Raw genomic sequence first — 57671 nt, 5'->3', positions numbered from 1 at the left:
TACATTATGGCACCTGTAAAAAATGCGACAGCCATTCAAACAAAAGGTGACGCGCTTTACGGAAAAGTGGACAAGCTTGGCGTTGAAGCGGTTGATGATCATACGTTGAAAGTTACGCTTGAAACTCCAACACCTTATTTCTTAGGATTAACCGCTTTTGGAACATACATGCCGCAAAACGAAAAATATGTGAAGTCTCAGGGCGATAAATATGGCCTGGAAGCAGACAAAATGATTTATAACGGACCATTCGTTCTTTCCAGCTGGAAACATAACGAAGGATGGCAATATAAGAAAAATGATCAATATTGGGATAAAGATGCAGTTAAACTTCAAGAAATCAATGTGAAGGTCGTTAAAGATCAGGCTACTGCAACGAACCTTTATGAAACAAATCAAATTGATCGCACAGCGCTACAAGCGGATTTTATCGATCAATATAAAGACAATCCTGATTTCCATAAAATTGCTGACCCGAGCGTCTTTTTCTTAAGATTGAATGAAAAAAATCCTGTATTAAAAAATGCCGATATCCGCAAGGCAATTGATATGGGCTGGGATAAAAAAGGTCTGGCGGACGTCATTTTAAATGATGGATCTACACCAGCATATTATTTAGTTCCTAAAGATTTCACGAAGAACCCTGACGGAGAAGATTTCCGAAAGATTAACGGCGATTTCGGCAAGTTCGACGCTGCAAAAGCTAAAGCGCTCTGGGAAAAAGGCTTAAAAGCGACAGGAAAGAAAAATGTAGAAATCGAGCTATTAAACTATGACAATGACAACAGCAAGAAAGTCGGAGAGTACCTCAAGAACCAGCTTGAGAAAAACCTTCCAGGCTTGAAAATTAAAATTAAAGCACAACCATTTAAACAAAAACTTGTATTAGAGCAAAAAATGGACTATGACATGTCATTTGCAGGATGGGGACCTGACTATAAAGATCCAATGACCTTCCTTGACATGTTCACAACTGGCAACTCTCATAATGAAATGAACTATTCAAATAAAAAATATGACAAGCTGATCAAAGATGCCTTGAAAGAAGCGGATGTGAAAAAACGTTATCAAATGCTTCTTGATGCGGAGAAAATTTTCATGGAAGAGCAGGCCATTTCTCCTATGTACCAAAAAGGCATCGCATATATCCAAAAGCCGTACGTACATGATATTTACCACCATGCTGTAGGTGGAGATTACTCTTACAAGTGGGCTTATATCCAGGGTAAAAAATAATAAAGCAATCAAATGAGGAGAGCGCGAAAGTAGTTTTCTGTGCTCTCCTTCAAAACGCGGAAATGCGAGTATTGGGACAGGCGTGGATCAGTTGTCTGAAAATGCCGAAAACCAATTATTTTCTATTGATATATAAATTTCAGTCACGTAAAATTGAAACTATAGAAAGTTTATAAATTGGGGGAGGTGTTTGTAATGTCGCGATATTTAGTGAAACGAGTTATTTATATGTTAATTACATTGTTCATTATCGCCGCATTTACGTTTTTTTTAATGAAACTGCTGCCTGGATCTCCATTTAGAAACCAGGACAAATTAACTCCACAGCAAGTGCATGCATTAAATGAAAAATACGGGTTAAATGACCCTGTACCAGTTCAATTTGTGCATTATATGGGGAAACTAGTTCAGGGTGATTTAGGGTTAACTTTCCAGTTTGACGGCCGTACAGTTACTTCGATGATTAAAGATGGAATCGGTCCTTCGGCAACGTTAGGGGTCGAAGCTATTATTTTTGGAGTTATAGTAGGCTTAATTCTTGGAGTTGCAGCCGCATTGAAACATAATTCAGCCATTGACTATGGTGCAATGGTATTTGCCGTTTTCGGCGCCGCAATTCCAAGTTTCGTATTTGCCGGATTGCTTCAATATTATATAGGGGTTAAGCTTGAGTGGCTACCTGTAGCATTCTGGGAAGGGCCGAAATACCATGTATTGCCGGCACTGGCGCTATCCGTAGGCATTATTGCACAAATTGCTCGCTTTATGCGAAATGAAATGCTTGATACTTTGGGACAAGATTATATGATTACGGCAAGAGCAAAAGGAATTAGTAAAGGGAGAACGATTTTTGTCCATGCGATTCGAAACTCATTAATTCCAATTATCACAATTTTAGGACCAATGGTCGTCAATGTCATTACCGGGTCTCTCGTTATTGAAAATATTTTCGCAATTCCTGGAATCGGTGAACAATTCGTTAAATCAATTAACGTGAATGACTATCCGATGATTATGGGAACGACATTGTTTTATAGCGCGCTTCTTATTTTTTCGATGTTGATTGTAGACATTCTTTACGGAGTTGTTGATCCGCGTATTCGTGTGGCAGGAGGGAAATCGAAATGAGCATGACCGAAAAAAAGTTAACAGATGATATGTTCCAGCCTGCGGCAATGGATCCCGGAAAACATGAAGAAATTACAAAACCGAGCTTAACGTATTGGCAAGATGTTTGGCGCCGGTTGAAGAAAAATAAAGCCGCGATAACAGGTCTTGTTGCGATTATTTTAATCGTCATCATGGCATTTGTCGGTCCGGCAATCAGCTCTCACGGATTTGACCAGCAAGACGTTCGGAGAACGAACTTGCCTCCTAAAATTCCAGGGCTTGAAAAAGTTCACTTTTTAGGAATGGATGGCGTTGATATTCGCGGAAATGATCAATATAAATTAAAAAACATCCCGAAAGACCAATATTATTGGTTCGGCACGGACTCACTCGGACGTGATCAATGGACACGAATTTGGAAGGGAACACAAATTTCACTTTTAATCGCTTTTCTTGCCGCAGCAGGTGACTTAATCATCGGTGTGACGTATGGGGGCATATCAGGATTTTTCGGCGGCAAGGTTGATAATATTATGCAGCGTTTTGTCGAGATACTATACGGCATTCCAAACTTAGTCATCATCATTCTCTTTATTTTAATTTTTGAACCCGGAATACTTTCGATAACGCTGGCCATCGTCATTACAGGTTGGATCGGGATGTCGAGGCTTGTTCGCGGACAAATTCTAAAATTAAAAGGGCAGGAATTTATATTAGCATCGCGTACACTTGGAGCGTCAAACGGCCGATTAATTATGAAACATCTTGTACCGAATACACTTGGTATTGTTATTATTTCAATGACGTTTTCAATCCCCGGCGCAATTTTCTTTGAGGCGTTTTTAAGCTTCATCGGGCTTGGGATTCAGCCGCCAACAGCATCACTCGGGGCATTGATCAGTGATGGATTTAAACAATTAAGAATTTACCCTCATTTAGCGATATATCCGTCTGTTGTTATGTGTATTTTAATGGTTAGCTTTAACTTGATTGGTGACGGTCTGCGTGACGCGCTTGATCCAAAAATGCGTAAATAGGGGGAGTTTAGATGGAAAAGCTATTAGAATTAAAAAACGTACACGTCTCCTTTCATACGTATGGAGGGGAAGTCAAAGCGGTCCGCGGAGTAAGTTTTCACCTTGAAAAAGGGGAGTCTCTCGCCATCGTTGGTGAATCAGGCTCCGGAAAATCTGTTACGTCAAAAGCGGTAATGCGATTATTGCCGAATAAAACGAGTGAAATAAAAGAAGGCCAAATTTTGTTTGAAGGGAAAGACCTTGCCAGATTGCCGGAAAAGGGGATGGAGAAAATCCGCGGGAAAGAAATCTCGATGATTTTCCAGGATCCGATGACGTCCTTAAATCCGACGATGACAATCGGCAAACAAATTATGGAGGGGCTTCGCAAGCACCAAAACATGTCCAAAAGCGAAGCGCAGGAAAGAGCAATTAACCTATTAAAGCTTGTTGGCATTCCGAATCCGGAAATTCGCATAAAAGAATATCCGCATCAATTTTCCGGCGGTATGCGGCAGCGTGTTGTCATCGCGATCGCGCTTGCATGCAATCCGAAAGTATTAATTGCTGATGAACCAACAACGGCGCTGGACGTGACGATTCAAGCACAAATTTTAGATTTAATGAGAGATTTGCAAAAGAAAACGGGAACGGCGATTATTTTAATTACTCATGATTTAGGCGTTGTTGCGAACCTTGCCCAGCGGGTTGCCGTGATGTACGGTGGAACAATCGTCGAAACAGGGACAGTCGATGAAATCTTCTATAATCCGAAACATCCATATACATGGGGACTTCTTTCCTCCATGCCAAAATTGAATGCAGAATCAAAAGAATTATTGGCGATTCCGGGAACACCTCCAGATTTGTTAAATCCGCCAAAAGGATGTCCGTTTGCGGCAAGATGCCCGCATGCGATGCAAGTTTGCTTAAATCATATGCCGGAATCAACAAAGGTATCATCAACTCATCAGGCAGCTTGCTGGTTGTTAGATGAGCGTGCGCCTAAAGTGGAACCACCGGAGGCAGCGCTAGTAGGAGGTGCGCGTTAATGGCTACAATGGAAAGAGAAAAACTATTAGAAGTGAAAAATTTAAAGAAACATTTTAAAGTCGATAGAAAAGCCGTTTTAAAAGCGGTTGATGATGTTTCATTTGATATTTATAAAGGTGAAACGCTAGGACTTGTTGGAGAATCAGGATGTGGAAAGTCAACGACCGGGCGGACGATTATTCGTCTTTATGAAGCGACAGACGGAGAAGTTCTTTATGAAGGAAAAAATGTTCATGGGAAGAAATCGGCACGTGAGCTAAAAGAATTCAACCGTAAAATGCAAATGATCTTCCAGGATCCCTACGCTTCATTAAATCCTCGCATGACGGTTAAAGATATTATTGCCGAGGGAATCGATATTCACCGTCTTGCTAAAAATTCAAAAGAACGCAATGAGCGCGTATACGAATTGCTAGAAACGGTTGGCTTAAATAAAGACCATGCGAATCGGTATCCGCATGAATTTTCTGGCGGACAGCGCCAACGGATCGGTATTGCCCGTGCACTCGCTGTTGATCCGGATTTTATCATTGCGGATGAACCGATTTCAGCGCTGGATGTATCTATTCAGGCACAGGTTGTTAACCTATTAATGAAACTGCAAAAAGAGCGCGGATTAACGTATTTGTTTATCGCCCATGATCTATCGATGGTCAAGCATATTTCTGACCGCGTAGGGGTAATGTATCTAGGGAATCTTGTGGAATTAGCCGGAAGTGATGAGCTGTATGAAGAGCCATTGCATCCGTACACACAGGCGCTATTATCGGCCATTCCGGTTCCAGATCCGGAAGTAGAAAGAAGCCGGGAACGAATCATTCTTGAAGGTGATTTGCCAAGTCCGATCAATCCGCCGAGCGGCTGCCGTTTCCGAACACGTTGCCCGCATGCGATGGATGTATGTGCAAGAGTTAATCCGAAATGGCAGGAAGCACGAGAAGGTCACTGGGTAGCCTGCCACCTTTATGACCAGGAATTTAATAAAGAAGGCAAATAATTGTCGAAACGATCTCCGATAAACGAGGAGATCGTTTTTGCATTTATAGGACTTTTTGCATATCAACTACAAGAGCTAAATTTACTATATTAATAAAGTGAAAAAAGTAATAATACGTAAAATCTCCTTATAGTTTGAGTTTTCTAAAATAACAAAATAAATAGATAAAAGGTAATGATTTTTTAAAAAATATCGTGTAAAAACCAAAAATTCTAAAAATTAGATGGACATTTAGTAGGATATTTGTATAATAGAAATGTAGACTTAATTTCAGATAATTTTTTAGATTTAGTCTACTGTGAACAAAGAAAAAAAGGGGAGGTCAATTCATGAAAAAGTCAAAATGGTCACTACTTTTGACTCTCGTTCTTGTGCTGGGCGTATTTCTTTCCGCTTGTAGCTCTAAAGGCGGCGGAGACAATGCAAGCAGTAATGGGGACAAAGGCGGCGGCAGCAAAAAAGTAAACGAGCCGCAAGTACTTAACCTGGTTGATAGTCAAGAAATTCCGTCTATGGATTCTACAAAGGCTACAGACCAAGTATCATTTATTGTTTTTGACAACGTATTTGAGGGGCTTTATCGATTTGGAAAAGACGATACCCCGGTTCCTGGTGTAGCAAAGTCTCATGAAATGAGCAAAGATGGTAAAGTATATACTTTCCATTTAAATGAAAATGCAAAATGGTCTAACGGTGACCCTGTTACCGCCAATGATTTCGTTTATGCCTGGAGAAAAGTAGTTGATCCGAAAACGGCTGCCGAATATGCATACATTATGGCACCTGTCAAAAATGCAAATGCGATTATGACAAAAGGTAATCCGCTTTACGGAAAAGTTGACAAATTAGGCGTAGAAGCGATTGATGAACATACACTGAAAGTAACGCTGGAAGCTCCAACTCCGTATTTCCTGGGTTTAACAAACTTTGGGCCATACTTACCTCAAAACGAGAAGTTTGTAAAGTCTAAAGGTGATAAATATGCTTTAGAAGCAGATTCGCTCGTTTATAACGGTCCATTCGTTCTTTCAAGCTGGAAGCATAACGAAGGATGGCAATATAAGAAAAACCCAAATTATTGGGATAAAGATAATGTAAAGCTTGATGAAATCAATGTGAAGGTCGTTAAAGACGTGGCGACGGCTGTAAACCTTTATGAAACAGGTCAAATTGACCGAACTGGTCTTACAGCTGATTTCGTTGATCAATATAAAGGAAAAGAGGATTTCCATACACTTAAAGGAAACAGTGTATACTTCTTACGTCTAAATGAGAAAAACCCGGTACTTAAGAATAAAGATATCCGTAAAGCAATTGATATGGCTTGGGATAAAAAAGGCTTAACCGATGTTATTTTAAATGACGGTTCTTCACCTGCTTATTACTTAGTGCCTAAGAACTTTACACAAAGCCCGGATGGAGAAGATTTCCGGAAAATTAACGGCGATCTAGGGGAATACAATGTGGACAAAGCAAAAGAGCACTGGGAAAAAGGCTTAAAAGCCGTTGGCAAGAAAGATGTTGAGATTGAATTATTGAACTATGACACTGATAATTCTAAAAAGGTTGGCGAATATCTCAAAAACCAATTAGAGAAAAATCTACCAGGTTTAAAAATTAAAATTAAGGCACAACCATTTAAACAAAAACTTGCGTTAGAAACAAAAATGGATTATGAAATGTCTTACGCCGGTTGGGGTCCTGACTATAAAGATCCAATGACATTTATCGATATGTTTGTTACTGGCGGCTCTTACAACCAAATGGGCTATTCAAACAAAGAATACGATAAATTAGTCAATGACGCGAAGAAAGAAGCAGATCCTAAAAAACGTTACGAAATGATGTTAAAAGCAGAGAAAATCTTAATGGATGACCAGGCGATTGTACCAATGTTCCAAAACGGTAGTGCATACCTTCAAAAACCGTATGTACATGATATTGTGAAACATGCAACGGGTGGAGACTACTCTTACAAGTGGGCTTACATTGAAGGGAAAAAATAAAACGCATAAGAAAGAGTTCTTGCCATTTAAAGGCAAGGGCTCTTTTTTTTGCCAGAAATCGAACTGGAGAAAAAAACTACAAGGGCCAATTTTTAAGATTTCGTTAATGTTTAATATAAAAAAACACTTCTGTTTGTCATTAAACAGAGTGTTTTAAGTCGGGAGTTTCATAATAAGCATCCACTAATTCGTCCAATGCTATTATCCGTTCAAGCGCCCGGGTTTCATCCATTTTTCTGTAATGGTGAAGGCCACCTGGTTCTTCGTCTTTTTCATCAGCAAGCGCGACGACTTTTTGCAAAGGTTGCAATTCTAATTGTCCATTCGGTAAATACGAATCGGTATGAAGCAAAATGGCAAGAGCGATTTCTTTCGCTTTTTTCGGATCCTCACCGAGCCTGATTAATAACTTGTGAGCTCGATCTGCTCCTTTAATTGCGTGAATGTCATTTTCTTTATATAGCGAGTAATCCCATTTTCCGTCGGTATACCAGGTGTAATGACCGATATCATGTAAAAAGGCAGCTTTTGTTGCAAGATCAGGACAAACACCATATCGCTTCGCAAGTGAAAACGCATGATAGGCGGTCGATATCGCATGAACGAGCCCGGAACGGTTGATATATTTTTTAGCGATCGGATGCAAATAAATATTCGTAAGACGAACCTTTCTCATAACAATGCTCCTTTCTCTGACAAAGGTATATTGTTTAAAACTATAACACCATTATGTCCGCTATGCAATAATAAAAGAGAGGATTTTTATCCTCTCTCAATGAAAGTATTCTTTCCAACGGGCAGACACTTTTTCGGCAATATCTTCTCTTACTTCTACCACATCCGGATAAAACGGCTTCATGCGGGCATCGATGATAATCGGGCCGGAAAATTTAATTTTATTGCGGGCGATTTCACTTTTCGCGTAAAGGTCGTAAGCCGGATCAAACCGGGTAAAAGTTGTCCATAAAAATTGCGCTTGCGAGGCAGCGATATTCGCATCATCCACAAGGAAAACGAGCGGCCAATCTTTTAATTGATTCTCTCCATATTGAACAAGCTCGTGGCCAAAATCAGGAGCAGCTTCAAACGATGGACCGGATACACATAGACATCCTCCGCAATAGGAGCGAATATTTGTTATCCGTGGTATCGAACCGCCGCGATATTCCCGCTCCAGTTCACGAATCGGCTCGCCAAGCCCTGTCATGATCGCTTTACTTCCAGTGTTGAATTTACGTCCCGTATAATCTAATGTATCCATCGATGTATCGTGAACAATTAATAAATCCCGCTCCGGTAAAAAACGTTCGAGAACGGCTTCAAGCAATTCATGAAAACGTGAAAGGTCAACATCTTTATTCGTTACCATCAAAAATTTCGTTAGCGTAAGCTGCCCCTCGCCCATAATCCGGAAGGCATGTGCAAGTCCCTCTTTATAATAGGATTCCCGTACAACAGCTCCAGCAAGCGCGTGAAAACCGGTTTCCGCATATGTCCATAGTTGTTTCACGCCATTCATGACGACAGGGAAAAGTGGGCTCATTAATTGTTGCAAATAATCGCCGATAAAGTAATCTTCCTGTCTCGGCTTGCCTACAACCGTTGCCGGGTAAATGGCGTCTTTACGTCTCCACATTTTTTGAACCTGAAAAATAGGGAAATCGTGAGCCCACGAGTAATAGCCATAATGATCACCAAAAGGGCCTTCCGGTTCGCGAATATGCGGAGGCACGATTCCTCCAAATGCGAATTCTGCTTCAGCAATAAGCGGATGCGGGTAGTCTTTTACACGTGTGACCTTTAATTTTTCACCCATTAACAGGGAGGAAAACATCAATTCAGGCACAGCTTCTGGCAAAGGGGCGATGGCCGTAATAATTAAAGCGGGAGGACCGCCGAGAAACAATGTAACAGGAAGTGCTTTATTCTGTTTTTCCGCCTCATAGTAATGAAATCCGCCGCCTTTATGAATTTGCCAGTGAATTCCGGTTTTCTTCTCTTCTTTAATTTCAATCCGGTACATTCCAAGATTATGTTCATTCCGCTCGGGATGTTCTGTATACACTAAAGGCAATGTAATAAAAGGGTTACTGTCTAAATGCCATCCTGTAAGGGCCGGAAGTTTTTTCATATTTACATCGGTTGAAAACGTTTCTGTAACAGGGGCTTTAGAATGAGGAACCGTTTTTGTTCCTAATTTCAATACATCTTTAATCATGCCTCGTTTATGCCAGAGCTTTGAAGGAGACGGTGGAAGCAGGTCTTCCATTGAATCAACCAGTTCTTTTACTAACGCTTCAGGCTTTGGCCCAAATGCAAGGTCCATTCGCCGGATCGTACCGAAAAGGTTTGTAACGACAGGAATATCGCTCCCTTTAACATTTGTAAAAAAAAGGGCTGGCCCTTGAGCCTCAATTACCCTTCTATGTATTTCAGGAATTTCCAAATAAGGATCGACTTCCGCGTTTATTTCAATGATTTCTTTTTCTTTTTTTAGCTGATCAATAAAGCTGCGCAAGTTTGTATGCATTTGTACACCTCAAGGTCATTAAATTCCCTTCCTATTATATATGACTTTCAGAAATAGGTCGAAAAAAAACAACCTTTTCTTACATAAGGTTGTAGTTTAAAAATTTTTTCTTTTGATCCCTTTCCAATTTGCCTTTATGGAGTGGGAATGTGCTGAAAAAACCGCTCCGGATTTTCGTCCGAAAAGCTTTCTGGATAAACCGTGTGTAAGGATTCCCATAAAAGCAGTAAGACCGATGATGAAGATGGCGAGCAAAAGAAAATCTCGTATGTACAAGAACATCATAGCACCTCCAAAGACTTGGTCTCTCTTATTCTTATTGTATAAAATGTTTAGTCAAATGGAAAGAGGGGAAAATACATTTGATGTAAATAAAAAACTAAGGAGCTGTTTTGCAAACAAATGAACTGGTATGAAAAATTGAATCAATATTTTCCAATTGAAGAAATGAAATCGAAAGAACATATGGAACTTTTGCTCGATGAAAAAAGCGACATTTATCATAAAGACGAAGGTCCGAATCATGTCCTTATGTACGTGGAAACCGATGATTTTGTTTTTGTCGATTATTTGTTCGTTTCAAAAAATGCACGGGGACAAGGGTTGGGGCGCCAACTCATCGAAAAATTAAAGGAGAAAAATAAACCGATCATCCTTGAAGTTGAACCGGTCGATTATGAAGATTCGGATACAGTGAAACGCCAACGGTTTTATAAACGTGAAGGATTTAAGCATGCTTCGAAAATTGGCTATCGAAGACGTTCCCTTGCAACAAATAAAGTAAACGAGATGGAAATTCTTTATTGGGCACCTTGCAATGAAGATGAAGAAACTATTTATGAAAACATGAAAAAGACGTATAATGATATACACAGGTACAAAAATAAAGAAGTGTATGGAAAAACATACGAGCCTGTTCATAAAGTTTTGACCTTTGAGGACAATCAAGAGTCCGCTCAACCATAATCCACCCATGGGCAAGAAATGGGCTGCGGCAGGCGCCCATTCGACTTGCTACTTTAGAATTGTGCTTTTCGTTTGTCACAAAAGCCAAATTGAAGGAGGGATTATCAACATGAAAGGGAAAGCAAAGAAACAAAAGAAAAAGCGTGAATTGCTAAAAGAAATGTTGAAAAAGAATTTAAAAAGTTTAACACCTGTACCGAAAAAAGGCCCGGCCTCACAAATAAAATCAATTGCATAGCTTCAACGAAATCGGATAAAAAATTTTTTATCCGATTTTTTTTCGTTTAGTGAAACTTAAATAAGGGTATTTACGTCTATATAGGTGTACATAATCAAAGTTAGTCAAATGACTGGGTAAAAAATTATGTATATTTTTTCATAGTTGGTTTAGACCACTATCTAAATAAAAAAAAATGCAGTATAATAAACAATATGATTTAATAACTTTTTTAAAGTAGTTAAATCAGTTAGAGGGGAAGGAGAAGAAACATATGGTTACTTTATTTACTTCGCCGAGTTGTACTTCATGTCGTAAGGCAAAAGCATGGTTGAAAGAAAATGAAATTCCCTACCAAGAAAGAAATATTTTTTCAGAACCTTTAAGTATAGAAGAAGTGAAACAAATTCTTCGTATGACTGAGGATGGAACAGATGAGATCATCTCAACGCGTTCTAAAACGTTCCAGGAATTAGATCTTAATGTGGAATCAATGCCTCTGCAGGATCTATACCAACTAATTTCAGAGAATCCGGGACTTTTGCGTAGACCGATTATTATGGATGAAAAGCGTCTTCAAGTCGGCTATAACGAAGATGAAATTCGCCGATTCTTGCCGCGAAAAGTAAGAACGTATCAGCTGCGTGAAGCACAACGCTTAGTAAATTAACGAAGCCGGGGTGGAAACATAATTCCACTTCGGTTATTTTTTTGATTGACATCTCTCCAGTTCTAATACGATCCGGTTTGAAATATGATTAACCATGATTCGCCAGGAATTTGCGACCCGGGAAGAAAGAACTATTTTTAGTGTAAAAGAGACATAAGTGTGATAAAATATGTAATTACATATCCGAAAACGAGGGTCCTTTAACGAAACCGGGTAAAATCTGAAAAACGAAAAAGGGCTTAAATTGGTCACCTTTTTTATTTCCATCCTCGCCATTTTATCATAGAATAAAAGTACAAGAATGAACAAAACTAGTCATTCGAAACATGTTTATAAAGTCGGTTTAATACTTACAGAAAACAATAAGAAATAAAGTGCATCTTTTAAACTTTACTTTTTAAACAGTCGTTTCCAGGGAATAGTTATATCAAACAAGTTAGGGGATTATCCCTTCGTTTAAGCCCATTAAGGAAAGAAGGGAAAGATGACTGATGGATATTGAACGAGTAAATGAGTTTACGATAAAATTTTTTATTACTTATCGTGATATAGAAGATCGCGGATTTGACCGTGAAGAAATATGGTCCAATCGTGAGAGAAGTGAGGAATTGTTCTGGGAGATGATGGATGAAGCCCATCAACAAGAACAATTTCCATTAGAAGGGCCTCTTTGGATACAAGTACAAGCACTTGATAAAGGCCTGGAGATTATTGTTACAAGGGCTCAAATGTCCAAAGATGGGTCGAAAATTGAACTTCCAATCGGTGATGATAAAATTGATATACCGGTAGACCAGAATATTGAAAAGCTGCTCGATCAACATTTTCAAACGGATGAAGTGCAGGATGACGATGATGTGGAGCTAGCGGACGAGGATTACTTATCATTTTTATTCGCCTTTACCGATTTTGAAGACATTGTCTCACTTAGCCATGGTGTTGACTGGTCATTATTTGAAAGCTCGCTCTATTATTTTGAAGGCCGTTACTTTTTGTATATCACCTTCGATCCTGAGACAACCGACCGCGAACAAGATGATTTGCTGTCTCAATTGTTGGAATACGGAACGGATTCGGAACTGTCAATTTACCGGATTCAAGAATATGGTAAAGCCATCATTGAAGAGAATGCACTGGAAGAAATCTCAACTCATTTTTCATCTAGATAGATACCGATTTCATGATTGAAATCGGTCTTTTTACGGTTAAAATAACAACCCGGGAGGATTTTAGAAATAAACAGTATGGTCACACTGAAACGAATTTTTCTCACACTAATCATTATTTCAGTACTTATAGGATCAATCTTTCTTTATTACGAAATTTATGACAATCCGATTTTTAGCATTTTAAGCATCATATCTGCACTTTTTGTTGCGGTCATCATTTTCTTTGAAAACCGCCATCCTTCAAGCACGATTGCATGGCTCATTTTGCTTGCCATCCTGCCTTTTGTCGGATTTATCATTTATTTATTGATCGGGCAAAACTACCGGAAGAAGCGGAAATTTAATCGGAAAGCACTTGCGGATGAAGAAGCCTTTACACGAATTGTCGGAAATAAAGAATTGATTTTAAGTAAAATGAGCGAAATGGGAGATCATCAACATCTCTTTTTTAAACTGGCGCAAAAGCTTGGAAAAAGTCCCATTTCCTTTTCTACAGAGTCAAAAATATTAACGAATGGAGAGGAAAAATTTTCTCTGCTTCTCAAGGCATTAAGAAACGCAAAAGAACACATTCATTTGGAATACTACATCGTCAGGGATGACGGCATTGGTAAAGAAATAAAAGATATTCTCATCCAAAAAGTGAAAGAAGGAGTAGAAGTTCGCTTTTTGTATGATGCGGTCGGAAGTCTTCGCCTTTCGCGGGAATATGTTGCCGAATTAAGGCGTGAAGGTGTTCAAATGGTTCCGTTTTTCCCGGTCCGGCTTCCATTTTTTAATCAAAAAATCAACTTTAGAAATCACCGGAAAATTGTCGTTGTTGATGGAGACATTGGTTTTGTTGGCGGGTTGAATATTGGAGATGAATACTTAGGCAAAAATCCATCTTTTGGCCATTGGCGCGATACGCATTTATTTATAAAGGGAGAGGCCGTTCGCAGCTTACAGCTTATTTTCGTCAGAGACTGGTATCATATGACAGGTGAAACATTGCTGACACCAAAGTATCTTTCTCCTACACCTACCGATGAAAATCACGGTGGGGTTCAAATGGTCGCCGGAGGACCAGACTCGGAGTGGGAAGTCATAAAAAATTTATACTTTTCGATGATTATTTCGGCTAAAAAAACCATCTGGATTGCCTCGCCTTACTTCATTCCTGATCCGGAAATTTCAACTGCATTAAAAATTGCCGCTTTGAGCGGACTTGACGTAAGAATCCTCGTACCGAACAAACCGGATAAACGGACGGTCTTTTTTGCATCCCGATCGTATTTCCCTGATTTGCTCAGAGCAGGTGTGAAAGTGTACGAATACACGAAAGGCTTTATGCATAGTAAAATCGTTATTGTAGATAATGAACTGGCTTCAATTGGTACGTGCAATATGGATATGCGAAGCTTTCATTTGAATTTTGAAGTCAACGCTTTTTTATTCCGTACAAAAAGCACGTTGAAACTTGTTGAAGATTATAAAAAGGATATCGAGGACAGCAAAGAGCTTACGCTTGACGACTTTAATAACCGGAAACTGAAGTACCGTGTCCTTGAATCCCTTTCCCGTCTTTTATCACCACTTTTATAATGGGGATGTTACTATAGCATCCCCTAATCATAAATAAAGGAGTGATGTTATGCTATTAGCGCAGCTATCTAATGGAACAATGATTTCGTTGCTGGATCATTACACAAAGGATCAGTTAAAACAATTGAGTAAGAAGTACGGCTTTTATTGCCCGTCCTGCCGTGAATCGGTATTGATGAAAATGGGAGATAAAAAGGCATGGCACTTTGCCCATCGAACGAATGCGGATTGCCAGGCGGATAGCGAAAAGGAATCCCCCTATCATTTAGAAGGAAAGAAACTGTTATACGAGTGGCTGAATCAACATGAAACTGATGTTGGGCTTGAATCGTACATAGAATCCATCGCCAAACGTCCTGATCTTCTCATCCGAAACCGTTTTGCCCTTGAATTTCAGTGCTCCACGATTGACTCATCTCTTTTTAAGCAACGAACGACCGCCTACTTTTCTTCGCAAAAGATTCCCATCTGGATATTAGGAAAGAAACGCATGAAGCCACTTTCTCCATATGTTTATAAAATTTCATCGTTTGACTGGCTGTGTGCCACAAGCTATTATGCGGAAAACGGCTATCCTGAAATGCTTTATTTTTGCCCACAAGATAAAGCTTTTTATAAACTGTCCTATATTGTTCCAATTTCTTCTACGAAAGTCATTGCAAGGCTTGCAAAAATGCCTTTATCCACTTGTACTTTTACTTCAATCATCCATCCGGCTAAAGAAGCCCCGGCAAAATACCCGATTCAAATCTGGCTGGAAGCGAAAAAGAGATGGCGCCTTTCAAGCTTTAAACAAAACACACTTCCCTATCGATATGTAAAACATTTGTTTCTCCAGCATCGCTCTTCGATTTCATTTTTTCCCGGTGAAGCAGGAATACCTGTAAAATATGCACATATGATAGAAACGCCATGTTTTCTCTGGCAGTCATGGATGTTGCTTCAATTTTTATCGAATACCCCATTAGGTGAAAACGTTTCGTTTGACACCATCTTTAAGCAGTTTAAAGAGCTTGTGAAACTCAAAGTCTTTAAGCCGCGGGAGTTTCCGTTAATCTCAGGCGGTCATTATTCATTCGCCATTATGAATTATTTGCACGCCCTATGTGCGAGAGGCGTGTTAAAACGAGTAGCGGCAAAAGAATTCGTAAAAACTAGAGAGGTGACGCTTCCAGATACGATGGAAGAGGCGATCCGCAACGATTATCGAATGACATTTACGAATCTTTTTATTGACGCTAGCAAGCATGTTTCTGGTAAAATGTAGCTATATTCCGAAAAGATATTATTTTTCAGGATGAAACTTACGGAGGTGCTTAAACGATGGCGCAAACAAAATCAACTGCATTGCCAAAACGGGAAGAAATTCCTGTCCAGGATACGTGGGATCTTGAAGCGATTTATGAAACGGATGAGAAATGGGAAGAGGAGTTTAACGAAATCAAAAACTTGCTTCCCGGTTTAAAAGAATATCAAGGAAAGCTCGGAGAATCCGCGCAAACCTTATATGACTTTTTTCAAAAAGAAGACGAAGTAACGAAAAAACTCGGGAAGCTTTATACATATGCGCATATGAGATATGACCAGGATACGACCAATTCCTTCTATCAAGGATTAAATGATCGCGCATCTGTCTTAGCGACACAAGTGAGCAGCACGATTTCCTTTGCAGTGCCGGAAATTTTATCAATTCCGGAAGAAAAGCTGAATTCATTTGTGAATGAGTTTGAAAAGTTATCGCTTTATAAGCATGCTTTAGACGAAATTAACAGGCAACGTCCGCACGTTTTAACAAAAGAGGAGGAAGCGATTTTAGCTGACGTGCGTGAAGTAACGAACAACGCGAGCACAACGTTTGGCATGCTGAACAATGCCGACATGAAATTCCCTTCCATTAAAGATGAAAATGGGGATGAACTTGAAGTGACCCACGGCCGTTACATTCGCTTTTTGGAAAGCAGCGACCGCAGGGTGAGAAAGGACGCTTTCCATGCGGTATATGGGACGTATGACAAATTTAAAAATACGTTCGCATCTACTTTAGCCGGAACGGTGAAGCGCGATAACTTCTTTGCCCGGGTTCGAAAATTTGATTCCGCCCGCCAGGCAGCATTAAACAACAACAATATACCGGAAGAAGTCTATGACAATCTTGTCAAAACAGTAAACGATCATCTCCATTTGCTTCATCGCTATGTGACGATTCGTAAAAAAGCGCTTGGGCTTGATGAGCTCCATATGTACGATTTATATACCCCGCTCGTCAAAGATGTGAAAATGGAAGTTACATATGAAGAGGCGAAAAAACTTATCCTAGAAGGACTTGCGCCATTAGGCGAAGAATATGTCAACATTTTAAAAGAAGGCTATGAGAAGCGATGGATCGACGTACATGAAAACGCCGGAAAGCGAAGCGGGGCGTATTCATCAGGAGCGTATGGCACAATGCCGTATATTTTGATGAACTGGCAGGACAATGTGAACAATTTATTTACATTGGCGCATGAGCTCGGCCACTCGGTTCACAGTTACTACACGAGAAAAACACAGCCATATCCATATGCGGACTATTCCATTTTCGTTGCTGAAGTTGCTTCAACGTGTAATGAGGCGCTCTTGAACCATTACATGCTGCAAAAGACGGAAGATAAGAAAGAAAAACTCTATTTATTAAACCATTATTTAGAAGGGTTTAGAGGAACGGTTTTCCGGCAAACAATGTTCGCTGAATTTGAACAAGAAATTCATGTGCGTGCAGCCGGTGGAGAGCCGCTTACTCCTGAACTATTAACGAAACTGTATTATGATTTAAATGTAAAATATTTTGGAAACGACCTTGTTATCGATAAGGAAATTGGATTAGAGTGGTCACGCATCCCGCATTTCTATTACAACTTCTATGTCTATCAATATGCGACAGGATTTAGCGCAGCGGCTTCTCTTTCCCAGCAAATTTTAGAAGAAGGAGAACCTGCGGTAAAACGATATGTCGACTTCTTAAAAGCGGGAAGCTCCGACTATCCGATTGAAGTGTTGAAAAAAGCAGGAGTTGATATGACAACACCTGAACCAATTGAAAACGCGCTAAAAGTATTTGAATCTATTTTAGATGAAATGGAAAGCTTATTGTTTGAGAAATAAAAAACGAAGCCCATGCTAAATCCATTTTAGCATGGGCTTTACAATTCTTTTGTTTTCCTGAAACGAGACCGATAATTAAAACATAACATCAAGAGCAGTACAGAAAAAAAGAGCAGTGGGACAGCGAAAAGTTTTGAAGAAATCCCCAGTAGGGAAAGAAGGAAATTGTAAAAACTGCCGATGACAAAAATGACGCAAAGTAAAAATAAAAATAGGTACATGCGCTAAGCCTCCTCGAAAAAAACTTATTCAATGATTGTAGAGCTTATACCAAAAAAAACGAACCAGGCATGCCCTGATTCGTTTCATTGACCGGTATAATTCCAGAAAGCACCATGCTTTACAGGGATTTTTTCCACAACTTGCTGAAGCACCAATTTCTTCATTCGTCTTTCCATTTCCGAACAAGTTGTATCATAAACAAAGGATAGTTCTTTCGTCCCAACAAACGTATACTTTTTCATAAATTCTTCAACAGGAGGCAGGGGAGCGGGCTTTGGCGTGAAGGCAAGCAGCTCAGAAATGACCTCGACATAGACGTTATATGCCTGACACCCGGTTACTTTTATACCTTCTTCATCCGCTTTATTGTTAAAAAAGACTAATGTCGGCGTATGATCGATTTCCATATCATTATAAAATTTCAAATCGCTTTTAAGCGCTTTAACGGCGGCTTCAGAATGAATGTCTTCAATAAATTCATTCACATCGAGAGCGGCTTTTTCCGCAATTTGGATAAGTACATCGCGTTTGCAAATGTTTTGTTTTTGAAGAAAGAGCATCTCTCTCATCCTACGCAAAAAGCGCATTCCCGCTTGTTTTCCTTGCAGTTCTGCTGCTTTTATCGCGATAAACCCTAAAAAGGGAGTAGAGATCGGGGCTTCCAACCAAATATCGCCGTCACAACACATTCCTGTTTGAAAAGCAGTCTTTTTCCAGGCTTCCGCGATTTGTTCAACCGTTCGAATATCGTTCCTTTTACGTTTAATCGAATTTAAGGAGTCCAATTTTCCGCCAATAATATAACGGAATGTAAAATACCGACCGTATTCTATCCATAATTTTTTTATGATCGGTTCCATGGCCCAACATTCCGGACAAAAAGGGTCGATGACAAAATAAATTTCTACAGGCTTATGACAGGTAGATGATGTTGGAAAAGGGCTCGCTTTACCCTTATCGTGAGCAGAAAAAGGATTGTTGATTTCAAATGATCTCAAAATCCATTCTCCTTTCCATGGGGTGCGTCTGTATTTACCATATGATAAGCGGTCATGGTCAGTCGATTCATTATATATTCCCTTAGCTCACCGTCCAACGAAAGCGTATCCATTGCTTTCTCCATGCAACCGAGCCATTCTTTTGCATGTCGAATTGTAATTGGAAAAGGAAGGTGTCTTGCCCTGAGCATCGGATGTCCGTGCCCCATAGTATAAACGTGAGGTCCGCCTAAAAACTGTGTTAAAAATTGTTTTTGTTTTCTTGCAATTTCTGTAAAGTCTTCAGAAAACAACGGAGCCAAAACGGGATTCTCTTTAACAAAACCGTAAAACGTATCGACAAGTTTTTCAAGTACAGGACTTCCCCCTAGCGCTTCAAATGGGGTAAATTCCTTATTGCTCATGATTAAAACTCCTTTTCGTAATTCCATGTAACTACATTCTAACAAGTCTTGTAAGAGATAAGCAAACAAATAGAACTATTCAAATTTAGGCAAAAAGGCCTAGGTGGCCAAGAAATCCTTTTCTTGACCACCCAGGCCTGCAAACGGGTTATGCTTGTTGATTTTTATACGTGCTCATCACTTTTGAAACGTAGTTTAGCGTCTCACGAAAAGGTGGTATGCCGCCGTATTTGTCGACATTGCCTGGTCCGGCGTTATAAGCGGCTAAGGCTAATCGTTCATTTCCGTTATAGCGATCAAGCAATTTTCGTAAATATTTGACGCCGCCTTCAATATTTTGGGCGGGATCAAACGGATTTGATACCCCTAATGAACGAGCCGTTTCAGGCATAAGCTGCATCAAGCCCATCGCACCGGCACCGCTTTTGCTCAACGGGTTGAATCCTGATTCATGCTCGATAACAGAACGGATTAATGAAGGGTTTACTCCGTAACGTTGCCCTATTGTTTGAATGAGCTCTTCAATATTTCCTACTTCCTTTTGAGCTGAAGGAGGCCGAACGATTACCTTCGGTTGAATCGGCTGCATTTGCTGCATCGGCATAAAAGCGGAAGTACTGGTTGCCGGTTGATCATTTTCTTGCAACAAATTAAATGATTGGAATAATTGCTCTTCAAGCAACTGGGCAAACAAGGAGGTTCCCGTACTTACCATTGAAGTTGTTGAATTCTGGTTCAATTGCTGCAAGGCTTGCATTTCTACTAACGTTCTTAATGAATTGATGTCCATTATTTTCCCCCATTGAAACAACAAGTCAAACTATTTCAACATTTGCTATGATTTATCATAGCAAATGTTGGGGAAATCAACAATCTTTTATAAGTTTTCTTTTAACTTGAAAAAGCGTTGGATTTTATTATCAGTTGGCCGAAGTGGGATGTTATGTTCTTTAAGAAAGCTTTCAAAGACAATTTGTCCCGTTTCCCGATCTTTTGCCTCGTATTCTACTTCATAATCGGTAATTCCAAGATATTCGCTTTCATCCAGTACTAATAAGCCATCCCTGTACCCGATTTCGGCGCGATTGGTTGATAATGTGCCAAGATATCGTAAGTTTGAAACCGGAATTTGAAACTCGTGTTGAAGAATGTCGGAAATTTCACCTTCAAGCATTCCGCCTGATTCTTTCATTTTCTTCAGCTCATCTCCGCTTACGATTTGATGTGTTTCTAAGAGGCCATCAGGATGAGGCTGCTTCAATGTCAAAGTGAAAGTATGATCTTTTTCACGAATTCTTAAAGCACACCGGTTTCTTTTTAGATCAAATGAAGGAGTGTCAAAGTAATGGTTACTCTGTTTTTTAAAGGATGAAGACGAAAGTGAAAAGTGGTTTGAAACCCTAAAAAATTCGTCCGCTGTTAATAAATTTTTAAACTCAATTTCAATTTCTTGCTTCATTTTTGTCCCCCCATGACTTATATTATGGCATATCCGGATTCAATACACAAAAAACGTACCGATTTATGGTAAACTATAAAGGAAGAAATATGGCTTGAAATTCAACAGGAAGGAAAATACGGACAGAGCTGACCGTATGGAAATACAGGAGGTTAATATGGCTGAAAGATACAACATAAAATCCTCGCAAATTGCGGATCACATTTATTTATTGATTGACGAAACGGACACATCCAATTGGAAAGACGGGGGAAGAATGTTAGTCGACTCCGATCAGTTGTCGTTCATTTACATAATGGAAACCGAAAATGAGCTTATTTATATCGGCATTCCAAAAGAATACTGGGCCGATTTAAAATCGGCACTACAGAAAGGAAATTCCGTCATTCTCCGAACAGGTGAAAGCGAACTTGAGCTTTCAGCCATTCATGAGGAGCTGGCATATTTAATTGAAAATATTAAAGGGAATGCCAATTACGGAAAAGAAATGGTTGAAGCGGTAGAGGAAGTTTTTTAGGAATAGATAAATGACCCAGGGTGGTGAATGAAGCATATGTTAGATTGGGAAACGCTTCTTGCCCCATATAAGCAAGCAGTAGACGAATTAAAAGTTAAATTCAAAGGAATCCGTGAACAGTATCAAAAATCGTCAAGGCATTCTCCGGTGGAATTTGTTACGGCAAGGGTAAAACCGATTAAATCGATCCTTAATAAAGCAAAGCAAAAAAATATTCCGCTTGAGAAAATCGAAGAAGAAATACAAGATATCGCAGGCCTCCGCATAATGTGCCAATTTACGGATGACATTAATAAGGTCATTGAATTGCTCCGTAATCGAAAAGATTTTGAGATTGTGGAAGAACGGGATTACATTACGAACAAAAAGCCAAGCGGGTATCGGTCATATCATTTGGTTCTTAAGTATCCTGTTCAAATGTTAGAAGGAGAAAAGCCGATTTTAGTCGAGGTACAAATCCGGACATTGGCGATGAACTTCTGGGCTACTATCGAACATTCTCTTAATTATAAATATCAGGGGAAAATTCCTGGGGACATTCAATCAAGGCTGCAGCGTGCGGCAGAAGCGGCATTCAGGCTTGATGAAGAGATGGCGCAAATTAAAGGTGAAGTAAAGGAAGCGCTCGTCGTTTTTCAAGACAGAACAGATAAAGGAAATAACGGTTCAAATGAAACGTCAATTTTGAAAAGGTAGGAAGTAGAGCATATGAACTTTGCCATTATTTCAAAAGGGGACCAAAAATCGAATAAACTTCAACAAAAAATTAAAACATATTTGCAGGAATTTGAATTGACATACAATGAAAAAGAGCCGGATATTGTCATTACAGTAGGCGGAGACGGGACACTCTTGCATGCCTTTCATCAATATGTCTCACGTGTTGATCAAACTGCTTTTGTTGGGATACATACGGGACATCTCGGTTTTTTTGCAGATTGGGTGCCGGATGAAGTAGAGAAATTAGTGATTCACATTGCGAAAACCCCTTTTCAAATTGTAGAATATCCGCTCCTTGAAGTCATTGTCCGCTACATTGACGACATGGATGAACGGCGTTATTTGGCGGTAAATGAATGTACGGTTAAAAGCGTCTATGGATCCCTCGTCATGGACGTCGATATTAAAGGGGAAAAATTCGAAACGTTTCGCGGAGACGGTCTATGTATTTCAACGCCATCGGGAAGCACCGCCTACAATAAAGCACTCGGCGGAGCAATCATTCATCCGTCACTCGCTTCCATTCAGCTTGCTGAAATGGCATCGATCAACAACCGCGTGTATCGGACGATTGGTTCGCCGCTCGTTCTCCCACAGCATCATACATGCCTTTTAAAACCGGTCAATGATGTTGACTTCCATATTACGATTGACCATTTATCATTGCTTCAAAAAAGGGTTAAATCAATCCAATGCCGGGTGGCCGACGAAACGATCCGGTTTGCCAGATTTCGTCCTTTCCCTTTTTGGAAACGTGTAAAGGACTCCTTTATCGGAAGCGGAAGAGAATAAGCGGTTAAGGTCAAGACGAACGTCTTGGCCTTTTGCGTACATACAAAAATTTGAGGTGGAATCATGACGTTTAAGATTTCTTGGAAAGTGACTGAAGCGGAATCCGGGATGATGTTGCGGGAGTTTTTGCGAGTCCATAAAAAAATTTCAAAGAGCGCCTTGACGGATATAAAGTTTTCTGGGGGAGTGCTTCAAGTGAATGGAGAGGATGTAACTGTACGCAAGGTTCTGGCTCAAGGAGATTTCGTCGAGGTCATTTTCCCGCCGGAAAAAGTGAGCGAACACATGGAGAGCGAGGAAATGCCGCTTGATATTTTATATGAGGATGACCATCTCTTAATTGTTAACAAACCTCCAGGTATTCCGACCATCCCATCACGTTACCAGAACTTCGGTTCACTTGCGCAAGGCGTTCTTTCTTATTATGAAAAAAACGGGATTCAAAGCACATTTCATGCCGTCAATCGCCTGGATCGAGATACATCCGGGATAGTCATCATTGCGAAACACCGATTCGCGCATGCTCTATTGTCCGAGCAACAAAAAAATAAAACATTGAAGCGAACCTACATTGCTGTTGTGCATGGACTTATTACTGAAAAAACGGGGGTTATTACGGGGAAAATTGGGCGCAATCCAAACAGCATCGTGGAACGAATGGTTCGTGAAGACGGTCAGGAAGCGATTACCCATTACTCGGTGATTGATGAAAGAGACGATAAAAGCACAGTCACCCTTCAATTGGAAACGGGCCGCACGCATCAAATAAGAGTACATATGGCTTATATCGGTCACCCGCTAATAGGGGACGATCTATATGGTGGAACGAAAGAAGAGATCGATAGGCAAGCCCTCCACAGCTATCAAGCGAGTTTCTTCCATCCTTTCCTTGAAAAAGAGATAGAAGTTACTGCCCCGCTCCCGTCAGATATGAGGAAATTAATGAGTGACGATGTTGCAATATAAATGTAACGTTCACAGTGGAAATAGTTTTAAGCAAGACGTAACGCCTTAAGGCGCTTACGTCTTTTTTATGCCACTAATAGTTGAAGTCAATCGTCATTCTTCAAAATCACGAAATTTCTCTGGCACATAAGGCATTGTGGAAGGGACGGAGACGATTGCCATTTCCGGATAACGGAGGGCAGTCAGCTTTCCGCCAAATACACACCCCGTATCTATATTCCACGTTTGATTTATTTTTCGCGCTTCTTTTACAGGAGTATGCCCGTAGACGACCAGGCGATTACCTTTATATTCTTTCGCCCAATCTCTGCGAACGGGCGACCCGTCAGGATGTCTTTCGCCGGTAATATCACCATACAATACGAATGTTTTCACTTTTTTATCATAGCGGCCGATATAGCGTTCAGGAATGCCAGCATGGGCAGTAATTAATTTGCCTTCATCGAGGACGAGATATAAAGGAGCTTCCTCATATAATGTACAAAAATGAGATCGGACTTTCATCCGCTCTTTTTCAGATAAACTTTCAAACTCGGCCACAGTCGTTTCAAGTCCATGAGTCACCTGAACGTTCCGGCCAAGGAAATAACGGTACAATTTGTTGCAATGGTTGCCCGGGGAGTAAAGGGCTTTCTTTTTTCTGACGAGTTCATATGCGGTTTCTGCCACTCGGATCGACTCGGGTCCGCGATCGGTCAAATCACCGAGAAAAACGATGATCCGATTTTCAGGGTGCATTGGCAAACCGTTATCCCACTTGTACCCGAGTTTCTCCGTCAACGTTTTAAATTCTGCAAAACAACCATGAATATCCCCGATAATATCATAGTTCATATCCATCACTCTCCAATATCTTTAGGATACATTAATTTCAATTGATACATACAACAAAAACACCCGCCGAATGCGGGTGTTTATTGATTGCTTCCAAACATATATTTTCTTGTTCTCGACCGAACGTTTAAAACGAGGCCGAGCGCGATCATACAGGCGAGAATTGCACTTCCCCCATAACTAATAAACGGCAATGGAATCCCGGTAATCGGCATGACTTGAATGTTCATCCCGATATTTTGAAATGCCTGAAAGGTAAACCAGCCAATAACTCCAGCACAGAGGTAACTTCCAAATGCCTCATTGCTTTCGAGCCCAACATTGATCATACGGTAAATCAATAAGAAAAATAATGAGATGACAATGCTTGTGCCAAGGAATCCCCACTCCTCACCAATAATCGAGAATATAAAGTCAGTCTGCGCTTCAGGAATATACACGGAACCATGTAAAAATCCTTTCCCGAATAATTCACCTGAACCGACGGCGAGAACAGCTTTTAACGTATTGTAGCCGGCATCAGGATGAGCCTCAGGATCGAGCCAGGCGTAAAACCGGTCTAGTTGATATAATTTCCCCCTGAGTATATAGTCAATGAAAAATTGCGGGAAGGTGAAATAAATCCAGACTAAAGTCGCAATGAATAAAATGCCAATTAATGTAATGATAAATATAAGTCTCCAGCGAACTCCTGAAACGAGCATAAGACTTCCTGCAATCGCAATAAATACAAGCCCTGTTCCAAGGTCAGGCTGCATCATAATCAGCAAAAACGGCACGCCTGTAACAAGGGCGATCTTGCCAATAAGGATCAAATCTTCACGGATCGTGCGAATAATATATTTTTCGTTATGTGAGGCAATGACATTGCTTAGTGATATAATAAGTGCCACTTTCATCACTTCCGACGGCTGGAACGCGAAACCGCCAATCCGGTACCATGCTCTTGCCCCATTAATGTCAGGAACAAGCGAAAGGGGGGCAATAATAATGCCGATTAACAGGATAATGCCCAGTCCGTACAAATACCAGGATAATCTTCGGTATTGGTCATAATCGAGAAACATGACCCCAACAATGGCAATGCCTCCAACAACATAATAAATAATTTGTTTTACAACGAAATTTTGGTCATATTGTGCCATCTGCTGCGCACTATAAATGGCGATGCAGCTGACGCAAAACATTAAAAATAAAATAAAAACTAAATTGTAATCGATTTGCTGCCACGGTGAGAATTTTTTTTCATTATCCATTAACACTTCAAACTCCCTATTTTAAGGATATAACATGTTCTATCTTACAAGAAATTGTTTTGTTTGAAAACAAATAAGGGAAGGTTTATTTTGACAGCCTTATTTTGTTTTTGTATAGTGGTTGGAAGCTACAAATAATAATAAAGGAAAGAAGGGAAGAAGTAGAAAAAGGAGGAATTTTTCATATGGGTGGACACGCACAATTTTCATCACTGGTCATCGTCATTTTAACCGCGTTTTTCATTCCTATACTCTTAAATAAGCTGGGCTTGAAATTTTTGCCTGTTGTCGTTGCGGAGATTATCGCAGGCATCATCATAGGCAAAAGCGGCTTCGATATCGTCCATGCAGGGACATGGCTTAATATTTTATCATCACTCGGGTTTATCTTTTTAATGTTTTTAAGCGGAGTGGAGATTGATTTTACCGTTTTTGCGGGAAATTCGAATAAACGGCTGCTGCCAAACGGAAAGAAAGAGCCCAATCGTATCGCCATTTCATCGGTTATTTTCGGACTTATATTTATTCTATCTTTATTGCTCGCGCTTCTTTTTGTTTGGATGGGCTTTACGAAAAATGCCTTTTTTATGACGCTGATTATCTCGACCATTTCTCTTGGCGTCGTCGTTCCAACAATTAAAGAAGAAAACCTTTCAAAAACGAGCATCGGGCAAATCATTTTATTAATTGCCGTTATCGCTGATTTAGTGACGATGATTTTATTGACGGTCTTTGTCTCTACCCAGTCAGGAAACAGCGGCCAAATGTGGTTGTTGCTCATATTGTTTGGCGCCGGGATCGTTTTATATTTTGTCGGGAAGTATTTGCGCCATCAAACGTTTCTTGAAACAATGGCTAAAGGGACGGTTCAAATCGATACACGCGCTGTGTTTACGCTCATCATCGTCTTAGTCGGTTTATCAGAGAAAGTAGGGGCTGAAAATATTCTCGGCGCATTTTTAGCCGGGGTGCTCGTTTCATTGCTTTCACCGAACGCTCATATGGTGCATAAGCTTGACTCATTCGGTTACGGTTTTCTTATTCCGATCTTTTTCGTTATGGTCGGTGTCGATCTGGACCTTCTTTCGATATTTAAAGATCCAAAAGTATTGATGCTCATTCCGCTGCTTTTGATTGCACTTTTAATTTCAAAGTTCGGGCCGATCCTCCTTTTGAAAAAATGGTTTGATTGGAAGACGGTCATTGCTTCAGGCTTTTTGCTGACATCGACATTGTCGCTTGTCATTGCCGCAGCGAAAATCGGCCAGCGCATCCATGTCATCGATTCACGACTTGCATCGGCGTTCATTCTGACAGCGGTGATCAGCTGCATTATAACGCCTATTTTTTTCAAAAAATTGTTGCCGCGAAAAAACGTCGAGCAACGAAGGGAAAGGCTTGTTATCATTGGAGCCAATCAAATTACGCTTCCGATTTCACTTGAGCTCGATGAACGGAACTTTGAAAAAAGACTGTATCATACGAAGCAGGAAGAAAAAGATCCGAAACAGCTTGAGTCCTACAACATTTTAGAACTGGAAGATTATGAAGAAGAAACGTTAAAGAAACACCATATTTTTGACTCGGATATTTTCGTGGCGGCAACAGGAGATGATGAGGTGAATGAACGGCTCGCTCATCTGGCGAAAGAACACGGAGTGGAGCGGGTCATCGCCCGAATTGAAACAATGGAAAAACGAGAGCTGTTAAAAGAAAAAAACATTGAAGTCTATTCCCGTTATTTCAGCGGGCAAATATTGCTGAAATCATTAATTACAAATCCGTCTGTTGCCAATTTAATAACGGAGCAAGAAAATGCATTATATGAAGTAAAAGTGAAAAATGCTGAATACGACAAGACTTCATTACGTAATTTTCCTTATCTCGGAGATGCGATCATCGTCCGCATTTATCGTGAGAATGAGTCGATTATTCCACATGGAGATACGGAAATGCTCGTCGGGGATAAGCTTATTGTCACCGGAAGTAAAGAGCATATTGGCAAAATGAAAGAAGTATTGGCGTAAATCGCATCAAACCGAAAGCCGGGAAATAAGTTCACACTATCCCGGCTTACGGTTTTTTTGTTTCCATTTTTTTATGGCTCCGGCCAACAGGACAAGAATTGGCAAGAATACGCCAACCGCAATGGAATAGCCAATCGAACTGGATGTATCCCACGTATTTTGCCAAACGATGTTTGTAAAAATGATGGGTGCGAGTACGATACCGATCAATCCAGACGGCAAAACGAGTGGGCGGTAATCTTGCAAATTAAGCAGTTGGGCAAGCCCGACAAGCGCGGCATAGAAATAAATTGCCATTTTAAAATAGATGGAAATCGTCCAGAGAACAGCGATGATCACTTCAATTCGTGTAATTACCTGCCCGACATTGATTTGTTTTGCTAACGTATAGGGCGGATACATCTTTCGAGCCGTTTGGTCTGCCCCCAGGACAAGAATGCACAAAGCAGTAATAATGAATAAAATAACTCCTCCGATGACATGCCCGATCAAAAATGAATGACGGGCTTTTTTACTATCGTTCACATGAGGAAGGATCATTAAAAAGACAACCGAATTAATAGCCGCAGTAATGACCGGAAAGACGGCGGTACGAAGGAGCGTTTTCGGTTTCGCTTCAAAAACAGGCTGGATATTTTCTAACTTTATTTCGGGCAGTGTAAAAACGATTAAAATAATTAACAGGAAGACAAAAAATATAATTAAAATTTCGGCAGAACGAGCAAGTGTTTCAATTCCAAGACGAGTGCCCATGACTAAAATCAATAACATGAGAACATTTATAGCAACCATCGGGGTGTTCGAAAAAATTTGCGCTGTCAGAAATGCCCCTGAGTAAAGCATTAAAATCGTTGCATAAAGAAATGGCAACGACAGAAAGAAGAGCGAAAGCAACGTCCCGATCCATTTGCCAAACAATGCGTGACAGATTTCGACAAGCGTCATTTTTGGAAACCATTTATGGATTACATTATAAAGCCAGATAAAAAGTAAACTGATAGCGATGACGAGAAGCTGGGCAATCCATGCATCTTGTTTGGCTCCTGCTGCCATACCAGAAGGAAGAATTAATATGGAAGAGCCGATTGAAAATAAAATAACGAGTAAACGAAATTGCCGGACAGATAGTTTTTCATCTTTTAACATGAATGATCCTCTTTTGCAAAACATACAAAATTTGATTTTGAAAACAGTATTGCCTGAAGCTAGTTTTTATAGACGGGCTGTTTTGCCCATACTAAAGAATGTACATTTTTCAGGAAGGGGACAAAAAGCATGTTGCCAACAGTAATCTGCCCAAAATGCCATTATGAAACGGAATTGGACCACCATGTATTAACGGCACAGTCCAACCAGAACGTAATCTTCACCTGTCCAAAATGCGGATATGAAGTAAGAAATATTGAAACGAGCAAAGGATAATGTAACATCGCGGCAGGAAAGGTATTTTCTTTCCTATGAAATCTGTTATACTAGGATTGGGACTAGGTACTAATAACACATAATAGACGAAGTTCAAAAAGTCCGGGAAAAATAGCAGTCGAATCTCTTCGTTGGCTTGCTTTTGCGCTACTCACGTATTAGTTTCATACGATGTTGCACCTGCGTCTACAAGCTAAGCTTTGTAGGAGGCTTCCTCGGTGCAAGGCAACATCGAAGGTAAGTCGTGAGGTAGCCTTGTTCAAAGCTACGCCGTCTTGATCTTCTCGGCTCTATTTGTCCTCCTTTTTGAACATTCACTAGAAAAAATCTAAACCTACCAGTAGGGAGGAAAATCGATGTTAAATCTATCTTTAGAAGATCGTACATATGTAGTCATGGGTGTTGCGAATAAGCGCAGCATTGCCTGGGGAATCGCCCGATCGCTTGCAAGCGCGGGTGCACGGCTTGTATTTACTTATGCGGGAGAACGTCTTGAGAAAAACGTGAAAGACCTCGCAGAAACACTTGAACGTAAAGACCATCTCGTGTTGCCATGTGACATTACAAATGATGAAGAAATTAAAACAGCATTTGAAAAAATCCATGCAGAAGTCGGCCCGATCCACGGCATTGCGCATTGTATCGCCTTTGCTAATACGGATGAGCTAAAAGGGGAATATTTAAATACAACGCGTGATGGATTCCTGCTTGCCCATAACATTTCATCCTACTCGCTTACGGCTGTCGTAAAAGAAGCACGTCAATATATGACAGAAGGCGGAAGCATTGTGACAATGACGTATCTCGGGGGAGAGCGCGTCGTACAAAATTACAACGTCATGGGTGTAGCGAAAGCAGCGCTTGACGCCAGTGTCAAATATTTAGCGAACGATGTTGGCAAAGACGGCATTCGCGTCAATGCGATTTCAGCAGGCCCGATCCGCACGCTGGCTGCGAAAGGAATTGGCGATTTCAATAGCATTTTAAAAGAAATCGAAGAAAAATCGCCGCTTCGACGCACAACAACTCCGGAAGAAGTGGGAGATACGGCATTGTTCTTAATGAGCGACCTTTCCCGTGGCATTACTGGCGAAATTATCCACGTTGACAGCGGTTATAACATTTTAGGAAATTAATAATGAAGGGGAAAAAGCCTTCTTGTCCAGAAATAGGACAGGAAGGCTTTTTCGTTTACGTTTAATTAGCAGCAGAAACGACGGCGTTTGCAACCGCAGCGGCAATGCTTTTTCTTTTTGTGGCAGTGGCAGCTTGAGCTTGAGCTGGATTCGTCCTTATGTTGATGCATAGTTGACGACTCGTGTTGATGAGCATGGCCATCACTTTTTTTGTGATAAGGGCTGTAAACGCACGATTTTTTTACCGTGTGCCCGCTTTGCTTAGAGACATGGCCGCCATGTTTTTTCCCACAGCTATGGCCGGAAGTTTTTTTAGAACAGCCGCAAGTCTGATGTTCGTGCACGTTCTTTTTAAAACTTAATGAGTAACTGACGTGCACTTTTTTCTTTTTGCAACATTTTTTGCATTTAGACATTCTATCACCTCTTTTGCCTTCGGAATACTATATTTTATTAAGAGGCTTAAAGGATTGATTGGGTAAATGAGATAGCCAGGCCACAAAAAATTTCCTGAAAAACCTGTCAATCATTTGGAGCAAAAAAAGAATTTTTTTCGAACAATGTCGACAAATAGGACTTTTGGACTCGTTTTTTTACTATTTAAATAAAGGGATAATGAAGATTATGGAGAATCAATTAAAAAAAGTGAAAAAAGGGGGTGAGTAGGCTAATGATTAAAGACGTTTTACTCAATGTATTGATCATTCTCATTCCGCTTGTTTCGTTTCAACTGGCCGTCCCGCATACGTATAATGAGAAGAAGTGGTTTAATCCAACCGTTTTATTTGCAATTATAAATGGTTTTTCTCTTTTTTTATGCATCACATTTCCGGTCGAGATGAAAGAAGGGTACTTTTTTGATTTTCGGGCCATTCCGCTTGCGATGAGTTTTTTGTATGGCAGTTATCTGGTTGGGTTTACGACATTTGGCTTATATTTTATCTACCGGATCTTCATTATCGGCACTACCGGTATTTTCTTCGGAATTGTTGTGAGCCTGGCCATTATCTTATTCTGCTTACTTACATATAAAGCCTTTCATCATGGGAAATTGCGAAAAAAGATATTTCTTGTGATTAAAATGTCTTTAATCATTTTTTTATTAAAATTAGCTCGTTGTGCATTCAATTGGCATAATTGGCAAATGAACGCACATGACTTATCGTTGATGGTTCTTTATCTCGCTGTGATGATTGCCGCTTTTGCACTCATTATTATCTTAGTCGAAAATTACCGAAATCAACAAAATAAGCAAATGGAACAAGCGGATAAGATTAATTCCGTTGGACAGCTTGCCGCTTCCATTACTCATGAAGTAAGAAATCCGATGACAGTGGCGCGCGGATTTATGCAAATTTTTCAATCGGAGGAATACATACCGGATGATAAAAAAATTTTCTTAAACATGATGATTCAAGAGATTGATCGTGCCCAGGCGATCATTACCGATTATTTGTCGATTGTAAAACAAGACGGGCTGAAAATTGAACAGCTCAATATAAAAGAATTAATCGATAGTCTGGGGAGTGTAATGAACCCGTTTGCGCTTCTCAAAGGGGTTGAACTCCATTACAATACGGATCAAGACTTATACATTATCGGCGACCAGGGGAAATTGAAGCAAGTTTTAATGAACATCATTAAAAATGCGATCGAGGCAACTCCACAGGGAGGGCAGGTCACATTATCGACAATTGAATATAAAAACGAAGTAAGCATACATATAAAAGATACCGGAATTGGCATGACGAAAGAGCAATTAAAAAAATTAGGCGATCCTTATTTTTCAACAAAGCCTTCGGGCACCGGGCTTGGCCTTACAGCAAGTTATCGAATTGTAGAGGAAATGAACGGCAAAATCAACGTTGAAAGCGAACCGGATAAAGGAACGACTTTTAAGTTAACTTTCCCGAAAGCATAAGCAATTCTATTAAGCTTGAAAGTCTATTTTTTTTAAACTACTATACTTGTCTAAGCACGATTTCCACCCCTCGCGTATGATAGATTGAGAAAGAAAACTCTTTCTCAAATCTACAAATGGGGGGATTATTTATGTGTGGATGCAACCGTTGTCATCAACATCGCCGCCGGGTTACAAGTGGATGCAGAAAGCGGACTTCCGGACTTGAAAGGGTCACAAGTAAATGCAAAAAAAGGACTTCCGGATTTAAAAAAGTTACAAGTAAATGTAAAAAGCGGACTTCTGGATTTGAAAGAGTTACAAGTAAATGCAAAAAGCGGACGACTGGAAGAAACCGGCTTTCGGCCATTGTTCGAGTAGCCAGGAGAAGAAGAACAACTTCCTCGATTATTTGCAGATGCAAACGCGTAAGAAGTAGTCATAGAAGGTTCTGGGATTAAGAAATAACCGAAGTGGAGCATTCCGCTTCGGTTATTCTATAGTTGACTTTTTTACATGTGCATTTCTTCAGCCGCATATTGTGGTGGAGCTGAACGGAATGCTTTTGTAAGGTATAACAAATAGACAAAACCTGCAGCTGCCCAGACGAGCCCCATAATCATGGAACTCTTCTCAAGGTTAACCCATAACATGACAATGGCTGCTGCTCCAATGAGCGGCATGATGATATAGCTAAAGAAGCCTTTAACCGTTTTATGTTTTTTCTCACGAACAGCAAAATGATTAATCACCGATAAGTTTACAAATGTAAAGGCAATTAAGGCACCAAAGTTAATAATGGCTGTTGCTGTTACAAGGTCGAAGAAAATCGCCGTTAGTGAAATTAATCCGACTAAAAGAACGTTAAATGCAGGAGTATGCCAACGCGGGTGGACATACCCAAACCACTTTTTCGGGAATACATTATCACGTCCCATGACATACAACAGGCGGGAAACGCTTGCATGTGACGCAAGGCCTGACGCGAGCGTATTAATAAATGTAATTCCTAAAAAGATCGATTGAAATAATTTTCCACCTACATAAAGCGCAATTTCTGGCGAGGCGGCATCCGGGTTTTTAAATCTCGAAATATCAGGAAAATACAATTGGATAAAGAATGATGCGGTTATGAAAATAATTCCTCCCCAGAGAGCGGTAAGGAAAATGGCGCGAGGAATGTTTTTCTTCGCATTCTTTGTCTCTTCGGAAAGTGTGGTAACCGCATCAAATCCTAAATAGGACATGCATAAAACGGTTGCGCCGGCTACTAATGTAGAGATGTGCATTTCCTCCGTGAAAAATGGCTTAATCGTAAATACCTTTCCCATACCTTCGCCATGATGAAGCCCTTTAGCAACCAGAACGACAAAAACGATCATGATGGCGATCTGAACCAACACAAAAAAAGTATTGAAGTTTGCCAGGATGTTAACGCTCTTTAGATTAAGAAAAGTTACAATGGCAACAAAGACGACAACCCAAATCCATGATGGAACTTCAGGAAATAAAGCATTAAGGTAAATTCTGGTCAATAAAGCATTAATCATAGGCAAAAAAAGATAATCCAATAGCGATGACCATCCGACAAGAAAGCCTAGATGCGGGCTAATTGCTTTTTGCGTATACGTATAGGCTGATCCTGCGGTAGGGTAGACCTACACTAATTTCCCATAGCTTGCCGCTGTAAATAACATCGCGCATAAAGCGATTAAGTATGCGGTAGGAACATGTCCGCCAGTCATGCCGGAAACGATGCCAAATGTATCAAATACAACCATTGGGGTCATATAGGCCAGTCCCATCATGACCACTTGCCATAATTTCAGAGAACGCTTTAATTGTACACCATTTTTCACGTATCATTCCTCCTACTAAAATTGAGTTCCCTTTTTTAAAACACGCTGAAAAGTAAATAGGCATGGGTAGAAATTACAATTTGCCACCTCCGTTTTTTAAATGTTTATATTTCGCAGAATATTCATGCAATAATTGTGCCATTGCGGCAAATAAAAGTGAATTTACTTTTGCTTTGAAAATTTTAAAAATAATTTTTTGTCGTTTAATATTCAAAATTGCATATTCTATTCCATTTTTCATAAATATTGCGACAGGCGAATGGATTGTAAAACGAATGAGGGAGTATGATTAGTACGAAACAAGTTGAACAACTATTCAATTGCGATGGAATGATTAGCGATCTTAACAAGGAAATGTTGCCTTTGATGCCGGAAAAAACATATAATTTGATTGCACCTTTCAACATTGGATGCACAATACCGTTCTTTAAACCGCTTATTGGACGGCATTTTACGAGTCGGGCAGAAATTAACGATTCCAAAATTAATCCTTTTCGATGCCGCTGTGAATTTTTATCCAGCATTTTATTTGATAAGAGGTGTCATTTTGACGAAAAAATTCATGTTCATTTTTATTGTTTTCTCCCTTTTGGGGCTTTCTGCATGCAATAACGATAATAAAGATCAAAAAAAGCCATCTGTCAGTTCTCATCAAACGAATCGTAACGTTGACAAAACAAGAAAAAGTCACTATGAAACGATGGCTCAAATTCGAGCGGAAATGATTAATAAATATCAAAAGCAAATCCCAAAACAGTGGGGCGAAAACGTAACAGGTGTGAAAACAAGACTAGCTACACAAGAAAAAGTGATTGCGCTTACGTTTGATGCATGCGGTGGCAAACGTGGCAGCGGGTACGATAAAAAACTGATTGATTTTCTTGAAAAACAAAAAGTGTCGGCTACTTTGTTTATCAATAGCAGGTGGATCGATAGCAATAAGGAAACTTTTTTGTCTCTTGCAAAAAATCCGTTGTTTGAAATTGAAAATCATGGCCTGCTCCATAGACCCCTTTCGGTAACCGGAAAATCAGTGTGGGGAATAAAAGGAACGGCCAATGCAAATGAAGTCGTCTCGGAAGTGTTGGAAAGTGCTGAGAAAATCAAAAAACTAACTGGCCGAAAACCAAAATTTTTTCGTTCCGGCACAGCTTATTATGATGATGTTGCCGTGAAAATCGTAAATGATCTCGGGGAACAGCCCGTTAACTTCAATGTTCTCGGGGATGCAGGTGCTACATATTCTGCAGCTCAAGTCAAAAGTGCCTTATTAAGTGCTAAGCCAGGATCAATCGTAATCTGTCACATGAATCAACCAATAGGAGAAACGGCTGAAGGAGTGATCCAGGCAATTTCTCTATTAAAACGAAATGGCTATCGGTTTGTTAAATTAGAGGATTATAATTTAAAATAGAGGCCTATCAGATAGCCTCTATTTCAATTTGCAAGATCTAAAACAATTAAGATGTAACTATCAATTTTTTTCTACTTGTTTCCCCTGGTCATGAGCCGCCTGGATATAACGTAGCTTAACCGAGGATGTCAACATCTTACTAATCCAAAGCGTTTGGACTCAAATGAATATAACTCCGATTGAGGCTGATACTAATTTGCAAAAATGTTTAGTTTATCTTTAGTCATTATCCTTTTGTATATTTTTAACCTTTTTAAGGGATAAATGGTAACGGTAATAAAGTGGAATAGACATAGATCAACCAATTTGCTCCGTTCCTGATCGTAAATATCGGCAATGAGTATATGTGATCATACAAAAATGAATAACGGAATGTCGATTTTAAAAAGTTAATGCCCCTTCTAGAAAAAAGATTGCATTTCAGTAATAGGACATTCTTATTTTAAGAACACCTCGTTAGATCCGTGAAATGAGGAAAAAACGATCACGAATTTTTACTTTATTTAAAATAATTTCGTTCTCGGACAATAAATGCTCTTATTTGGACAATAAGCCATCCAGTTTAGACAATAAAATCTTACTTTTGGACCATAAATGAAGAAAATACTAAATTTATTGTCCTACTGAGGCTATTTATTGTCCGATGGAATCGATTTATTGTCGGAAATCCACTGTTTATTGTCCAAATGCCTTGAAAATAGCACCACAGGTGAAAATTTGTTCTTGAAAATAAGAACTTTCTTAGCTGAAGGGGCACTAAGGTTTGCTTCCCTTAAAACGAACCTGATAAAAGGGGATTTTGAAAAAAGAAGAAAATTTGGATTGGAGCGCTAATCGTGCTTTTTCTCGTCCTGACAGTCATTTTGTTTAATCTGTTCGCACTGTTTATGCCAAAACGAATGTCAATGATTGAAATCATAACGACATGCTTGTTTGCATTGCATTTACAGACCATCTTTGATGTGTACCTCGACCTCAAATATGGTTGGTATGGATATTTCCAAAAGGGGGCGGATTGGGGGACGCTCATTTTTGTATATGGAATTTATCCAGCCATTAATTTAATTTACTTGAATTACTTTCCCGGTGGAAAGAGCTGGATGCGGAAAACTCTCTATATAGCAGCATGGTCCATTTTTGCACTGATATATGAAGTTCTGTTTTTATGGAGTGGAACATTTTATTATAACGGGTGGAAGCTATGGTATTCTGCCATATGCTATCCCTTCCTGTTGATCGCTTTATATCTCTTCCACCAATATGTTCTTCATTTGTTAAAACGATATCGGCGATGATTTAACAGTTCAGGTCTCTATTATCTATCAAGGTCTAATGAGCGGAGTAGCTATTCGCTTACTTTTATGAACCTATCTTCTAGTCCAGGCAAATGGAATCAAACGTATTTGAAAAAACGGCAACGGTTTAGGATAAAAATACATTTTGCTCACATACTACATAAATAACCGCACCAGGAGGGGAAGGAAATGAAGCGAAGGCCCAATCGGAAAACGGACTATAATTCGCCGCCATTTGAACCAGTAAGCGAATTGAAGCGGTCCGGACAATTTGTAAATACTGATAATATGGCGGCAGAGTTTGCCGAAGAATTATCAGATGGCGGCGAACGAAACGAGATCGCCGAAGAACAGGCAGAAAGACTGAACTCCGATTGAACAAGAACAAGCCCTCCTTTATTTGGAGAGCTTGTTTTTTGATCATTTATTGATGCACTTTTTTCGCGCCTTTTTTCTTCGCAATTTTTAGCCACTCGCGATACCCCATTCTTGTAACTTCAAATTGGTCATTGATATGTCCGGATTGTTTTAAAAATTGAATCTGGTGATCGGAAAGTTCATTTTTGACCAATTTCAACTTTTCATTGATTTCTTCAAACGAAGCGTCCAGTATGAAGTCGGGATCGAGGGTGTCGATAATATCTTCCAGCTCCATGTCCCTTCCTAAAAAGAAATTTGTCTTATCAATGACTGCTTGCTGAATTTTATTTCTAAACCCCGAGAGTTCTTGCTTCAAGCTAAATACTTCTTTTTCTTTCTCAGTAATGCGACGAAGATAATGTTTCTTTTCTTCCTCTTGCAAATTCGCTTTTGTAAAAAGCTCGTTGAATATTTGGGTTTTGTCCCATTCAAGCTTTGTCAGTTCCATTTCTTTTTGTTTCGCTTCTTCATCCGTTTCGGCTACTTTTAGTTCGGAACTATTCGTTTCCTCGCTTTTCGCGACGTGAACGATTTTCTCCTCAGCCGCTTGATCGTCTTTCTTTTCCGATAAAGAAATGAGATTCATTACGTTTTCTATTTTTTTATAAAGAAGAATGGAAATCGTAATTAAGACGGCAAAAGAAACGAGCGTAAGAAAACGGAATATAAAGGTATTCGCCGCAATGAAGTATAAGAGCACAATTCCTGCTATTCCAAAAACCAATAGCGGTTGCCATCGTAATGGTTTTCGATTTTTATTTGTTGATGATGTTTTATTTGTTTTAAACAAAATATCATTCTCCTTTCACAATATGTAGTATTATAGCACAAAAATTTATTTACGTTATTAAGACAAGGTAAAAAGCCTATTCGTCCATCGAACAGGCTTTTTTCAACTTATTTTACCTAATGGATTGATCTATTTTCTAAGTGTTCTTAAACGATTGCAGTATTGTCTAATTTAAAAAAGGATAAGCCAGGCTTCATTTATTTAGAAGTTGGGTGGCAGTGGGGATCATTTACTTACATCATAAAGATGTTTAGTGGGGATCTTTTCCTTATCTACAAATTCAGGAGTAAACCAGGGATGTTGTTCTTGAACTTCTTTTATGATTTGCGCTAATTCCTCAACATATGGCAAATAAATGAATTGAACGGTGTTGACGTCGTCAATATGATAGAAGTAACAGAGGTTGAATTCCTGTTGGCCAAGAATATAAAGTCCTGAAAAATGGTAAAAGATGAGTGGTTCATGATCAAGATAAACCTTTCCATTCTGTTTTGAAACTTTATATTTTTCAATATTCCATAAAGCAGCGTTCGCCCCGATGGATTTCACGACGTGGACATTGTCAAAGCGTTCTGGCCAATCCTCGATATACCGCTGATCGCCGTAAGTTTTCGCAACCGGATCGATGTCAATGGAACAATGCTTCAGGCATTTAGTTTTCCATTCTTCGATGCCTTTCCAGCCAATCGGATCATGTTTAAACCCGACAAATCCGGAATTGAACTTTCCTGTCAGATCATAATAGTGCATAAACCGTTCCGAATTATGATGATCTGTCAAATAAAGGGATGCCTGAGGGGCTTCTTCAAATATTTGTTCTGGATTGGAGAAGAAGTAGAGATCCGAATCGAGATGGGCGTAATACCGGGCGTCATGATGGTTCTTCATAATATATAGTAGAAAAGAAGATTTAAGTGTCCAAATATACTCATAAATGGTCCGGTTTGATTTTGCTTTTATTAATTCTTTATCTTCCACATCTTTTAATTCGAAAAGTTGGGCATTTTCCCAATTCCTTGTTTTAAGAATATCGTAAACTTCATGGTCCACACATAAAATGAACAGACAAAAATCTTCGCAATGAATGTTCAACGATTGATACATGGCGATAATTTTAAAAAGATGTGTTTTAGAAACGATAGTGGTAAAATGATATTTTTTCATGTGATCACATCCTCAGTAAGGATATCCATTTGATAAATTCTCTTTACTAATCGTTGGAAGGCTTCAATAAAATCCCGCATTCCGAATTTTTGGCGCAGTGCTGACAGCTTTTGTTGAATTTCAGGCCAATTCAAAACTTCATTTGAAAGCTCTATTTTATTGCCGAAATTCCTCTTTCTTTCTAAATGGAGGAGTTGCAAAAAAACGGAAAGAAGATCATCGTATTCATTTGAATGGCGCAGTTTAAGGATATCGCCCATAATGGCATTTGTTTCGTCCTGGCTAAATCGACCTGAAAATATCAGCTGAATGTCAAGAGAACGGATGTCGTTGTACTTTTGGCATAAGTAATTGATGTTTTCAATCGAATCATTTAGGGATGTCAGATTGGTCGGATGCTCTTGATGAACACTCACGATGTCCGTCCTGAGCTTGAATTGGTGTTCAGACTTATGGAGCCTAATCGCTAGATCGTAGTCTTCATATCCATACTTTACGATCCGGTCGTCAAATGTCCCGATGTCAAGAACATTCTTTCTTAATACGGAACTATTGTTGGTGTAAAAAAATCTCCATGGGGAATGATAGCCCGACAGGCTTTCCCCATGCCGGTTAATGATCTCTTTTAGTGAATGAATCAAATGCAAATCTAAATCAAAGGCATAGTCCATAAAGCTGCCATTTATAATTTGCCCTTTGGTAATGAGCGTTGTTTTTTCCGTATTGGACAATTGTTTATTCGGATATTTATGAGCATGCGTTTTGAACTTTTCAATATGAAAAGGTTCGAAATTTGGATAATAAAAACTGTAAATTCTTTTCCAGAACAGGCCGCAAATGACGGAGTGATCATCTTGATGGGCTTCAATATGCTTTCGAACATAGTCTTTTGCCGCAATCATATCGCTGTCATGAAAAATCAATATATCTCCCGTAGCGTTTACTATCCCCTGGTTCCTTCCATAGGCTATTCCTCTGTTTTGCTCGATTCTTACTGGAATAAGGGAATAGTTTGCTTTAAAAGTTTTCAGCAATTCCAACGTGTTGTCCGTCGATCCGTTATCAATGACAATGACTTCGAAATCGTCAAAAGGATAATCTTGCTGATTGAGTGATAGCAAGTTATAATGCAATCTTTCTTTAGCATTGTACGATGGAACGATAATGCTGGCTTTCATCGTGATCACCTTCCTTTAGCTGTGGATGTCCTGGCCTTCAGCGTAGCCGTTAAAATCAGGATCGATTTGCTCAACAAGGCAAATAGCATTTTTGACATGAAGCTGGTAAATGTTATGAAGCAACATTGGGGAGTCCTTTCTGTCTTTTTCGTGAATCCGTTTCATATCATTTTTATTAAGGATTCGGTAGCCGCTGAAATGATAACAAATCAGCTTCGCTTCATCAGCAAAAATCGCGCCATCTTTCATTGAATATCGATGTTTGGCATAATTCCAATGGCCAATGTTGACTCCCGGAGTGATAATGTCGCATACATTCGGAAACAGGCCGGGCATTGAGTCCAGGTAGCCCTGATCTCCAAATTTTCCTTCACCGGGTGCATTTACGCAATGTTCTAAGCATTTCTCCTTCCACCACTTTAAGCAGGCCGAACCAGGATCATCACATTTAAAACTGATCAATCCGGAATTGTAGTTACCGAGCAGCCTTTGCAATTCTTTAATCAAGGCAGGATCGAAGGAAGGAATGACAATGTCTCCTCTTGAGAGCAGGACGGAGCAGTCAGGCTGGTTTTCAAATATAACCGTTGGATTTTCAAAAAAATAGAGATCGGCGTCAATATATGTCACCCTATTGATGGATGGATAATCTTTCATTATTTTTTCGATGAAAAGAGGTTTTAACGTCCAGCAATACTCATTTCGCTTCCGTTGTTTTTTTAGCTCGAGTAATTGCGCATCTTCCAGCTCTTTTACGTGGGTTAAAGTAATATTTTTTAAGTTCATTTTCTTCAAAAGCCCGTAGGTGTCATCATCAATACATAAGGTAAACACACGATAGTCCTGCATCACATTTTCGAGTGAGTGAAATAGGGTAATAGCCTGGTATAATCTTCCTTTTGATAAAACGGTACAATACACGCTACTCATATGTTATCCCTCAAGTTTCCCATTGGCGTTAAAGAATTCTTCATACCAGGCAATTGTTTTCTTTAATCCTTCGTCGATGCTGTGGGACGGTTTCCAATTTAAAATTTCCTGCGCTTTTTTAGCGGAAAGATACTGGTGCTTGATTTCATTGGTTCCCTGGTTTAAAATTTGCGGGGACAAATCGCTGTCCATCAATTTGAGGATTTTTTCAACTAATTGAAGCACGGTTAATTGGATTTCATTGCTGAAATTGAACGCTTCGCCGGCCAGGTTCTTTTCTTCCGTCTTTTCAGCCAGGAGCAAATAAGCGGATACAGCGTCTTCAACATAGAAGTAATCACGAATGAATGTTCCGTCACTGCGGATAACGGGTGCTTCGCCATGATGAATAGAACGAATCGTTTGCGGTATGATCCGGTTAAAGTTTAAATCCCCGCCGCCGTACAGGTTCCCGCATCTTGTAATGCATACCGGCAGCCCGTACGTATGATGGTACGTTTGAGCAAGCAAATCGGTGCAGCTTTTTGAAACGTCATAAGGATGCTTTCCTTGCAGTGGCATTGTTTCATCATAAGGTAGCTTTTCTTGATCGCCATACGCTTTGTCGCTTGAAGCAATAATGACGCGTTTGATTAAAGGATGATTCCGACACGCTTCTAAAATGTTCCATGTTCCGCGTATATTCGCTTCAAAAGTGGAGATTGGGTTTCGGTTGGCCACTCCCACAATCGCCTGTGCTGCAATATGAAAAACGGTATCGATTTCGTATTCGCCAAGCGCCCTCTGAATCGCAGCATAATCTTCAAGGGAACCGTGAACAATATTGATTTTTTTATAATGGTCATGTTTATACAAATTGGAGTTGAAAACTGTATCACGGATTAATCCAGTGACGTTTGCCCCTAAATCAACAAGCTTTTTCACTAAATAGCTTCCTAAAAAGCCTGTGCATCCTGTAACGAACACATTTTTGTTTTTCCAAAACTCATTCATGTTTTATCTCCATACCTTCCATAATTGCTTTCCTTGTTTCCACATTTCATTAATTTCTAAAACATTTTTATACGTGTCAATGGCAGTCCAAAATCCGTTGTGCTCATAAACGGAGAGCTGTCCATCTTTCGCCAGATTCATGAGCGGCTCTTGCTCAAAAACGCAGTTCTCATCATCCTGCAAATACTGAAAAACCTCATGATTCAAAACAAAAAAACCTCCGTTGATCAATCCTTCGGATGCGGTTTTCTCCTGAAAGGATTCGGCCATTCCATTATTGACAGTAAGCGTCCCAAACTGGCTTTTCTTGTTAATGCCGGTGACTGTTGCGATCGCTCCTTTTTCTTGATGGTACTTCATCAACTCATGAAGGTTGATATCTGAAAGCCCGTCGCCGTAGGTAAGCATAAAGGTCTCTTTTCCGATCAACTCTTCGGCTTGTTTAATTCTGCTTCCTGTCATCGTTTCAAGGCCGGTGTCAAGAAGGGTGATTGTCCAATTTTCCGGCTTGTTTTTCAATTGGATTTCCCCGCTTCGCGTATTTAACGTAAAACTATGATTCTTCCATGCATAATCGATGAAATATTCTTTGATTTTGTCCCCCTTATAGCCAAGCAATAGAACAAAGTCGTTAAAGCCGTAATGATGATAAAGTTTCATAATGTGCCAGATGAGCGGCTTTTCTCCGACCGGCACAAGCGGCTTAGGGAGGTCCTGGGTAAGTTCGGACATTCTTGTTCCCTTTCCGCCGCAAAGGATGACCACTTTCATAAAATTCCCTCCTTTGATTCAAAGTGAACAAAGAAAAAGATCTTTTATGAAGAAAAAGATCTTTCTCCGCATGAAAATTAGTTACGGTGCCTTTTGCATTTTTTGCACGTAAATAAGGTTTCGATAGGTTCGCATTTCTTCTTGCAACGGCCGCAATTGCAAGAATTGCATTTATTGCACTTGCGGCAGGAGGCACAATGCCTGCAGCTTTCGCATCCGCTGCAACGGCAGCTTGCCCCGCAACCGCCCCAAAAATTCGTCCACATTTAATCTTTCACACCTTTCAATTAAGATATAATAGTTTATTAAACAACCTCTAGTTTTGTTTAGGTAGAAGAAGTGCGTCATTAAACTATTTTTTCGGAGATAAATTCAATAGATAATGGGATGTAGAAATAAGGCAACGGAAAATTCCGTTGCCTTCAATCCAAAAGCTTATATCCGTTAATGGTTTCAAGAAAAGCATTTAATATTTGGAGCGCGATTTGAGCTGAAAGGATCGCTGTGGTGGAGTCCAAAACAATGGTGATGTTCTTCGAATTCTCAACATCCACTTTTGGGATAGAAGGGGGTTCAATCTGAATAGAAGAGAGTAAATCTTGGATGACTGCATCCCTCATTCTAACATTTTTAATGGCGACTTCTGCCATGAATACAAGGGCTGCTTGAAATGCAGTATTTAAGCCAATGATTGTTTCCTCTGAAATTGTAATAAAATGAATGTTTTCGGCATCTTTTAATTGAATCCGCTCATTTAAATTCTTGCGGTTGGCTAAATTTTGGACACTTAATGGATGTCGACTTGAGGGATCTAATGCCGTCCATTTTCTTTCAATGGTTTGAACTGATTTATCGCTATTTGAATGTTCCACTCTTTTTCCCCCTCGTCAATGATTATAGCCTTCGGTTATCTTCCTCTCCGTCTCGGCCGGGTTCTACCTCCCTTTTTCTTTTTTTCTTGATTCTGATTAAGAAAGTCCAGCTGTGCTTTAAATTGTTCCAACAAATTTTTCAACTCTTCTACTTGCTCCTCAGATATATGTTTCAAATGTTCTTTCGTAATCCCATGTTTACGAAAAATATTTGCCACTTGCATATTCATTGCTTGCTGTGAAAGTTCACTGGTTTTATCCCCGCTTGAAGGGCTTTCTTCTAGTCCTTCATTTTCCGGTTTAGTTTGATCACTCATCTTATAAATGGCCTCCTTTTTTAATCTCGTCTTATATACTATGCATCAGTAGATCAAAAGGCGAATGCAAGCCAGAGAATTAACAGAACGGTTTTAGCAAGGCTGTTGCCCTTGGAAAAGGAAAAAACACCTGAATTTAATTCAGGTGTTTTCGGACATTAGCCGACATTTGAGTTGACAGCAATGATGGTGATGATAGCTGTTAAAAGTTGAACTGCGGTTTGGGCTGCGATGATGGATTGGTCATCGGATGCTTCGACTCTGACGCCGCGGGAGTTTTCAATGCAAATTTTTTGGCGATTGATTTGTCTGCTCTTGAATATTTGGTCTAAATCTGCAAGAACCGCATCTTCATCAACATCGCTATTAATTGCGGCAATTGTGATTGCAGCGGTGACTACCTGGGCTGCAATTTGCACAAGCACTAATGCCTGGTTTGAACGTGTTTCCACCACAACGTCACAAGAATCTTTAATGGTGATAGATTCTTCATCGATCTGGTTAGTACTGGCGATTTGATCCAATTCTGAGTTAACCATCGCTTCACCTAATGGATGCCGGCTTGTCGCCTCAAGAGCGCTGAAACGTGGAGTGCAGCAAGGATGACATTTGTTTTCTTCCACGTGCCTTACTCGGCAGCTGCTGCTTTCTTCAAAAAAACTCACTTAAAATTCCTCCTTATAGGGTAGTAATTGCTTTATACTATTAAATGAAACTTGTTAAAGATTGGTATAGATTATTGTCATGATAGTTGCGATAAATAGGTTGTGTGATAGCCTTTTTTTATCATTTTTTTGTTTTTTCTTGAGACACTTTCTGGGTTGCTTGAATGAGCTCATTCACAATATGGTTGAATTCACTTATCAAGCCTTGCAGCTGTTGCTTTTTTTCGGCTACATTTTCTTTAGTGATCGTTGATGCAAATGAATTTATTTTTTGTGAAAACTTAGTTAAATGATCGTTGGAGAGACTATTTTGTTTTTTTGTTTTTCTCACTGAACAAACCTCCTTTGAACCTCCGCGATGATTTATAGTATGTGGAAGGGAGCAATTTGGACAGTGCAATTGCCTTAATTAGAAAAACTTAGGTTGGAGCAGCCTGGTCGTTCCGCTACATTTCCCAACCGATAATCGCATCGAGACGAATTGTGATTGTCGTGGAACCGCCTGAACCTGGCTGAATGAATACAACAAAGTTCAAGTCCACGCTTAAAACTTGTACGCCCATCAATACAGGTTCTCCGGGAATTTGAGTGGCATCGACAAAAACTTGTGAGATTGTCGCTCCGGAATTTTTAATCGCCAAAAGTTGAGACCTTATTGTGCGTAGCCAGAGTAAATTGGGAAGGCTATTGATCAAGTCGTTTAATGGATTTTGCAAGGGATCAAGTAAATTGGGAGATTCCGCTTTTTTCTTGCTATTTTTTAAAGCCAATATAAATACCTCCTTATGTTCTTATTTGGTTACAAAGCTTTACACCATTTTAAAGCTCCATACTTATATGTATTTAGAAAGAATTTATTTGCAAAAGACAAACCACTATTTTTAAAAAAATAGTCTTAATAACTACTGAAAATAAAACGACATTGAAAGTTTTATATTAAATGGAATAATGAATATTTTTTTTAGTATTTTAATAAAAAAGGATGGAAGGAGGGGAAAAAATGGATCAGAATCCGGCTGTAAATTCGACGAAAAAAGAGAAAATCAATAAGTTAAGAAAGCTTCTTCAAGAATTTCAATGTACAGTAAACGATGAATGGAATCGAAAAAAATATTTCAAAGTTGTTGTTGAAACAAATGAGATATACCCCAATCAAATGATGGTTATGACTTTTGTAGTGTCAGCAGCAAATCAAAAAGAAGCTGAAAAGCAAATCCGCAGGCTTCTTTCTCATATTAAAGGAAGCGGCCAAACCTTCGTATTAAAGGAAATTGAAGAAACGAACGAATTTGAGAAAAGCACGGTCCGACTGGTGAAGATGAAGTAATCTGCGAGTAAATTGTGTTCTCTGCCTTTGGCATTTATCAAATGTAACCTTTGAGCATTAAATAGGTGATGATTTTATTTACGCATTGCCCGATCGTCATCTCTTCCGTATTTACGATGATTTCAGGATGTTCAGGAGGCTCATAAGGAGAAGAAATTCCTGTAAAATGGCTGATTTCTCCGTTTCTTGCCTTTTTGTACAGATTTTTTGGATCACGCCTTTCGCATTCCTTTAGTGAACACTCAGTGTAAATTTCGATAAATTCCCCGTTTGGGAATAAATTTCGCACTGCCTCGCGGTCTTTTGCAAAAGGGGAAATAGAAGAAGCGATCACGGCGAGTCCGGCATCGACAAACAACTTTGCTACTTCACCGATTCTCCTTATGTTCTCTTTCCTGTCTTTCTTGCTAAATCCAAGGTCCTTATTTAATCCATGGCGGAGATTGTCTCCGTCCAATAAATAAGTGGATACTTGCATGGAGTTCAACTTTGCCTCCACTTTATTTGCCAATGTTGATTTCCCGGACCCTGATAGTCCTGTAAACCAGAGAACAAAGCTCTTATGACCGTGAAGCCTTTGGCGATGCCTTTTGTTTATGATTGTTTTCTGCCACGATATATTTTTCATTGCTTTCCTCCAAACATTGAACGATTTATTTTTAATCCCTGGGGAAAAGAAAGGGAGCTTCAGGATTATATAAGTTTCATATAAATAGCATGGAAAGCTTTATTGGCGAGTGGGAAATGAGAATAAAAGCCAGAGTGATTGATTTATTCACTCTGGCAATTTTAGGAACCATTACAATCCCGAAAGAACCGAATTAATCAACGCTATAACTTGTTGAATTAATTGAACGACTAGCGTTATAATGGCCTGTACTGCTGAGGCGATTGAAATAACCAGGGCGATGATGTTTTGCAATAGTTGCACGACAAGCTGAATCAATGCTTGTACGATAGCCTGAAGTGCACTAGCGATTGCGCTTGTTAAGCTGCTGACGATCGCCAGAATTTCTTGGACAACTGCAACGATGGTATTTATAACCGGCTGAAGATCGGGTAGTTGCAGCGATCCTGGTGTTTGCAAAGGGTTGATTGCTGCACTTGATCCATTTGAAGCGGCGAGATTGTTTAAAAGTAGATTATTTGCTAAGTTTTGCAGATTATTGGCTGTGTTTGCAAGCTCCGGAGATTCGTTTTGAGATTGTGCTTTTTTCTTTCTTTTTATAGCCATTTGATTTCCCCCTAAAAAAATTCTATATAAGCTATTCTAGCAATAGCTTATGCTTTATATTTATTGCTGATAGAAAGAATTGCTATAATTCAAACTCCTATTTTGAAAAAAATGGTCATTAAAGCATGAATCTATCTATAGTTCCCAACCTAAAATGTCTTCCAGGCGGATGGTGATGATCGGGGCTGTTCCAGATCCGGGTTGGATAAATTTAACAAGATCAACTCCAACTTCCACAACGACTACACCTGTCAATACAGGCTCCCCGGGAATTTGTGAGGCCAATGTATAAACCTGGGAAATTATTGTTCCGGCATTCTTCAAGCGCAGCAGCTCGCCTTTTATCGTGCTGAATGATGGGAAGGAAATCCCCCCTAATAATTGATCGATTAATTGCTGCAATTCATTTAAAAGATCTTGTAAAGATTGCGTTTTTATATCGCCATTTGCCACTCATCCTTCATCTCCTTCTATAAAAATAGTAGGCTAAGCTAAAAAAATAGTAGGAAAAGCCATGCTTTATACTATACAAAAAAGTAGAGCAATGATTCGGCGTTGCCCCATAGAATCGGAAAAATGGACAATTATTCACCTTTTATCGATGTCCAATCAGCTTTGTGACTAGTTTCATATCTTCTTATTAAAAGAAGGCGGTGATTCGTATGGAAGAGCTGAAACTTTTGTTTGTGACAAAAGACCGTTCGCTTCAATTAGACAAAAGTACGGCCTATTTAACGGCTGAATTGCGCAATCAAGCATCGGTCGAATTATGGGATAAGGATGGCCCGATTGGCCGCTGTTTGGAATTTCTATCATTTAAACCTGATTTTATTTTGCTGAACGATTATTTTAACGGATTTACGCCGCATATTAGCGGACTGTCGCATGTTACGATCCCGAAAGGGATGATATTCCACGACCTTCACCATAAAAGATTTCTCCGTGAACGATTTGTTGAACGAGAGCAAATCGACGTAGTATTCACACATTATCGCGATGCTTTCTTGCAATGGTTTCCTCACATGAAAAATCGCATGCATTGGCTTCCACACTCTGTTGAACCGAACTTATTTCGTGATTATGAGCTTCCGAAAAAGATTGATTATTTAATGATGGGGGCGACATTTCCTTTTCTGTATCCGTTTCGTTCCCAAATGCTACAAACGATGAAACGTGAGCCAGGATTTGTTTATCATCCTCATCCCGGCTACAAGGAAGTCAGCGAAAGCCAACGGGATATGTTTATCGGGAAGAAATACGCAATGGAGATTAACCGAAGCAAAGTATTCCTTACTTGCGATTCCATCTATCATTATCCAGTCATGAAATATTTTGAAGTGCTTGCTTGCAATACGTTGCTTTTGGCTCCTCATTCGAACGAATTAAAGGATTTAGGATTTATTGACGGTGAAAACTTTGTCGCGGTTGATGAATCGAATTTTCTTAAGAAGGCGAGATTTTACTTGCATAATGAACCATTGCGGCTTGAAATTGCATCAAGAGGCCATTCATTTATCCATTCGAGGCATACAATTAAACATAGAGCAAAGGAGATGATCTGTCGAATGAAAGAAGCAATCGCGAATAAAGCCAACCTGTAACATCGCAGCTATACGATTACCCTCTTTTTGTATAGAAAAGGGAGTGACTGAAAAACAGTGAAATATGGATAGGAGGAAGAAGTATGGATAAAGTTTCTATTATCATTCCGTTCTATAATTGTCCTTATATCGACAGGGCAATCAAGAGCGCATTGAACCAAACGTATTCAAATATTGAAGTCATTGTCGTAAATGATGGCTCGATTTTATATACAGATAAAGTCAAGTCATTCCTTCATTCGATTCGCTATATAGAAAAAGCAAACGGTGGAACAGCTTCAGCACTAAACGCCGGGATAAAAAACGCAACCGGTGATTATTTTACATGGCTTAGCTCCGATGACATTTATGATCCTAAAAAAGTGGAAAGGCAAATGAAAAAGATGAAAGAGGCCGGTGCCCGCATTAGTTATATGAGTTACTTTTTAATTGATGAAAATGATCGGGTCACGAGCCCAAAAATAGGCGTCCATCATCCAACCCGCGAATTGTTTTGCAAGCATATGATGAAAGGATGCTTTATTAACGGATGCACCGTTATGGCTGATATGAACATCTTTAATGAAATGGGAATGTTTGATGAATCTCTTCCTTATACGCACGATTATGACTTATGGCTAAGAATTTTACCGAAATATCATTTTTATTATATTGATGAACCGCTTGTTTATTATCGTGTTCATGATCAAATGGGAACGAAACGGCATGCTGAGAAGATCAATGATGAAATCAAATATGTACAACAAACCCATTACGGAGCGTTGAGTCAATTTCTCCAGGATTTAAAGCCAGCGAACAACGGAAAAGGCTTTACCGGCTTTTTTCTGAATACCGTGCCGAAAAGTGGAACGCACCTTTTAAAACAAATTTTGCTTGGGATTCCCGGCGCTTTCCATGATCCCTACAAAGACATGTTCGAAGGATTGCCCGCCCAATTGGAAGATCATTTGAAAGTATTGAGTACTATAAAGAATAATGAATTTTTAAGCGGACATATCTATTATTCAAAAGAATGGCATGATATGCTTGAAAACTTCAAGATGAAGCAAATATTATTAATTCGCGATCCGAGGGATGTCGCGGTCTCTCTTTCTTATTTTATCGATCGATTGCCACAGTATCCTCTGTATGAAAAATTCACAAAAACGGGCATGACACAAAAAGAAAAAATTTTGGACATAATTCAAGGGGTACAACTCAAGACATTTTTCTACCCGAACATTCATGATTATTTTTCAAGCTTTTGGAAATGGAACGGGAAAAATCGTGTATTAACCGTTAAATATGAGGATTTTATGACTTCAAAGGAAGCGTGCAATAAGGCAATGCTTAGATTGTCTAAATTTATTTGGGAAGATGCCCATCCGCCTCTTGCGCACGATCAATTGATTGAATGCATGGGAAAAAATATTAATCCAAAGCGGTCTCCGACCTTCCGGCAGGGGAAAATAGGGAGCTGGAGAAAGGAATTTGATGAAGAAATGAAGGAAGTGTTTAAGAGTGTGGCAGGGGACTTGTTAATCGAGCTAGGGTACGAAACTGATAAAAACTGGTAATTTAATTAGGCTGCCTACCTTAAGGAGAGCATATCAGGTTGGACTGGCAGCCTATTTAAAATTTCAGGAAAGTAGTTCATCGAGCATGCGAATAAAGTTTGAACAATAAATATTCGGGGAAAAAACGTCCTGAACGAATTGCTGGCCATTGTTCCGGATCGTTTCACGGAGTGTATCGTTTTCCATCAGTTCTAATGCTTCTTTTAGTATTGTTTTCTGATCAAGCGAAATATATTTGCCGGTATGGTTATGGACGATAAAACTTTTTACGCCATCAGAATCTGTCGTTAAGACCGGGCAACGGCAGACAAGTGCTTCAACAAGCGCATAGCCAAAACCTTCTGTTATGGAGGTTGAGCATAAAAACCCTCCAGAGTCCCCGATCGTTGAATAGTATTCCTGCATTTTGCTATGCGGGATGTTTTCAAAAATGGTTAAAATGGAGCGAAGTCCTAGACGGTCAACCGTTTTTTCGAATTCATCCCGTTCATTTTGCCCGACATAGGAAGGATCGTGGAACATCCATAACTTGATCGCCTGTTTATGCTCAATAAGAAGATGACCAATCGTTAAGTACAGTTTCCAATTTTTGTTCCTCTCAATCCGTCCAACCCAGCCGACAATAGGGGGACTCTCTTTAGGCAGCGCACAGTAAGAAAAAGCGGAAGCATCAAAACAATTGTGGAAACAATATTTTTTCATGTTTGGATAATATTTTTCCATGATTTCTTTTATATGCGGAGTTTCGGGATATAAAAGGCCATCCGCATAGGTGCTGACCCAATCGTAGATGCTTTTCATTAAAGTATCGGCATAGTCTCGTTCGCCTAAGCCCTGTACTTCAAAAACTACCTTTCCTTTGTATCCCATTTCTCGCAATTTTGGTAAAAGAAAATAGTTGGAGCAAACAATGATCGCATCATATTTTCCAGTTTCAATGATTTGCTTAATCTCCGTATCATTATTCGTAATAAATGTCGGGATCTGTTCAATGTTTTGAATTCCTGAGCCCCTTTCAGCATATAGAAGGTGGCAGTTGATGCCTGAACGGCTCAACGCTTTACACCTCTGGCGGTTTAACGTTTCAACCCCGCCGCTCGGAACATAATACGTAAACAAAATGTTCATTTAAGCCCTCTTTTCTATAACTCTTTTATCAATAAAGTTTATGAAACTTCACGTTATTGGTTCCTCATTTAGACAATCATTTACTAGATGTAGGCAACAAGAAATTAACGGTCTGTCTATATCCATCAGAAATAACTGTCATAGATTATCTATAAAGATAAATTTTAAGGAGAAAAGATGATGAAAGTAACGTTTATAGTGATTACACTATGCAAGGGCGGGGCCCAGCGAATGCTCGCTGAATTGGCAAACGGCCTGGCACTAAAAGGGCATTGTGTGAGGTTTTTAATGCCGCCAGAAGGAGTCATTGAGTATCCTCTCCATATTGCAGAGGTGGTTCGATCAAAACAATCGATCATTACTGAACAGGATATACCGCATTCGGATATTATTGTTTCAAACTTTTATACAACCGTTGGCCCTGCACAAAATGCAAGCATGCTAGGAAAAGGAAAACACGTTCGTTTAAGCCTTTGTTATGAACCGACATTTCTTCCCGATAGTCATGTCTCCTTTCCAACCTATCATTTGAGTAAAAATTTGGTCGTCCTTTCTAAATGGCAACAACAAATCATTGAATTAAATCACGGAATTACGGGGGAAATTGTACCAGTAGGGGTAAGCAATGAATTTTACAACATGGGGATTCGCCAGATGAATAAAAAATTGCAGATCAGTGCGATTATTAGAAGGCCCGAAGGCGGATATTCCTGGCACCGGGAGCAAGAATACTTAATCGAAATGCTTGACCGGGTTAAAGCGCAACATCCATCTGTTCAAATCAATTTAATATGCCCGCCGAATGAATATATTTCCTCCCCCCAGTTAAAACAACTCAGTAGAATGAACAAATACCGCTTCTTAACCCCGAAAGATGATGCTCAGCTCAATTATTATTTAAATTTGACCGATATTTTTGCAAGTTCCTCGACCTTTGATACGGCCTCCCTTCCTGGCCTTGAAGCGATGAAATGCGGAGCGGCTTTAGTTACGACTTATGCAGGGGGAAACACCGATTACTGTGTTCATGAGAAAAATTGCCTTATTTCGTACCGCCATGAAAATCGGTTAAGCGAGGACATCATTCAATTGATTCAAGATGTAGAACTGAGAAAAAAGCTTGCTAATGAAGGAGAAAATGAGGCAAAGAAATGGACGTGGGAAAAAAGCGTGAATCTTTTCGAGCAGGCGATGCTGCATTTTGCAGATGAATAAAGAGTGTTGAGAAAATCATTTCTCAACACTCTGTTATTTAGAGACTGTATGCCACGCCGTTAAATGAGATGGGTCCGATGATGGAAGCGGAGTTTAAAAGCGGATTTTCAAGTTCAACAGTTACAAAATAGGCATGATTTCCAACTGGCACATTTAAATCTACGGCTTGAAAAGATATGGTCTGAGGTTGTCCTAAAGCAACTTCAACCCGGCTCCGCGTCGTAAATATGACCGTTGTATCTCTGACAATTTTGAACAATAGTGTCGGAAGAGCAAGTGTTGTAGTAACTCCAGCCGTAAAGCTGAGCATGATTTTATTCGTAGAAACATACGGGCTTAATCCAAACTCGGCAACTTTTACAGGTGAAGCTGTAACTGGAATATTAGTAGACGCACTTCCATTGTTCGGCTGGCTTGAGCCTGTATCTAAAACGGTAGCCATTAACATCCCCCCTTTCTATTTTTAAATGTATGAAAATTTTAAAAAATGGCTTGTACTCCATTATCAATTTTTATGAAAGTTTAATAGATTCAGCGCGTTAACAAAAAAAGCCTGCGGGATTGTTTATTTTATGATAAAAATATTGCCCTTTTTGGTGATTTTAGTAGATCGTCTATACATTCAAAACTACTATTCATACTCTATTATGAAAAAAAACAAAAGGGGATTAAAACTCAGATGCGTATAATGACGATTTTAGGGACTCGCCCTGAAATCATCCGACTCAATTTAATCATTAAGAAGCTGGACCAACTGGCAGAAAAACATATTGTCGTCCACACGGGGCAAAACTTCACTTATTCGTTAAATGATGTGTTTTTTAAAGAGTTAAATGTCCGCCATCCAGACTATGTTTTAAGCCAGCAGCAAAATTCCTTAGGAAAACAACTTTCACTCATGTTCAGGGAGCTTGAAGTTATTTTTGAAAAGGAAAGGCCGGATAAAGTGCTCGTTCTTGGCGATACGAATAGTGCATTATCGGCCATTTTAGCGGAACGAATGAATATCCCGGTTTACCATATGGAAGCTGGCAACCGCTGTTACGACTTGCGCGTTCCGGAAGAAAAGAACCGTAAAATCATTGATGCCGTATCGTCCTATAATTTGCCGTATACACCGAAAAGCCGTGAAAATTTGCTAAAAGAAGGTGTGCCTGTAAACCGGATCTTCATGTCAGGCAATCCGATTTATGAAGTGTTGGAATATTATAAAGAACCGATTGATGGAAGCGATAAACTAGAAAAGCTTCAATTGAAAGAACGGGAGTTTTTTCTCGTGACGATTCATCGCGCGGAAAATGTCGATGATGTCGATCATCTAAAAGAAATTTTCGAAGGCTTAAATCATGTAGCCAAAACTCATCAACGAAGGATGGTTTGCAGCATTCACCCGCGAACGAGATCAAAGCTGGAAAACCTTTCAACGCTAAAACTCGATCCATTGGTCGAATTTTATGAACCATTCGGTTTCTTTGATTTCGTGAAATTAGAGAAAAATGCATTATGTGTCTTGACCGACAGCGGAACGGTGCAGGAAGAATGCTGCTTGTTCCATGTCCCGACCGTAACGGTGAGAAACAGCACCGAAAGGCCCGAAACGGTAGAGTGCGGAAGCAATATTGTCTCTGGTGTAAACAAAAAAAGTATAGAGGAAGCGGTTCAGGTGATGATCAGTCAACATAATGTTTGGGACTTTCCGGAGGGCTATTTTGACCCGAACGTTTCCGAGAAAGTGGTTAAATTTTTATTTGGAGGGACTACAGGTTGAAAAACAAAACGATATTAATAACTGGAGGAACGGGGTCATGGGGCCATGAGTTAGTAAAACAGCTGCTCCCGAAAAATCCCCGGGAAATTCGCATCCTCTCGAGAAATGAAGCGAGCCAGGTAGAAATGCAGCGTTACTTTGAAAACAATTCGAAGCTTAAATTTATTATTGGTGATATCCGAGAGCTGGATGGATTAATGAAAGCATCCGAAAAAGTCGATTATGTCTATCACCTCGCAGCGTTAAAGCATGTTCCGATTTGCGAGCATCAGCCATATGAAGCATTGAAAACGAATATTATCGGAACGCAAAACGTCATCGAAGCCGCAATCGCCAATAAAGTAAACAAAGTGATTTATATTTCTACAGATAAAGCGGCAAATCCGGCTAACTTTTACGGAATGACAAAAGCGATTGGCGAAAAGCTTATTATTCATGCCAATTTGCTGAATTCGGATACAAAATTCGTATGTGTGCGCGGAGGAAACGTATTAGGAACAAATGGAAGTGTCATTCATGTCTTTAAAAATCAAATTCAAAAAGGCTATGTCGGGATTACAGATAAGCGAATGACAAGATTTTTCCTTACGCTGGAAGATGCAATCAAACTGCTATTTAAAGCAACAGATGAGGCGCAGGGCGGAGAAATTTTTGTGATGAAAATGCCGACGTGCAAAATTTTAGATCTTGCAGAAGTATTAATGGAAGCATCCGGAAAAAAAGACGTGAAAATTAAAGAACTTGGCATCAGGCCGGGGGAAAAATTGCACGAAATTTTGCTTTCAGAATTCGAAAGCGATTCGACCGTTTATTTTGACAATGAATATTTCGTTATTCTTCCGACGATTAAAATTGAAGGCTTATATGAACATTATTCTACTTTTAAAAAAGTTGAATTAAAAAGTTACAGTTCTTCGGAAAACTTAATGACGAAAGAAGAAATTAAAAAAATGCTTGAAAAAGGCAGGTTTTTGCCGTGAAACTATTGCTCCTTGGCGGCGGCGGAATGGCAGGGCATGTAATCGCAGGCTATTTAAAAAAGCATACGGATGATGATATTTATGTCACTTCAAGGGACAAAAAGCAACACAATCATATTCATTTAGATGCGACAGATTTTAATGAGCTCAAAGAAATTATAACGAACATTCAACCTGACTTCGTCATTAACTGCATCGGAGTCTTAAACGAGTTCGCGGCGATCCGTAAACGTGAAGCGATCATCCTTAATAGTTTATTGCCCCATGAACTTGTAAGACTATTAGATTCATACGGCGGCAAATTGATTCATATTAGTACCGATTGCGTGTTTAGCGGCTCGAAAGGAAACTATCCAGAATCGAGCGAACCGGATGGCATTACAGTATATGCAAGAACGAAAGCCCTGGGCGAAGTGAAAGAGGGAAGCCATTTAACGATTCGAACATCGATTATCGGACCGGAATTAAAAGACGGGATCGGGCTTTTCCACTGGTTTATGAACCAGAAAGGAGAGATTCGCGGCTTTACGAAAGTGTATTGGAATGGAGTTACGACGCTGGAACTTGCGAAATTTATAACGTATGCGTTTAAGCAAGAACTCACAGGCTTATATCATTTGACAGCGCCGGAAAAAGTTTCGAAATATGAATTGCTGAAAATCATCCAGGACGTTTTCCAGAAGGAAGATGTTGTCATCAAGCCACATTCAGAACTGTTTCTCGACCGTACATTGCTCAATACGAGGGAAGACATCAACTACAAAGTGCCCTCCTATAAAAAAATGCTTCAAGAGCTAAAAGCCTGGATGGATGCCTCATGAAACCGGGCTCTACCATTTTAATTACAGGAGCAAACGGATTTACCGGCCAGCATGCATGCCGGTATTTTTATAAAAAAGGGATGAACGTCATTGGGCAATCGAGGAGTAAGAATGCGGGGGGCGCCCCATGGAAAATCATTCAATGCGATCTTTCGAATTTATCTTCTGTTCAGCTCCTCATAGAGCGAACTTCGCCAGAATATGTCCTTCATTTAGCAGGGATGAATTCCGTCGCGGAATCATGGTCAGAGCCGACTAAGGCAATTGAAGCCAATGTCATTGCCACCCTTTATTTATTGGAAGCACTTCGGACGGCCGCCACTTTACAAAAAGTCGTTCTCGTTACGTCGGCTTTAGAATTTCAACCGGGTATCGGTTCGGTTCCGCCACACCCGTACAGTCTAAGCAAAACGATGCAAAACCTCCTTGCTGCCTCCTGGGCACCTCTTTTTCACCAGCCCATTGTCATTGCGAAACCGTCAAATTTAATCGGTCCAGGTCCTTCAAAAGGCGTCATATCGACGTTCGCCAAAAAAATAGTCGCAATAGAAAAAGGCGAAGAGGAAAATAGAATAGAAGTGAGCAATTTAAACAACAAACGTGATTTCCTTGATGTAAGGGATGCAATTGTTGCCTATGATTTGCTCTTTCAGTCCGGCAAAGTAGGCGTTGTTTATGGGATCGCCTCCGGCAGGGAGATTTCCTTGCAGCAAGTTCTAAATCTATTACAAAAAGAAACAACGGTAGAGCTAAGTATCGTTGAAACCGATAATAACGGGAAGGATCACTTTTTAAAAGTGGATACGACGCTCATAAACCAATTAGGATGGCGGCCTAAAATACCATTTGAACAATCCGTCAAGGATGTTTTCCATTCTTTTCGACAAAAACATTAAGACCACTTTATTGGAAGTGGTCTTAATGTTTTATTGCGCTTTATTCGGTTTCCACGTCACTTTGCCGCAATTTTTGCAGCCTTTCTTTTTTTTCGGGGTGAACAATGTTTTTTTTGCAGCCGCTTCTTT

59 protein-coding genes and 1 pseudogene (2 of these 60 cut by a window edge) are annotated in these 57671 nt (G+C 39.7%); 33 read left to right on the top strand and 27 right to left on the bottom strand.

Features of this window, described 5'->3' with window-relative positions:
- The 6 genes from H538_RS0101820 to H538_RS0101795 all read left to right on the top strand — a co-directional run.
- Positions 1-1236 carry the 3' portion of a peptide ABC transporter substrate-binding protein gene (locus H538_RS0101820; RefSeq protein WP_026676108.1) on the top strand. Its footprint begins 432 nt before the window's first position, so only the last 1236 of its 1668 coding nucleotides appear in the window; its start codon lies beyond the left edge, outside the window; its stop codon occupies positions 1234-1236.
- 195 nt (positions 1237-1431) lie between these two features.
- Positions 1432-2364 (top strand): oligopeptide ABC transporter permease, encoded by a 933-nt coding sequence (gene opp3b / locus H538_RS0101815; protein WP_026676107.1) that lies wholly within the window; start codon positions 1432-1434, stop codon positions 2362-2364.
- The gene (gene opp3C / locus H538_RS0101810; RefSeq protein ID WP_026676106.1) at positions 2361-3383 is read left to right on the top strand and encodes an oligopeptide ABC transporter permease; all 1023 of its coding nucleotides are present in this window, start codon (positions 2361-2363) and stop codon (positions 3381-3383) included. Before opp3b ends, opp3C begins: the two co-directional genes overlap by 4 nt.
- Before the next feature lie 11 nt (positions 3384-3394).
- Positions 3395-4414: an ABC transporter ATP-binding protein gene (locus H538_RS0101805; protein WP_026676105.1), complete on the top strand. Its 1020-nt coding sequence runs from the start codon at positions 3395-3397 to the stop codon at positions 4412-4414.
- Entirely contained in the window at positions 4414-5412 is a 999-nt protein-coding gene (locus H538_RS0101800) for an ABC transporter ATP-binding protein (protein ID WP_026676104.1), read from the top strand. The genes H538_RS0101805 and H538_RS0101800 overlap by 1 nt, the downstream gene beginning before the upstream one ends.
- A gap of 329 nt (positions 5413-5741) precedes the next feature.
- Positions 5742-7418 (top strand): peptide ABC transporter substrate-binding protein, encoded by a 1677-nt coding sequence (locus tag H538_RS0101795; protein ID WP_026676103.1) that lies wholly within the window; start codon positions 5742-5744, stop codon positions 7416-7418.
- A gap of 139 nt (positions 7419-7557) precedes the next feature.
- Here H538_RS0101795 and H538_RS0101785 read toward each other — a convergent pair whose 3' ends face one another.
- The gene (locus tag H538_RS0101785; RefSeq protein WP_026676102.1) at positions 7558-8094 is read right to left on the bottom strand and encodes an HD domain-containing protein; all 537 of its coding nucleotides are present in this window, start codon (positions 8092-8094) and stop codon (positions 7558-7560) included.
- Positions 8095-8190: 96 nt separating this feature from the next.
- Positions 8191-9948: a UbiD family decarboxylase gene (locus tag H538_RS0101780; protein WP_026676101.1), complete on the bottom strand. Its 1758-nt coding sequence runs from the start codon at positions 9946-9948 to the stop codon at positions 8191-8193.
- A gap of 402 nt (positions 9949-10350) precedes the next feature.
- Here H538_RS0101780 and H538_RS0101770 point away from each other — a divergent pair, with 402 nt between their 5' ends.
- The 7 genes from H538_RS0101770 (at position 10351) to pepF (ending at position 17695) form a co-directional block, all read left to right on the top strand.
- Positions 10351-10914, top strand: coding sequence for a GNAT family N-acetyltransferase (locus tag H538_RS0101770; RefSeq protein ID WP_026676099.1), 564 nt, complete (start codon positions 10351-10353; stop codon positions 10912-10914).
- Positions 10915-11023: 109 nt separating this feature from the next.
- The gene (locus H538_RS26920; RefSeq protein ID WP_281172146.1) at positions 11024-11152 is read left to right on the top strand and encodes a hypothetical protein; all 129 of its coding nucleotides are present in this window, start codon (positions 11024-11026) and stop codon (positions 11150-11152) included.
- A gap of 253 nt (positions 11153-11405) precedes the next feature.
- The gene (spxA, locus tag H538_RS0101760) at positions 11406-11801 is read left to right on the top strand and encodes a transcriptional regulator SpxA (protein WP_026676098.1); all 396 of its coding nucleotides are present in this window, start codon (positions 11406-11408) and stop codon (positions 11799-11801) included.
- Positions 11802-12292: 491 nt separating this feature from the next.
- The gene (gene mecA / locus H538_RS0101755; protein WP_026676097.1) at positions 12293-12970 is read left to right on the top strand and encodes an adaptor protein MecA; all 678 of its coding nucleotides are present in this window, start codon (positions 12293-12295) and stop codon (positions 12968-12970) included.
- A gap of 75 nt (positions 12971-13045) precedes the next feature.
- Complete coding sequence (cls, locus tag H538_RS0101750) at positions 13046-14554, top strand: cardiolipin synthase (protein ID WP_035349750.1); 1509 nt, start codon at positions 13046-13048, stop codon at positions 14552-14554.
- Between the two features lie 49 nt (positions 14555-14603).
- Entirely contained in the window at positions 14604-15821 is a 1218-nt protein-coding gene (locus tag H538_RS0101745) for a competence protein CoiA (RefSeq protein WP_026676095.1), read from the top strand.
- Between the two features lie 56 nt (positions 15822-15877).
- Entirely contained in the window at positions 15878-17695 is a 1818-nt protein-coding gene (gene pepF / locus H538_RS0101740; RefSeq protein WP_026676094.1) for an oligoendopeptidase F, read from the top strand.
- A 305-nt stretch (positions 17696-18000) separates the two neighbouring features.
- Here the strand turns inward: pepF and H538_RS0101730 are convergent, their stop codons facing one another.
- The 4 genes from H538_RS0101730 to H538_RS0101715 all read right to left on the bottom strand — a co-directional run bounded on the left by H538_RS0101730 (position 18001) and on the right by H538_RS0101715 (position 20778).
- Positions 18001-18915, bottom strand: a complete 915-nt coding sequence (locus H538_RS0101730; protein WP_281172145.1) for a ClpXP adapter SpxH family protein — start codon at positions 18913-18915, stop codon at positions 18001-18003.
- Positions 18912-19319: a globin domain-containing protein gene (locus tag H538_RS0101725; RefSeq protein WP_026676091.1), complete on the bottom strand. Its 408-nt coding sequence runs from the start codon at positions 19317-19319 to the stop codon at positions 18912-18914. Before H538_RS0101725 ends, H538_RS0101730 begins: the two co-directional genes overlap by 4 nt.
- 148 nt (positions 19320-19467) lie before the next feature.
- Positions 19468-20109: a lytic transglycosylase domain-containing protein gene (locus tag H538_RS0101720; protein WP_026676090.1), complete on the bottom strand. Its 642-nt coding sequence runs from the start codon at positions 20107-20109 to the stop codon at positions 19468-19470.
- Positions 20110-20196: 87 nt separating this feature from the next.
- Positions 20197-20778, bottom strand: a complete 582-nt coding sequence (locus H538_RS0101715) for a CYTH domain-containing protein (RefSeq protein ID WP_026676089.1) — start codon at positions 20776-20778, stop codon at positions 20197-20199.
- A gap of 157 nt (positions 20779-20935) precedes the next feature.
- Here H538_RS0101715 and H538_RS0101710 point away from each other — a divergent pair, with 157 nt between their 5' ends.
- From H538_RS0101710 to H538_RS0101695, 4 genes are all read left to right on the top strand, one after another.
- The gene (locus H538_RS0101710) at positions 20936-21295 is read left to right on the top strand and encodes a UPF0738 family protein (protein WP_026676088.1); all 360 of its coding nucleotides are present in this window, start codon (positions 20936-20938) and stop codon (positions 21293-21295) included.
- Between the two features lie 36 nt (positions 21296-21331).
- Positions 21332-21991, top strand: a complete 660-nt coding sequence (gene yjbM, locus H538_RS0101705) for a GTP diphosphokinase (protein ID WP_026676087.1) — start codon at positions 21332-21334, stop codon at positions 21989-21991.
- A gap of 12 nt (positions 21992-22003) precedes the next feature.
- On the top strand, positions 22004-22807 hold the full coding sequence (locus H538_RS0101700) for an NAD kinase (protein WP_026676086.1): 804 nt from the start codon (positions 22004-22006) through the stop codon (positions 22805-22807).
- Between the two features lie 63 nt (positions 22808-22870).
- Entirely contained in the window at positions 22871-23773 is a 903-nt protein-coding gene (locus tag H538_RS0101695; protein ID WP_035349748.1) for an RluA family pseudouridine synthase, read from the top strand.
- Positions 23774-23866: 93 nt separating this feature from the next.
- Here H538_RS0101695 and prpE read toward each other — a convergent pair whose 3' ends face one another.
- Positions 23867-24607, bottom strand: coding sequence for a bis(5'-nucleosyl)-tetraphosphatase PrpE (prpE, locus tag H538_RS0101690; RefSeq protein ID WP_026676084.1), 741 nt, complete (start codon positions 24605-24607; stop codon positions 23867-23869).
- An 80-nt stretch (positions 24608-24687) separates the two neighbouring features.
- The gene (locus H538_RS0101685) at positions 24688-25863 is read right to left on the bottom strand and encodes an FtsW/RodA/SpoVE family cell cycle protein (protein WP_026676083.1); all 1176 of its coding nucleotides are present in this window, start codon (positions 25861-25863) and stop codon (positions 24688-24690) included.
- Positions 25864-26048: 185 nt separating this feature from the next.
- On the opposite strand from H538_RS0101685, the gene H538_RS0101680 reads away from it, so the two are divergent.
- Positions 26049-27890 carry a monovalent cation:proton antiporter family protein gene (locus H538_RS0101680; RefSeq protein ID WP_026676082.1) on the top strand — a complete coding sequence of 614 codons (1842 nt, stop codon included), beginning with the start codon at positions 26049-26051 and terminating at the stop codon, positions 27888-27890.
- Between the two features lie 36 nt (positions 27891-27926).
- Here H538_RS0101680 and H538_RS0101675 read toward each other — a convergent pair whose 3' ends face one another.
- Positions 27927-29036, bottom strand: coding sequence for a GerAB/ArcD/ProY family transporter (locus tag H538_RS0101675; RefSeq protein WP_026676081.1), 1110 nt, complete (start codon positions 29034-29036; stop codon positions 27927-27929).
- Between the two features lie 129 nt (positions 29037-29165).
- Here H538_RS0101675 and H538_RS26405 point away from each other — a divergent pair, with 129 nt between their 5' ends.
- From H538_RS26405 to H538_RS0101655, 4 genes are all read left to right on the top strand, one after another.
- On the top strand, positions 29166-29312 hold the full coding sequence (locus H538_RS26405) for a hypothetical protein (RefSeq protein WP_169729193.1): 147 nt from the start codon (positions 29166-29168) through the stop codon (positions 29310-29312).
- 356 nt (positions 29313-29668) lie between these two features.
- Positions 29669-30448: an enoyl-ACP reductase FabI gene (gene fabI / locus H538_RS0101665; RefSeq protein ID WP_026676080.1), complete on the top strand. Its 780-nt coding sequence runs from the start codon at positions 29669-29671 to the stop codon at positions 30446-30448.
- Between the two features lie 670 nt (positions 30449-31118).
- Positions 31119-32369: a sensor histidine kinase gene (locus H538_RS0101660; RefSeq protein ID WP_026676079.1), complete on the top strand. Its 1251-nt coding sequence runs from the start codon at positions 31119-31121 to the stop codon at positions 32367-32369.
- 135 nt (positions 32370-32504) lie between these two features.
- Positions 32505-32729 carry a hypothetical protein gene (locus H538_RS0101655; RefSeq protein WP_026676078.1) on the top strand — a complete coding sequence of 75 codons (225 nt, stop codon included), beginning with the start codon at positions 32505-32507 and terminating at the stop codon, positions 32727-32729.
- A 131-nt stretch (positions 32730-32860) separates the two neighbouring features.
- Here the strand turns inward: H538_RS0101655 and H538_RS22865 are convergent.
- Positions 32861-34156, bottom strand: a pseudogene (locus H538_RS22865) (APC family permease).
- A gap of 598 nt (positions 34157-34754) precedes the next feature.
- On the opposite strand from H538_RS22865, the gene H538_RS0101640 reads away from it, so the two are divergent.
- The 3 genes from H538_RS0101640 to H538_RS0101625 all read left to right on the top strand — a co-directional run bounded on the left by H538_RS0101640 (position 34755) and on the right by H538_RS0101625 (position 37294).
- Positions 34755-35621: a polysaccharide deacetylase family protein gene (locus H538_RS0101640; RefSeq protein WP_245595176.1), complete on the top strand. Its 867-nt coding sequence runs from the start codon at positions 34755-34757 to the stop codon at positions 35619-35621.
- A gap of 887 nt (positions 35622-36508) precedes the next feature.
- Positions 36509-36916 (top strand): CBO0543 family protein, encoded by a 408-nt coding sequence (locus H538_RS26915; RefSeq protein WP_322786380.1) that lies wholly within the window; start codon positions 36509-36511, stop codon positions 36914-36916.
- 189 nt (positions 36917-37105) lie between these two features.
- The gene (locus H538_RS0101625; protein ID WP_026676074.1) at positions 37106-37294 is read left to right on the top strand and encodes a hypothetical protein; all 189 of its coding nucleotides are present in this window, start codon (positions 37106-37108) and stop codon (positions 37292-37294) included.
- Positions 37295-37340: 46 nt separating this feature from the next.
- Here the strand turns inward: H538_RS0101625 and H538_RS0101620 are convergent, their stop codons facing one another.
- From H538_RS0101620 to H538_RS0101570, 11 genes are all read right to left on the bottom strand, one after another.
- Positions 37341-38126, bottom strand: coding sequence for a hypothetical protein (locus H538_RS0101620; protein ID WP_026676073.1), 786 nt, complete (start codon positions 38124-38126; stop codon positions 37341-37343).
- A gap of 225 nt (positions 38127-38351) precedes the next feature.
- Positions 38352-39290 carry a putative nucleotide-diphospho-sugar transferase gene (locus tag H538_RS0101615; protein WP_026676072.1) on the bottom strand — a complete coding sequence of 313 codons (939 nt, stop codon included), beginning with the start codon at positions 39288-39290 and terminating at the stop codon, positions 38352-38354.
- A complete protein-coding gene (locus H538_RS0101610) occupies positions 39287-40468 on the bottom strand; it encodes a glycosyltransferase family 2 protein (protein WP_026676071.1) in 1182 nt (393 codons plus the stop codon). Before H538_RS0101610 ends, H538_RS0101615 begins: the two co-directional genes overlap by 4 nt.
- Before the next feature lie 15 nt (positions 40469-40483).
- Complete coding sequence (locus H538_RS0101605; protein WP_026676070.1) at positions 40484-41398, bottom strand: putative nucleotide-diphospho-sugar transferase; 915 nt, start codon at positions 41396-41398, stop codon at positions 40484-40486.
- A gap of 3 nt (positions 41399-41401) precedes the next feature.
- A complete protein-coding gene (locus tag H538_RS0101600) occupies positions 41402-42391 on the bottom strand; it encodes a GDP-mannose 4,6-dehydratase (RefSeq protein WP_026676069.1) in 990 nt (329 codons plus the stop codon).
- A 3-nt stretch (positions 42392-42394) separates the two neighbouring features.
- Complete coding sequence (locus H538_RS0101595) at positions 42395-43162, bottom strand: glucose-1-phosphate cytidylyltransferase (protein WP_026676068.1); 768 nt, start codon at positions 43160-43162, stop codon at positions 42395-42397.
- Positions 43163-43584: 422 nt separating this feature from the next.
- The gene (locus H538_RS0101590) at positions 43585-44034 is read right to left on the bottom strand and encodes a spore coat protein (protein ID WP_026676067.1); all 450 of its coding nucleotides are present in this window, start codon (positions 44032-44034) and stop codon (positions 43585-43587) included.
- 35 nt (positions 44035-44069) lie between these two features.
- The gene (locus H538_RS22860) at positions 44070-44351 is read right to left on the bottom strand and encodes a hypothetical protein (protein ID WP_051291191.1); all 282 of its coding nucleotides are present in this window, start codon (positions 44349-44351) and stop codon (positions 44070-44072) included.
- A gap of 158 nt (positions 44352-44509) precedes the next feature.
- Positions 44510-45016: a spore coat protein gene (locus H538_RS24955; RefSeq protein ID WP_051291189.1), complete on the bottom strand. Its 507-nt coding sequence runs from the start codon at positions 45014-45016 to the stop codon at positions 44510-44512.
- Between the two features lie 121 nt (positions 45017-45137).
- A complete protein-coding gene (locus tag H538_RS0101575; RefSeq protein WP_026676066.1) occupies positions 45138-45347 on the bottom strand; it encodes a hypothetical protein in 210 nt (69 codons plus the stop codon).
- A gap of 115 nt (positions 45348-45462) precedes the next feature.
- Complete coding sequence (locus H538_RS0101570; RefSeq protein ID WP_026676065.1) at positions 45463-45786, bottom strand: hypothetical protein; 324 nt, start codon at positions 45784-45786, stop codon at positions 45463-45465.
- A gap of 230 nt (positions 45787-46016) precedes the next feature.
- Here H538_RS0101570 and H538_RS0101565 point away from each other — a divergent pair, with 230 nt between their 5' ends.
- On the top strand, positions 46017-46343 hold the full coding sequence (locus tag H538_RS0101565; RefSeq protein WP_026676064.1) for a hypothetical protein: 327 nt from the start codon (positions 46017-46019) through the stop codon (positions 46341-46343).
- A gap of 37 nt (positions 46344-46380) precedes the next feature.
- On the opposite strand, the gene cysC is transcribed toward H538_RS0101565, so the two are convergent.
- From cysC to H538_RS0101550, 3 genes are all read right to left on the bottom strand, one after another.
- Complete coding sequence (gene cysC, locus H538_RS0101560) at positions 46381-46971, bottom strand: adenylyl-sulfate kinase (protein ID WP_026676063.1); 591 nt, start codon at positions 46969-46971, stop codon at positions 46381-46383.
- 171 nt (positions 46972-47142) lie between these two features.
- The gene (locus H538_RS0101555) at positions 47143-47577 is read right to left on the bottom strand and encodes a hypothetical protein (protein ID WP_026676062.1); all 435 of its coding nucleotides are present in this window, start codon (positions 47575-47577) and stop codon (positions 47143-47145) included.
- 135 nt (positions 47578-47712) lie between these two features.
- A complete protein-coding gene (locus H538_RS0101550; protein WP_026676061.1) occupies positions 47713-48030 on the bottom strand; it encodes a hypothetical protein in 318 nt (105 codons plus the stop codon).
- Between the two features lie 209 nt (positions 48031-48239).
- On the opposite strand from H538_RS0101550, the gene H538_RS0101545 reads away from it, so the two are divergent.
- Positions 48240-49178: a glycosyltransferase family protein gene (locus H538_RS0101545; protein WP_035349745.1), complete on the top strand. Its 939-nt coding sequence runs from the start codon at positions 48240-48242 to the stop codon at positions 49176-49178.
- A gap of 83 nt (positions 49179-49261) precedes the next feature.
- Positions 49262-50734: a glycosyltransferase gene (locus H538_RS25330; RefSeq protein ID WP_081412539.1), complete on the top strand. Its 1473-nt coding sequence runs from the start codon at positions 49262-49264 to the stop codon at positions 50732-50734.
- Between the two features lie 63 nt (positions 50735-50797).
- Here the strand turns inward: H538_RS25330 and H538_RS0101535 are convergent, their stop codons facing one another.
- Positions 50798-51862: a glycosyltransferase family 4 protein gene (locus H538_RS0101535; RefSeq protein WP_026676059.1), complete on the bottom strand. Its 1065-nt coding sequence runs from the start codon at positions 51860-51862 to the stop codon at positions 50798-50800.
- Positions 51863-52042: 180 nt separating this feature from the next.
- On the opposite strand from H538_RS0101535, the gene H538_RS0101530 reads away from it, so the two are divergent.
- Positions 52043-53077: a glycosyltransferase family 4 protein gene (locus H538_RS0101530; protein ID WP_026676058.1), complete on the top strand. Its 1035-nt coding sequence runs from the start codon at positions 52043-52045 to the stop codon at positions 53075-53077.
- Between the two features lie 37 nt (positions 53078-53114).
- Here the strand turns inward: H538_RS0101530 and H538_RS22845 are convergent, their stop codons facing one another.
- Complete coding sequence (locus H538_RS22845) at positions 53115-53519, bottom strand: hypothetical protein (RefSeq protein WP_051291187.1); 405 nt, start codon at positions 53517-53519, stop codon at positions 53115-53117.
- A 237-nt stretch (positions 53520-53756) separates the two neighbouring features.
- Here H538_RS22845 and wecB point away from each other — a divergent pair, with 237 nt between their 5' ends.
- The 4 genes from wecB to H538_RS0101505 are packed head-to-tail and all read left to right on the top strand — an operon-like array spanning position 53757 to position 57542.
- Entirely contained in the window at positions 53757-54845 is a 1089-nt protein-coding gene (gene wecB, locus H538_RS0101520; protein ID WP_026676057.1) for a non-hydrolyzing UDP-N-acetylglucosamine 2-epimerase, read from the top strand.
- A complete protein-coding gene (locus H538_RS0101515; RefSeq protein WP_026676056.1) occupies positions 54842-55825 on the top strand; it encodes a polysaccharide biosynthesis protein in 984 nt (327 codons plus the stop codon). Before wecB ends, H538_RS0101515 begins: the two co-directional genes overlap by 4 nt.
- Complete coding sequence (locus tag H538_RS0101510; RefSeq protein ID WP_026676055.1) at positions 55822-56646, top strand: dTDP-4-dehydrorhamnose reductase family protein; 825 nt, start codon at positions 55822-55824, stop codon at positions 56644-56646. The genes H538_RS0101515 and H538_RS0101510 overlap by 4 nt, the downstream gene beginning before the upstream one ends.
- Positions 56643-57542 carry an NAD-dependent epimerase/dehydratase family protein gene (locus H538_RS0101505; RefSeq protein WP_026676054.1) on the top strand — a complete coding sequence of 300 codons (900 nt, stop codon included), beginning with the start codon at positions 56643-56645 and terminating at the stop codon, positions 57540-57542. Before H538_RS0101510 ends, H538_RS0101505 begins: the two co-directional genes overlap by 4 nt.
- A 30-nt stretch (positions 57543-57572) precedes the next feature.
- Here H538_RS0101505 and H538_RS25940 read toward each other — a convergent pair whose 3' ends face one another.
- A protein-coding gene (locus H538_RS25940; RefSeq protein ID WP_154657881.1) for a hypothetical protein crosses the window boundary here: on the bottom strand, positions 57573-57671 show its 3' portion. 54 nt of this gene lie beyond the right edge of the window; the window shows 99 of its 153 coding nt (coding positions 55-153); its start codon lies beyond the right edge, outside the window — the gene reads right to left on this strand; its stop codon occupies positions 57573-57575.

Origin of the sequence: Fictibacillus gelatini DSM 15865 (genome assembly GCF_000430745.1) — a bacterium.
Lineage (GTDB): Bacteria > Bacillota > Bacilli > Bacillales > Fictibacillaceae > Fictibacillus_A > Fictibacillus_A gelatini.
Note: the sequence above shows the minus strand (reverse complement) of the source record. Positions and strands in the feature narration are given on the sequence as shown.

Bases quoted from the DNA above. Each gene is read 5' to 3' on its own strand.
- opp3b (WP_026676107.1), top strand. From the start codon at position 1,432: ATGTCGCGATATTTAGTGAAACGAGTTATTTATATGTTAATTACATTG.
- opp3C (WP_026676106.1), top strand. From the start codon at position 2,361: ATGAGCATGACCGAAAAAAAGTTAACAGATGATATGTTCCAGCCTGCG.
- H538_RS0101805 (WP_026676105.1), top strand. From the start codon at position 3,395: ATGGAAAAGCTATTAGAATTAAAAAACGTACACGTCTCCTTTCATACG.
- H538_RS0101800 (WP_026676104.1), top strand. From the start codon at position 4,414: ATGGCTACAATGGAAAGAGAAAAACTATTAGAAGTGAAAAATTTAAAG.
- H538_RS0101795 (WP_026676103.1), top strand. From the start codon at position 5,742: ATGAAAAAGTCAAAATGGTCACTACTTTTGACTCTCGTTCTTGTGCTG.
- H538_RS0101785 (WP_026676102.1), bottom strand. From the start codon at position 8,094: ATGAGAAAGGTTCGTCTTACGAATATTTATTTGCATCCGATCGCTAAA.
- H538_RS0101780 (WP_026676101.1), bottom strand. From the start codon at position 9,948: ATGCATACAAACTTGCGCAGCTTTATTGATCAGCTAAAAAAAGAAAAA.
- H538_RS0101770 (WP_026676099.1), top strand. From the start codon at position 10,351: ATGAACTGGTATGAAAAATTGAATCAATATTTTCCAATTGAAGAAATG.
- H538_RS26920 (WP_281172146.1), top strand. From the start codon at position 11,024: ATGAAAGGGAAAGCAAAGAAACAAAAGAAAAAGCGTGAATTGCTAAAA.
- spxA (WP_026676098.1), top strand. From the start codon at position 11,406: ATGGTTACTTTATTTACTTCGCCGAGTTGTACTTCATGTCGTAAGGCA.
- mecA (WP_026676097.1), top strand. From the start codon at position 12,293: ATGGATATTGAACGAGTAAATGAGTTTACGATAAAATTTTTTATTACT.
- cls (WP_035349750.1), top strand. From the start codon at position 13,046: ATGGTCACACTGAAACGAATTTTTCTCACACTAATCATTATTTCAGTA.
- H538_RS0101745 (WP_026676095.1), top strand. From the start codon at position 14,604: ATGCTATTAGCGCAGCTATCTAATGGAACAATGATTTCGTTGCTGGAT.
- pepF (WP_026676094.1), top strand. From the start codon at position 15,878: ATGGCGCAAACAAAATCAACTGCATTGCCAAAACGGGAAGAAATTCCT.
- H538_RS0101725 (WP_026676091.1), bottom strand. From the start codon at position 19,319: ATGAGCAATAAGGAATTTACCCCATTTGAAGCGCTAGGGGGAAGTCCT.
- H538_RS0101720 (WP_026676090.1), bottom strand. From the start codon at position 20,109: ATGGACATCAATTCATTAAGAACGTTAGTAGAAATGCAAGCCTTGCAG.
- H538_RS0101715 (WP_026676089.1), bottom strand. From the start codon at position 20,778: ATGAAGCAAGAAATTGAAATTGAGTTTAAAAATTTATTAACAGCGGAC.
- H538_RS0101710 (WP_026676088.1), top strand. From the start codon at position 20,936: ATGGCTGAAAGATACAACATAAAATCCTCGCAAATTGCGGATCACATT.
- yjbM (WP_026676087.1), top strand. From the start codon at position 21,332: ATGTTAGATTGGGAAACGCTTCTTGCCCCATATAAGCAAGCAGTAGAC.
- H538_RS0101700 (WP_026676086.1), top strand. From the start codon at position 22,004: ATGAACTTTGCCATTATTTCAAAAGGGGACCAAAAATCGAATAAACTT.
- H538_RS0101695 (WP_035349748.1), top strand. From the start codon at position 22,871: ATGACGTTTAAGATTTCTTGGAAAGTGACTGAAGCGGAATCCGGGATG.
- prpE (WP_026676084.1), bottom strand. From the start codon at position 24,607: ATGAACTATGATATTATCGGGGATATTCATGGTTGTTTTGCAGAATTT.
- H538_RS0101685 (WP_026676083.1), bottom strand. From the start codon at position 25,863: ATGGATAATGAAAAAAAATTCTCACCGTGGCAGCAAATCGATTACAAT.
- H538_RS0101680 (WP_026676082.1), top strand. From the start codon at position 26,049: ATGGGTGGACACGCACAATTTTCATCACTGGTCATCGTCATTTTAACC.
- H538_RS0101675 (WP_026676081.1), bottom strand. From the start codon at position 29,036: ATGTTAAAAGATGAAAAACTATCTGTCCGGCAATTTCGTTTACTCGTT.
- H538_RS26405 (WP_169729193.1), top strand. From the start codon at position 29,166: ATGTTGCCAACAGTAATCTGCCCAAAATGCCATTATGAAACGGAATTG.
- fabI (WP_026676080.1), top strand. From the start codon at position 29,669: ATGTTAAATCTATCTTTAGAAGATCGTACATATGTAGTCATGGGTGTT.
- H538_RS0101660 (WP_026676079.1), top strand. From the start codon at position 31,119: ATGATTAAAGACGTTTTACTCAATGTATTGATCATTCTCATTCCGCTT.
- H538_RS26915 (WP_322786380.1), top strand. From the start codon at position 36,509: ATGCCAAAACGAATGTCAATGATTGAAATCATAACGACATGCTTGTTT.
- H538_RS0101625 (WP_026676074.1), top strand. From the start codon at position 37,106: ATGAAGCGAAGGCCCAATCGGAAAACGGACTATAATTCGCCGCCATTT.
- H538_RS0101615 (WP_026676072.1), bottom strand. From the start codon at position 39,290: ATGAAAAAATATCATTTTACCACTATCGTTTCTAAAACACATCTTTTT.
- H538_RS0101610 (WP_026676071.1), bottom strand. From the start codon at position 40,468: ATGAAAGCCAGCATTATCGTTCCATCGTACAATGCTAAAGAAAGATTG.
- H538_RS0101605 (WP_026676070.1), bottom strand. From the start codon at position 41,398: ATGAGTAGCGTGTATTGTACCGTTTTATCAAAAGGAAGATTATACCAG.
- H538_RS0101600 (WP_026676069.1), bottom strand. From the start codon at position 42,391: ATGAATGAGTTTTGGAAAAACAAAAATGTGTTCGTTACAGGATGCACA.
- H538_RS0101595 (WP_026676068.1), bottom strand. From the start codon at position 43,162: ATGAAAGTGGTCATCCTTTGCGGCGGAAAGGGAACAAGAATGTCCGAA.
- H538_RS22860 (WP_051291191.1), bottom strand. From the start codon at position 44,351: ATGAGTGATCAAACTAAACCGGAAAATGAAGGACTAGAAGAAAGCCCT.
- H538_RS0101565 (WP_026676064.1), top strand. From the start codon at position 46,017: ATGGATCAGAATCCGGCTGTAAATTCGACGAAAAAAGAGAAAATCAAT.
- cysC (WP_026676063.1), bottom strand. From the start codon at position 46,971: ATGAAAAATATATCGTGGCAGAAAACAATCATAAACAAAAGGCATCGC.
- H538_RS0101555 (WP_026676062.1), bottom strand. From the start codon at position 47,577: ATGGCTATAAAAAGAAAGAAAAAAGCACAATCTCAAAACGAATCTCCG.
- H538_RS0101545 (WP_035349745.1), top strand. From the start codon at position 48,240: ATGGAAGAGCTGAAACTTTTGTTTGTGACAAAAGACCGTTCGCTTCAA.
- H538_RS25330 (WP_081412539.1), top strand. From the start codon at position 49,262: ATGGATAAAGTTTCTATTATCATTCCGTTCTATAATTGTCCTTATATC.
- H538_RS0101535 (WP_026676059.1), bottom strand. From the start codon at position 51,862: ATGAACATTTTGTTTACGTATTATGTTCCGAGCGGCGGGGTTGAAACG.
- H538_RS0101530 (WP_026676058.1), top strand. From the start codon at position 52,043: ATGAAAGTAACGTTTATAGTGATTACACTATGCAAGGGCGGGGCCCAG.
- H538_RS22845 (WP_051291187.1), bottom strand. From the start codon at position 53,519: ATGGCTACCGTTTTAGATACAGGCTCAAGCCAGCCGAACAATGGAAGT.
- wecB (WP_026676057.1), top strand. From the start codon at position 53,757: ATGCGTATAATGACGATTTTAGGGACTCGCCCTGAAATCATCCGACTC.
- H538_RS0101505 (WP_026676054.1), top strand. From the start codon at position 56,643: ATGAAACCGGGCTCTACCATTTTAATTACAGGAGCAAACGGATTTACC.